At 71.6% G+C, this 57,671-nt stretch carries 43 protein-coding genes (2 of these 43 running past the window's edge); 11 read left to right on the forward strand and 32 right to left on the reverse strand.

Annotation, left to right across the window (positions count from 1 at the left end; translation table 11 throughout):
* Window positions 1-805, forward strand: the 3' portion of a protein-coding gene (locus OM076_RS17805) for an MFS transporter (RefSeq protein ID WP_270041382.1). It extends 437 nt beyond the left edge of the window; only the last 805 of its 1,242 coding nucleotides appear in the window; the start codon falls outside the window, past its left edge; its stop codon occupies window positions 803-805.
* Here the strand turns inward: OM076_RS17805 and OM076_RS17810 are convergent.
* The 4 genes from OM076_RS17810 to OM076_RS17825 are packed head-to-tail and all read right to left on the reverse strand — an operon-like array spanning window position 751 to window position 4,917.
* On the reverse strand, window positions 751-1,776 hold the full coding sequence (locus tag OM076_RS17810; RefSeq protein WP_270041383.1) for a 1-acyl-sn-glycerol-3-phosphate acyltransferase: 1,026 nt from the start codon (window positions 1,774-1,776) through the stop codon (window positions 751-753). The genes OM076_RS17805 and OM076_RS17810 overlap by 55 nt on opposite strands.
* The gene (locus OM076_RS17815) at window positions 1,773-2,600 is read right to left on the reverse strand and encodes a patatin-like phospholipase family protein (RefSeq protein WP_270041384.1); all 828 of its coding nucleotides are present in this window, start codon (window positions 2,598-2,600) and stop codon (window positions 1,773-1,775) included. Before OM076_RS17815 ends, OM076_RS17810 begins: the two co-directional genes overlap by 4 nt.
* Window positions 2,601-2,614: 14 nt before the next feature.
* A complete protein-coding gene (locus OM076_RS17820; RefSeq protein WP_270041385.1) occupies window positions 2,615-3,736 on the reverse strand; it encodes a putative metal-binding motif-containing protein in 1,122 nt (373 codons plus the stop codon).
* Window positions 3,730-4,917, reverse strand: coding sequence for a MopE-related protein (locus OM076_RS17825; RefSeq protein ID WP_270041386.1), 1,188 nt, complete (start codon window positions 4,915-4,917; stop codon window positions 3,730-3,732). Before OM076_RS17825 ends, OM076_RS17820 begins: the two co-directional genes overlap by 7 nt.
* 127 nt (window positions 4,918-5,044) lie before the next feature.
* Here OM076_RS17825 and OM076_RS17830 point away from each other — a divergent pair, with 127 nt between their 5' ends.
* Window positions 5,045-5,512 (forward strand): ricin-type beta-trefoil lectin domain protein, encoded by a 468-nt coding sequence (locus OM076_RS17830; RefSeq protein WP_270041387.1) that lies wholly within the window; start codon window positions 5,045-5,047, stop codon window positions 5,510-5,512.
* 48 nt (window positions 5,513-5,560) lie between these two features.
* Here the strand turns inward: OM076_RS17830 and OM076_RS17835 are convergent, their stop codons facing one another.
* The 4 genes from OM076_RS17835 to OM076_RS17850 all read right to left on the reverse strand — a co-directional run bounded on the left by OM076_RS17835 (window position 5,561) and on the right by OM076_RS17850 (window position 12,678).
* Complete coding sequence (locus OM076_RS17835; RefSeq protein WP_270041388.1) at window positions 5,561-9,124, reverse strand: reprolysin-like metallopeptidase; 3,564 nt, start codon at window positions 9,122-9,124, stop codon at window positions 5,561-5,563.
* A 67-nt stretch (window positions 9,125-9,191) separates the two neighbouring features.
* Window positions 9,192-11,624 (reverse strand): SpoIIE family protein phosphatase, encoded by a 2,433-nt coding sequence (locus OM076_RS17840; protein WP_270041389.1) that lies wholly within the window; start codon window positions 11,622-11,624, stop codon window positions 9,192-9,194.
* Window positions 11,621-11,935, reverse strand: coding sequence for an STAS domain-containing protein (locus tag OM076_RS17845; RefSeq protein ID WP_270041390.1), 315 nt, complete (start codon window positions 11,933-11,935; stop codon window positions 11,621-11,623). Before OM076_RS17845 ends, OM076_RS17840 begins: the two co-directional genes overlap by 4 nt.
* Window positions 11,936-11,964: 29 nt before the next feature.
* Window positions 11,965-12,678 carry a class I SAM-dependent methyltransferase gene (locus tag OM076_RS17850; RefSeq protein ID WP_270041391.1) on the reverse strand — a complete coding sequence of 238 codons (714 nt, stop codon included), beginning with the start codon at window positions 12,676-12,678 and terminating at the stop codon, window positions 11,965-11,967.
* Window positions 12,679-12,811: 133 nt separating this feature from the next.
* Here OM076_RS17850 and OM076_RS17855 point away from each other — a divergent pair, with 133 nt between their 5' ends.
* Window positions 12,812-13,189: a VOC family protein gene (locus OM076_RS17855; protein ID WP_270041392.1), complete on the forward strand. Its 378-nt coding sequence runs from the start codon at window positions 12,812-12,814 to the stop codon at window positions 13,187-13,189.
* On the opposite strand, the gene OM076_RS17860 is transcribed toward OM076_RS17855, so the two are convergent.
* From OM076_RS17860 to OM076_RS17875, 4 genes are all read right to left on the reverse strand, one after another.
* Window positions 13,186-13,509, reverse strand: coding sequence for a nuclear transport factor 2 family protein (locus OM076_RS17860; protein ID WP_270041393.1), 324 nt, complete (start codon window positions 13,507-13,509; stop codon window positions 13,186-13,188). The genes OM076_RS17855 and OM076_RS17860 overlap by 4 nt on opposite strands.
* On the reverse strand, window positions 13,506-14,831 hold the full coding sequence (locus tag OM076_RS17865) for a hypothetical protein (RefSeq protein WP_270041394.1): 1,326 nt from the start codon (window positions 14,829-14,831) through the stop codon (window positions 13,506-13,508). The genes OM076_RS17860 and OM076_RS17865 overlap by 4 nt, the downstream gene beginning before the upstream one ends.
* Window positions 14,828-15,484 carry a hypothetical protein gene (locus OM076_RS17870; RefSeq protein WP_270041395.1) on the reverse strand — a complete coding sequence of 219 codons (657 nt, stop codon included), beginning with the start codon at window positions 15,482-15,484 and terminating at the stop codon, window positions 14,828-14,830. Before OM076_RS17870 ends, OM076_RS17865 begins: the two co-directional genes overlap by 4 nt.
* 61 nt (window positions 15,485-15,545) lie before the next feature.
* The gene (locus OM076_RS17875) at window positions 15,546-16,088 is read right to left on the reverse strand and encodes an RNA polymerase sigma factor (protein ID WP_270041396.1); all 543 of its coding nucleotides are present in this window, start codon (window positions 16,086-16,088) and stop codon (window positions 15,546-15,548) included.
* A 92-nt stretch (window positions 16,089-16,180) separates the two neighbouring features.
* On the opposite strand from OM076_RS17875, the gene OM076_RS17880 reads away from it, so the two are divergent.
* Window positions 16,181-19,399, forward strand: coding sequence for a glucodextranase DOMON-like domain-containing protein (locus OM076_RS17880; RefSeq protein WP_270041397.1), 3,219 nt, complete (start codon window positions 16,181-16,183; stop codon window positions 19,397-19,399).
* A 105-nt stretch (window positions 19,400-19,504) separates the two neighbouring features.
* Here OM076_RS17880 and OM076_RS17885 read toward each other — a convergent pair whose 3' ends face one another.
* The 11 genes from OM076_RS17885 to OM076_RS17935 form a co-directional block, all read right to left on the reverse strand.
* A complete protein-coding gene (locus tag OM076_RS17885; RefSeq protein ID WP_270041398.1) occupies window positions 19,505-21,505 on the reverse strand; it encodes a hypothetical protein in 2,001 nt (666 codons plus the stop codon).
* Between the two features lie 107 nt (window positions 21,506-21,612).
* Window positions 21,613-23,616: an alkaline phosphatase family protein gene (locus OM076_RS17890; protein WP_270041399.1), complete on the reverse strand. Its 2,004-nt coding sequence runs from the start codon at window positions 23,614-23,616 to the stop codon at window positions 21,613-21,615.
* A 311-nt stretch (window positions 23,617-23,927) separates the two neighbouring features.
* Complete coding sequence (locus OM076_RS17895; protein ID WP_270041400.1) at window positions 23,928-25,301, reverse strand: ATP-binding protein; 1,374 nt, start codon at window positions 25,299-25,301, stop codon at window positions 23,928-23,930.
* 12 nt (window positions 25,302-25,313) lie between these two features.
* Window positions 25,314-25,670, reverse strand: coding sequence for a tautomerase family protein (locus OM076_RS17900; RefSeq protein ID WP_270041401.1), 357 nt, complete (start codon window positions 25,668-25,670; stop codon window positions 25,314-25,316).
* A gap of 5 nt (window positions 25,671-25,675) precedes the next feature.
* Complete coding sequence (locus OM076_RS17905) at window positions 25,676-26,344, reverse strand: DUF3105 domain-containing protein (protein ID WP_270041402.1); 669 nt, start codon at window positions 26,342-26,344, stop codon at window positions 25,676-25,678.
* 46 nt (window positions 26,345-26,390) lie between these two features.
* Window positions 26,391-26,858: a hypothetical protein gene (locus tag OM076_RS17910; RefSeq protein WP_270041403.1), complete on the reverse strand. Its 468-nt coding sequence runs from the start codon at window positions 26,856-26,858 to the stop codon at window positions 26,391-26,393.
* 8 nt (window positions 26,859-26,866) lie between these two features.
* On the reverse strand, window positions 26,867-28,081 hold the full coding sequence (locus OM076_RS17915; RefSeq protein ID WP_270041404.1) for an ABC transporter permease: 1,215 nt from the start codon (window positions 28,079-28,081) through the stop codon (window positions 26,867-26,869).
* Complete coding sequence (locus tag OM076_RS17920) at window positions 28,078-28,764, reverse strand: ABC transporter ATP-binding protein (protein WP_270041405.1); 687 nt, start codon at window positions 28,762-28,764, stop codon at window positions 28,078-28,080. The genes OM076_RS17915 and OM076_RS17920 overlap by 4 nt, the downstream gene beginning before the upstream one ends.
* Window positions 28,761-29,753, reverse strand: a complete 993-nt coding sequence (locus OM076_RS17925) for an efflux RND transporter periplasmic adaptor subunit (RefSeq protein ID WP_270041406.1) — start codon at window positions 29,751-29,753, stop codon at window positions 28,761-28,763. The genes OM076_RS17920 and OM076_RS17925 overlap by 4 nt, the downstream gene beginning before the upstream one ends.
* Window positions 29,754-29,857: 104 nt before the next feature.
* On the reverse strand, window positions 29,858-30,838 hold the full coding sequence (locus OM076_RS17930; protein ID WP_270041407.1) for an ATP-grasp domain-containing protein: 981 nt from the start codon (window positions 30,836-30,838) through the stop codon (window positions 29,858-29,860).
* Window positions 30,835-31,623: a phosphosulfolactate synthase gene (locus OM076_RS17935; RefSeq protein WP_270041408.1), complete on the reverse strand. Its 789-nt coding sequence runs from the start codon at window positions 31,621-31,623 to the stop codon at window positions 30,835-30,837. The genes OM076_RS17930 and OM076_RS17935 overlap by 4 nt, the downstream gene beginning before the upstream one ends.
* 48 nt (window positions 31,624-31,671) lie before the next feature.
* On the opposite strand from OM076_RS17935, the gene OM076_RS17940 reads away from it, so the two are divergent.
* From OM076_RS17940 to OM076_RS17960, 5 genes are all read left to right on the forward strand, one after another.
* Window positions 31,672-32,382: a DUF1932 domain-containing protein gene (locus OM076_RS17940; RefSeq protein WP_270041409.1), complete on the forward strand. Its 711-nt coding sequence runs from the start codon at window positions 31,672-31,674 to the stop codon at window positions 32,380-32,382.
* Window positions 32,379-33,428 (forward strand): helix-turn-helix transcriptional regulator, encoded by a 1,050-nt coding sequence (locus OM076_RS17945; RefSeq protein ID WP_270041410.1) that lies wholly within the window; start codon window positions 32,379-32,381, stop codon window positions 33,426-33,428. Before OM076_RS17940 ends, OM076_RS17945 begins: the two co-directional genes overlap by 4 nt.
* Window positions 33,429-33,485: 57 nt before the next feature.
* Window positions 33,486-41,381, forward strand: a complete 7,896-nt coding sequence (locus OM076_RS17950) for a beta strand repeat-containing protein (protein ID WP_270041411.1) — start codon at window positions 33,486-33,488, stop codon at window positions 41,379-41,381.
* An 11-nt stretch (window positions 41,382-41,392) separates the two neighbouring features.
* Window positions 41,393-42,220, forward strand: coding sequence for an SDR family oxidoreductase (locus OM076_RS17955; protein WP_270041412.1), 828 nt, complete (start codon window positions 41,393-41,395; stop codon window positions 42,218-42,220).
* Between the two features lie 74 nt (window positions 42,221-42,294).
* On the forward strand, window positions 42,295-43,551 hold the full coding sequence (locus tag OM076_RS17960) for an ATP-binding protein (protein ID WP_270041413.1): 1,257 nt from the start codon (window positions 42,295-42,297) through the stop codon (window positions 43,549-43,551).
* A gap of 447 nt (window positions 43,552-43,998) precedes the next feature.
* Here OM076_RS17960 and OM076_RS17965 read toward each other — a convergent pair whose 3' ends face one another.
* Genes OM076_RS17965 through OM076_RS17975 form a run of 3 tightly spaced genes read right to left on the reverse strand, consistent with a single transcriptional unit; the run spans window position 43,999 to window position 48,017 of the window.
* Window positions 43,999-45,489, reverse strand: a complete 1,491-nt coding sequence (locus OM076_RS17965) for a CoA-acylating methylmalonate-semialdehyde dehydrogenase (RefSeq protein ID WP_270041414.1) — start codon at window positions 45,487-45,489, stop codon at window positions 43,999-44,001.
* On the reverse strand, window positions 45,486-47,330 hold the full coding sequence (gene iolD, locus OM076_RS17970) for a 3D-(3,5/4)-trihydroxycyclohexane-1,2-dione acylhydrolase (decyclizing) (RefSeq protein ID WP_270041415.1): 1,845 nt from the start codon (window positions 47,328-47,330) through the stop codon (window positions 45,486-45,488). Before iolD ends, OM076_RS17965 begins: the two co-directional genes overlap by 4 nt.
* Window positions 47,331-47,390: 60 nt before the next feature.
* Window positions 47,391-48,017, reverse strand: coding sequence for a hypothetical protein (locus OM076_RS17975; RefSeq protein WP_270041416.1), 627 nt, complete (start codon window positions 48,015-48,017; stop codon window positions 47,391-47,393).
* Between the two features lie 138 nt (window positions 48,018-48,155).
* On the opposite strand from OM076_RS17975, the gene OM076_RS17980 reads away from it, so the two are divergent.
* Window positions 48,156-48,983, forward strand: a complete 828-nt coding sequence (locus OM076_RS17980) for a class I SAM-dependent methyltransferase (RefSeq protein ID WP_270041417.1) — start codon at window positions 48,156-48,158, stop codon at window positions 48,981-48,983.
* Here OM076_RS17980 and OM076_RS17985 read toward each other — a convergent pair.
* Complete coding sequence (locus tag OM076_RS17985; protein WP_270041426.1) at window positions 48,980-51,526, reverse strand: ATP-binding protein; 2,547 nt, start codon at window positions 51,524-51,526, stop codon at window positions 48,980-48,982. The genes OM076_RS17980 and OM076_RS17985 overlap by 4 nt on opposite strands.
* A gap of 78 nt (window positions 51,527-51,604) precedes the next feature.
* On the opposite strand from OM076_RS17985, the gene OM076_RS17990 reads away from it, so the two are divergent.
* On the forward strand, window positions 51,605-53,824 hold the full coding sequence (locus tag OM076_RS17990; RefSeq protein ID WP_270041418.1) for a methyl-accepting chemotaxis protein: 2,220 nt from the start codon (window positions 51,605-51,607) through the stop codon (window positions 53,822-53,824).
* A gap of 54 nt (window positions 53,825-53,878) precedes the next feature.
* Here OM076_RS17990 and OM076_RS17995 read toward each other — a convergent pair whose 3' ends face one another.
* The 5 genes from OM076_RS17995 to OM076_RS18015 all read right to left on the reverse strand — a co-directional run.
* Window positions 53,879-54,034, reverse strand: coding sequence for a hypothetical protein (locus OM076_RS17995; RefSeq protein WP_270041419.1), 156 nt, complete (start codon window positions 54,032-54,034; stop codon window positions 53,879-53,881).
* Between the two features lie 251 nt (window positions 54,035-54,285).
* Window positions 54,286-54,645 carry a response regulator gene (locus tag OM076_RS18000; RefSeq protein WP_270041420.1) on the reverse strand — a complete coding sequence of 120 codons (360 nt, stop codon included), beginning with the start codon at window positions 54,643-54,645 and terminating at the stop codon, window positions 54,286-54,288.
* 1 nt (window position 54,646) lies between these two features.
* Window positions 54,647-55,174, reverse strand: a complete 528-nt coding sequence (locus OM076_RS18005; RefSeq protein ID WP_270041421.1) for a chemotaxis protein CheD — start codon at window positions 55,172-55,174, stop codon at window positions 54,647-54,649.
* The gene (locus OM076_RS18010) at window positions 55,171-55,761 is read right to left on the reverse strand and encodes a chemotaxis protein CheC (RefSeq protein ID WP_270041422.1); all 591 of its coding nucleotides are present in this window, start codon (window positions 55,759-55,761) and stop codon (window positions 55,171-55,173) included. Before OM076_RS18010 ends, OM076_RS18005 begins: the two co-directional genes overlap by 4 nt.
* Before the next feature lie 70 nt (window positions 55,762-55,831).
* Window positions 55,832-57,671, reverse strand: the 3' portion of a protein-coding gene (locus tag OM076_RS18015; RefSeq protein ID WP_270041423.1) for a chemotaxis protein CheA. The gene runs 92 nt beyond the window's last position; the window shows 1,840 of its 1,932 coding nt (coding positions 93-1,932); its start codon lies beyond the right edge, outside the window — the gene reads right to left on this strand; the stop codon is at window positions 55,832-55,834.

Raw genomic sequence — 57,671 nt, forward strand, 5'->3', positions numbered from 1 at the left:
GACCAACGGCGTCGTCAGCGCGGGTGGCATGGGCCTCGGCATCCTCATCTCCGCCTTCCTGGTCCAGCTCGCGCCCGCCCCGCGCGTCCTGCCCTACGTCGTCCTCTTCGTCCTGTTCGCGATCGCCTTCGTGGGCGCGCTCTTCATGCCCGAGCCGGTCGAGGCGCAGGGCCGCCCGCGGCTGACCCCGCAGCGGCCGAGCATTCCCCCGGTCGTCCGCCGGTCCTTCTTCCTCGCCGCGCTCGCCGTGATCTCCAGCTGGTCGATCGGCGGCCTGTTCATCTCGCTCGGCCCGGCCCTCGCGGCCCAGCTCCTGCACACCGACAACCACCTCGTCACCGGCCTCGGCGTCTTCGCCCTGGCGGGCTCGGGCGCCCTCGCCCAGGTCGTCTTCGGCCGCAGCGCGCCCTGGATGGGCACGGCGCTCGGCTCGCTCGCCCTCGCGGCGGGCATGCTCGCGATCGTCCTCGCGGCCTCGACCGAGACGACCGCCCTGTTCTGGATCGGCGCCGTCGTCGGTGGCGCCGGGTTCGGCGTCGCCTTCCTCGGCGGCCTGCGCGCGCTGTCGAGCGCGATCCCGCCGCAGCACCGCGCCGAGGTCATGTCGGCCTTCTACATCGTCGCCTACCTGGCGATCTCGGTCCCCGCGATCATCGCGGGCGTGCTGGTCACGCCGCTCGGGCTGGAGTCGACGTTCGAGATCTTCGGGTCCGCGATCGCCGCGCTCGCCGTCGGCGTCGCGTTCGAGGCCTACCGCACGCGGCCGGCGGCGGTTGCGCGCCGGGTCGCCATCGAGCTCGCCTGAGCCTGGGCCGCTCGCTGCTCGCCGACCCACGCGTCGAGCGTCTCCCACCAGGCGAACAGCCAACTGATGCGGTCCTCCGTGCCGGCCGGGATCTCCCCGGCCGGCACGTGCCACAGCTGGACCAGGATCGGCGTGCGCTCCGGCAGCTCGCGCCACACCTGGCCGAAACCGTCGGGGAAGCCATGGTGGGCGAAGAAGACGACGTCGGCGTCGGGCGCGCTCTCCAGCGCCGCGAGCGCTCCTCCCGGGCGCGGCGCGGAGAGGTTCGTCATCCGCTCCGCCTGCTCGGCCTGCTCGGTGTGACCGCGGTGCAGCAGGCGCTCGATGCTCCGCTTGCGCCGCTCGGTGGTGAAGTTGCCGCCCTCGGGGAAGATCAGCACCGCGTCCGTGGGCCCGAGATCGCGGCTCATCGCGGCGATCTCGACCTCGATGTCACCGCCACGCGGGTCGATGAAGCGGTTCGGCAGCCGGTTGCCGAGCATGCCGATCAGCGGGTCCAGCGCGAGCGCCTGGTGCATCACGATCCGCGGGTTGCGCTTGTGGCGCCGCAGCAGCATGTCGAGCACGAGCAGCGAGTCGCCCTCGCCGGAATGGACGCTGAGCGCCAGCACCGGCGTCTGCCGTGCGGCGAGGACCGCCTCGGCGGCGGCGGAGTCGCGGATCTCCACCCGCACGCGGGCGATCCGGAGCGCGGCCCGCGAGATCGTCCCGACGAACCAGCGCATCACGCCGTAGTGGGTGTGGGTGCCGCTGCGCGCGAGCAGGAGCATCGCGCCGACACTGGCGATGTGGGTGGTCGCCCAGGTCAGGATCAGCGCCAGCAGCCGCACCGGCCGGCGCCCGCCGAAGAGCAGCGACAGCAACGCCGATGCGACGGCCAGCGCCGGCGCGAAGACGATCAGCCCGAACTCGACGGCGAGGATCAACGGGGCGAAGACGCCGTGGCGGATCAGCGGCGACGGGAGCTTCACAGCCCGCGCTCGTCGAGGTAGGCGAGCGAGGCCACGTGGGCCTTCTCGATGCTCTCGCCCACACCCGCGCTGACCCTGTAGCGCAGCGCCGAGAGGTCGTTGTACTTCGGCGGCTCGGGCTGGCCGGTCGGCAGGATGTGGATCTCGACCCCCGCGGGCAGCGACGCGAGGTCCCCGAGATAGCGGTGGCGGCGGGCGATCTCGAACGCCACGAGCCCGACCTCCCACGGCCAGCGGGGCGGCTCCAGCGGCCGGTCCAGGCGTCCGACGTGCATCACGAAGATCCGCGTGGCGCCGAGCTCGACCGCCCGGTCGACCGGGATCGAGTTCACGATCCCGCCGTCGATGTAGTGCTCGCCGCCGATCTCGACCGGCGGCAGGATGCCCGGCACGGCGGCCGAGGCGAGGATCGCGTCGACGACGTCGCCGGCGGCGAACCAGTGCTCGGCGGCGCGTTCGATGCTGGCGGCGACGCATTGGAAGCGCACGGGCAGGTCCTCGATCAGCGCGATCGGGAGCGCCTCGGTGAGGGCGGCGCGCAGCGCCTCGTTGCCGTGCAGGTGGGTCTTCGTGCGCGCGAGCGTCGCGATCCGGTTGATGATCGAGCCGGCGAAGACGTCCGAGCGCTCGATGTCCGACCACGTGTCCTGCAGGCGCTGGACCATCGCCACGGTCGGGTCACTGGCGATGGCCGCACCGTTGATCGCGCCGACCGAGGTGCCGACGACGAGGTCGGGAGTGAGCCCGCGCTCGATCAGCGCGCGCAGCATCCCGACCTCGCTCGCACCGAGTTGGCCACCGCCGCCGAGCACGTACGCATCCATGCGCGGAACCTAGCTCAGCAGTCGCGGGTGCCGCCGCCGGGCGGCAGGCACAGGAAGTCCACGTCGGGCTCGCCGGCCTTGCTGAAGCGGAACCGGACCAGCCGGCCGATGCGGCTCGCGCTCGTCACCCGCACCTCGAGCCGCGCGCCGCGCCGCAGCACCCGCGAGCCCAGCGCGGCGTGCAGGTTCTCGCTCGAACGGCGCACCGTGCGCTTGAACGTCTTCGACGGGCATCCACCGCCCGTGCAGCGCACCTCGATCGTCGCGCCCTTGAGGAACTTCTTGGCCACCAGGCGGACGTTGCGCGTCCCCGAGCCCGCTCTGTCCCAGGCCACGGGGATCGAGCCGAGCAGCGGCGGGAACGGCTCGACCTTCGTGTCGCAGTTCTCGTCGACGTCGTTGCCGCGGATCTCGCGCGCCCCCGGCCGGATCGCCGGGTCGCTGTCGTCGCAGTCCTGCGGCCGGGGCACGCCGTCGCCGTCGCGATCGAGGTTCGTCGCGTCGGCGCCGTCGCAGTTCTCGTCGACGCCGTTGTCCGGGATGTCCGTGGCGCCGGGGCGGATCGCCGGGTTGGCGTCGTTGCAGTCGGCCGGGCGGCGGACGCCGTCGAGGTCGGCGTCGCCCTCGATGTGCTCGCACGAGGTGCGAAGGTCGCCGTCGTCGGAGATCGCCGTGTCGTCGCCGTCGCCGCAGTCGACGGACTCGGAGCGGCCGTCGCGGGCGACGATGTTGTCGTCCCCGCCGCCGCCGTTGAAGATGTCGAACCCGCCGCCGCCGAACAGGCCGTCCTTGCCGTCGCCGCCGTTGAGGATCACCGGCATCGACAGCGCTGGGGAGATCGCGGCGACGTCGTCGCCGCCCGCGAGGTTCAGGATCACCGCGGTGACGCCGCCCTTCGGGCAGACCACGCTCTGGCCGCCGGGCGCGAGCGTGCACGTGCCGTCGGGGGCGCCGAGCGAAGTGCCGCCGAAGCGCGTGAAGCGCACGGTGCCCGCGGTCTCGAACGCCGCGATCTCGTCCTGGCCGTCCTCACCGGTGTAGACGATGGTCCCGTTGGTGACCGCGAACGTCCCGGCCAGCGCGTGCGCCGGTGCCAGGGCCAGCAGGGCGGTGGCGATCAGCAGCGCCCTCAGCACGCCGAGCCCTTCGTCTCACCCGGCGCGCGGCATTCGATCCGCGGGTCGGGCAGTGAGCCGTTGACCGTGGTGTACGTGTAGATCCGCCCGATCGTCTCCGGTGCGGTGATCGTCAGCGTGAGCCGCGTGCCGGCGCGCAGGCGGGCGCGCCGGAACAGCTTGGAGAACGAGACGGGTGCGAGGTCGCGTGCGACGGTGCTGCGCTTGGTGGCCTTGAACGGGCACGAGCTGCCGCGGCAGCTCAGCGTGACCTTCGCCCCCTTGGGCGCGAGCCGGACGACCAGCGAGCGCAACAGGGTGCGGGACCCGTCGAGCGCCCACTGGTTGGTCACCGCGGCCGCGACCGCGACCCACGGCGAGACGCGGCGATCGCAGTTCTCGTCGACGAGGTTGCCCCGGACCTCGAGCGCGCCCGGGCGGATCGCGGGGTTGCCGTCGTCGCAGTCGACCGGGACGGGGAAGCCGTCGCCGTCGGCGTCGCGGTTCACATCGTCGCGGCCGTTGCAGTCCTCGTCGACGCCGTTGCCGAAGATCTCCGCGGCGCCCGGATGGATCGCCGCGTTGGCGTCGTTGCAGTCGACGGCGGCCGCGAAGCCGTCGCTGTCGGCGTCGGGACCGCGCTCGCAGTCGGCGATGATGTCCGTGAAGTCGTTCTCGGCGGTGTCCCTGTCGCCGGCGCCGCAGGCGATCCGCTCGGGGTTGCCGTCGCGCGCCTTGATGGTGTCGTCGCCCGCCTCGCCGAAGTAGTCGTCGACCTCGGCGCCGCCGTCGAGCGTGTCGTTGCCCTCGCCGCCGGCGAGCACGTCGCCCGCGCTTCCGGTGGTGATCGTGTCGTCGCCCAACCCGCCGGCGACGCTCTCGGGCACGGTCACGGCGATCGACGAGAACGTGTCCTTGCCGTCGCCGAGGTCGACGGCGATCATCGCCGCGCGCGAGCACGTGACCGCTCCGCCGCCGGCCGCGGCGCAGGCGCCGCCCGGGATCAGGCCGCCGCCGGCGCGCTCGACGAACAGCGAGTTCGAGCTCTGCGTGACCTGGATCACGTCATCGGCGGTGTCGCCGACGACGTTGAGGATCCCGATCGTGGTGTCGAGCTCGACCGTAGCGTCCGCGGAGGCGAGAGCGGGCGCCGCGAACAGGGCGGCCAGCGCGAGCACGAGACAGCAGAGCGCTCGGTCCATCAGGGCGATCCTCTCCGATCCCCCCTCCCCGATGCAACCCCCCGGCCATCCCCCGGCCCGGAATCCCCGTGTGGTCGCCGCGTCCTTGAGAGGCATCACCACTCATTCGCCTCAGGAGGCATTTCAGATGCATCGCAAGATCAAGATCGCGTTCGCGGCGCTCGCTCTCTCGGCCGGCTTCGCCGGTCAGGCGCAGGCCGCCACGAGCACGGTCCGGCTGCACACCGCGGCCGACACCACCCGGTTCCTCTCAGACACCGCCAGCGGCGTCACGTCGATGAACAAGGTCAACTCGTCCGACCTCATGCAGCAGTGGCGCAAGACCGACACCAGCGCGGGCTACGCCACGTACACCAACGTCAAGACCGGGCGCTGTCTGACCGGGCGCGGCCTCCAGGGCTTCCCGGTCGTCACGTCGGAGAAGTGCGTCAGCGGCGCCACCAAGCAGCAGTGGCGCCTCGGCGTCAGCGGTGACTTCCAGCTGCGCCTCAACGGCCTCGTCGCCTCACACAACACCGCCGGCAACGGCACCGGCGTGCTGATGTCGCTCTTCACCGCCAAGCCCAACCAGAAGTGGCACACGCACACGCCGTAGGCGCTGCCCGGCCGCGCCCCGCAACGGGGCGCGGCCGTGCGAGCCGCGTTACGGCGTCGTGGTCGACAGCGTGAACGTGAGCGTCTTGGTGTAGGCGCCCGTGCGCAGCGCGTCGCTGGAGTCCACGTGCTGGCGGAAACCGAGCGTGACCGCGTCGTTGGAGACCGGCGTGCTGTAGGTCTTCAGCGTCGCCGGCGCGGTGCCGACGGGCTTGAACGCGTCGGTGGTCCCGGCGCGCGCCTGCAGCACCGACGGCATCACGAACGTGCCGTTGACGAGATGACCCGGAGCGGTGGAGCTCGGGTCCGCGACCGTGAGGGTCGCGTCGCCGGCCGTCGAGATGACGTTGGCGCTCGACGTGGCGTCGTAGTCCTTCATGACGCCCGGCTGGAACGCCCCGAACGCGGCGGGCGTGCCGAGGCTCAGCGCCAGGGTCGCCGAGACCGTGCCGCCGACCGGCAGCGTGGGCGCGACGACGGACGTGATGTCGGCGTCGGAGACATCGAAGAAGATGTTCCCGACGGCCGCCACCTTGATCCGCGCGTGGGTGCCGGCGACGTTCGGCCAGACCCCGGTGTAGGACCCGGTGTTGGGCACGCTGTTGGCGATCACCGTCTCACCCTGGTCGGAGATCAGGCTGATCTTGACGTTGGCGACGTTGATCGGCGTGATGTCCGTGCTCGCCACGTCCCAGGTGACGGTCAGCGGAAGCGTCCCGTAGCGCACCTCCGAGACCGCCTGCGACGTCACGCGAAACGGGCTCGCCAGGTTCGCGACGGTGACCTTGGTCGAGTTGAACCCGATCGCCCCGCCGCCCGGCTTGCTGTCGCGAGCCGTGAGACGGAAGTTCATGGTGCGATCGCCCAGGAAACCGACCCAGTCGCTCGTCGGGAGGAACTCCGAGAAGCACTCGCGGGTCACGACGGGCACCGCGGTGGGCGCCGCCGGCGGCGTCGGGCAGGAACCCGTGGCCGCGTTGGTGTTGTTGGCGAGGATCTGCTCCATGTCCGGGAACACGCGCGTCGGGTTGCTGTTGACGGCGTTCTCGCCGGGCGAGTGGTACAGGAGCGTGTCGGTGGCGCTCACGTCGACGCCCTTGCCGAACTGGCGGAACAGCGGCCCGTTGGTCTTCGGCTGCTGGACCAGGCCCGTGCCGGCCGTGGAGCCGCCGTTGGGCAGGCCGCCGCGGTCGTTCTGCTCCCACATGTAGGTGACGGGATCGCCGTCCGGGTCGGTGGCGCTGCCGGTCAGCGCGAACGGCGTGCGCGGCGGGATCGTGTACGCCGCGGGCGTCACGACGTCCGGCGCGTGGTTGCCGGTGTCGACGATCAGGAAGCCGTTGTTCCCGGCCGGTCCGCCGTGCGCGGTCTCGCCCACGAAGCCGGTGCCTCCGGTCACGGCCAGGCCGAGCGCGGGCTGATCGAGACCCGCGAGCGTGCCGGCGAACGACACCTGGAAGCCCGTGTCGTCGAACGTGCCGCCGCCGAAGCCGGCGACCGTGGCGATGCCGCCGGCGGGAAGGATGCCGGCGGTGAACTTCGTCGAATCGTCGACGGTCCCGGCGGCGCCCACCCCGTTGGTGACGGTGAATGGATCGACGTCGACCCCTGCCATCGTCCCGCCGAAGGACAGGTTGTAGCCCGCGTCGGTGACGGGGCCGACCGTGACGGTGGCGCCCGCCGGCCAGCCGGCGATGCCCGTCGTGCCCTTGACGTTCTCACGCACCGCGGAGGTGCACGCGCCGGTGCAGTTGACGACCGAGATCGCCGGCACGTCGGTGTTCGCGAGCGTGCCGCCGAACGTCACGGTGAAGCCGGTGGTGCCCGCGCCGCTGACGGTCGCGGTCCCAGCGCCGGTGATCGCCGTGATCGCCGTCTGCAGGTTCGCGTTGGAGATCGCGGTGCCGCCCGCGCCGAACACGGCCGTGGTGGTGCCGTTGACGACGAGCTGGAAGGACTGCGTCGCGGTGAACGAGCCGAGCGTGACCTGCTGGGACTCGCTCCCGCCCACGATCGCGGCCAGGATGCCCGCGGCTGTGTTGTTCTGCCCGCGCACGATCGGGATGCTGTTCGCGCCCTTGTAGGTGAGCGTGTAGGAGTCGCCGTTGACGTCGTAGCCGGTCAGGCGGACCGTCTGGACCTTGCCGCCGGAGAGCGCGGCCTGGATGTCGGCCGCGCTGTAGTTGACCCCGCGCACGAACGGGCCGACGGTCTTGCCGTTGAACGTCAGCGTCAGCGAGTCGCTGCCGTCGAAATCGCGCAGCGAGATGTTCTGGACCTCGTTGACCGCCGGGCGGGTGCCGGTGACCAGCGACGTGATCTCGTCGTAGCTGCGCTGTGACCAATACGGGTCCGAGTGCGGCTGCAGGTTGTCCTGCTGGCAGATGCCCGCGTAGGCCATGATCGACGAGCCCGAGCCCGGCTCGACCGACGTGCCCGCGTTGCGGTTGCCGCCCGAGCAGTTGGACTGGGTGCCATTGAACGTGTGGTTGCCGTTGAACTGATGGCCCATCTCGTGCGCGACGTAGTCGACGGCCATGTAGTCGCCGACCGGCGTCGGGAGCCCGGTGCAGCCCTGCGCCTTGCTGTTGCCGCCGATCACGCCGAGGCTGGCGACGCCGCCGCCCGCCCGGCCGAGCATGATGTGGCCGACGTCGTAGTTGGCGGCGCCGATGATCTGGCCGAGGACGATGCGGTTGCGCTGGAGCAGGCCGCTCGTGCAGGAGGCGATCTGCGCGGTCGTGTAGCACGCCGCGGCGCCGCAGGGACCATTCGGATCGGTCGCCAGCGCGGCCGTGTTGAGGTTCGTCTTGTCCGTGTCGGCGATCAGCACGAGCCGGATCGCGGTCTCGTCCTCGTAGATCTGGTCGACGCGGTTCATCAGCGTGACCTTGGCCGCGGTGACGTTGGCGGGGCCGCCGAAGTAGGTCGAGTACGTGGGGTCGGTGACCAGCGCGAGGCGGTAGGTGCGCAGCAGCACGGACGGGCCCGCGGCCGCCGACTTCGTCTTGCCGAACCCGAGGTCGAACGGATCCGGGTCGCCGTCGGGACCGCGCTCGACGAACGGCTCCTTGGAGGACAGGTCGCGCCCGAAGTAGCTGACGTAGACGCTGTCGTCGAGGTGGTAGTACGGGTCGACGTACCAGGACCCGCCTTCCGAGCGCACGGAGGCGTGGAAGCCGAGGGCGTCCGAGCGGTCGGCGCGGATCGTCGCGGTCGGGTCGTCGATGCCGCGGCCGGCGTAGGTCTTGATGTCCGGGTGCGCCGCGGCGAGCGCGGGCTCCATGATCGGCGCCTCATAGACCTCGAAGCGCTGGAAGCCCCCGCTCGGAGACGGCAGCGTGAGCGTGACCGAACCGCTGGGCGCGGCGGAGTGCAGCCCCGTCTTGGGCGCCGCGCGCAGGCCGGCTTCAAGGCCGGACTCGTCGAGCGTGAACGCCCTATAGGACGAGGCGCGGATGTCAGCCGCGGAACCTCCCTTCGTCGCGGGCAGATGGCCCGAGACGGCGTCCCACACGTCGCTGCGCGCTTGCGCGCCCGCGACTCCAGGTGCGGCGGCAGCCGCCGCCAAGCCCAGGCACAGCGCGGCCGACAGCCGTTTCCCTACTCTCATCCCGACCCCCAGAGTCGTCCTTAACTTCCCCTCTACGGCAGCATCCTTCCGTTCGCGCGAGCCAAGGTCAAGCGGCCGGGAGATCCATGGCCAATACGGCCGTGTCGTCGGCCTGATCGCCGCGCTGGAAGGCGTTCAGCGCCGCGTCGACCGCGGCGACGGCAGCGGCCGCGTCAAACACTCCGCGGAGCGCTTCCAACAGCCGTTGCTCGCCGAAGCGCCCGTCCATGCCGACCGTGTCGGTGACGCCGTCGCTGAACGCCACGAGCACGTCGCCGGGCTCCAAGTCGATGCGCTCGGGGCTCCAGGTGGCGTCCGTCCACGCGCCGAGCATCGGGCCGAAGCGACCGACCGGGCGCGGCTCCCCGGCCCGGATCAGCAGCGGCTGCGGGTGTCCGGCGCAGACCACGGTCGCCGACCTCGCGTCCGGGGCGACCTGGATCAGCGCGACGGTGCACGGGGTCAGCTCGGCCCGGTTGGCAAGCGCCTGGTTGAGCTGCTCGAACGCCGCGAGGGGATCGCCGAGCAGCATTCCCGCCGTCCGCAGCGTGTGGCGCGCCTGGCCGGTCAGCGCCGCCGCCTCGGCGCCGCGGCCGGTGACGTCCCCGACCAGGAGCATCCAGCCGTGCGGGGTCGGGAACGCGTCGTAGAAGTCGCCGCCGACGAGGTTCTCCTCCCCCGCGGGGCGGTAGAGCGAATCCAGGCGGGCGCCGGGGATCTCCGGCAGTTCGTCGGGGAGCAGCCCGCGCTGCAGCGTCGCCGCGATATGGGAGCGCTCCTGGTAGAGGCGCGCGTTCTCGACCGCCGTTCCCGCCCGCCGCCCGAGCTCCTCGGCGAGCTCGAGATCGGCTTCGACGAACCGCCGGCTCGATTCGGCGCTGACGAAGCTGATCACGCCGATGATGCGCGGGCCCGCGACCATCGGGACGAGCATCACCCAGCGCATGCCGACGCCGATCAGCGCCTCGCTCTGCTCGGGGTCGGGCACGGCGGCGCGAATCAGCGCGTCGTCGATCGGGCCGATCAGCTGGGAGGAGCCGTCGCGCAGGACCTGCGCCGCGCCGATGGGTGCGTCGGTGGGGTTCGGGTAGCGCTTCTGGTAGTCGCGGGCGAACTCGCGCTTGGCGGGATCCACGTGGGCGATCGCGACGGTGCGCAGCCAGTCGCCGGCGGGCATCTGCACCGAGCACCAGTCCGCGAGCGCCGGCACCGCGAGCTCGGCGATCTTGGCCAGCGTCTGCTCGTAGTCGAGGCCGGACGCCAGCACCATGCTCGCCTCGGCGAGGAAGCGCTGCCCCATCTCGGCCCGCTTGACCTCGGTCACGTCCTCGATGACGTTGACCGCCAGGCGGGTCTCCCCCTCGACCAGCGTCGCTTTGATGATCCGCCAGCGCTCGTCGCCGGAGCTGCGGTTGATCGCGTGGATGAGCAACGGCTCAGGCGACTCGCCCCGCAGCGCCTGGCGCCCGGGCAGATCCTCGAGGCGCAGCGGTCGTCCCTCATGGATCGACGACTCGTACGCGTCGACGATGTTCTGCGGCTCCTGCTTGATCAGCTCCGCGCCGGAGGCGAAGCCGAACATGGCGCCCGCCGCCTGGTTGGCGTACACGAGGTGCCCCTGCGCGTCCTGGATCGTGACCGCCTCGGCCAGTGTGTCGAGCGCGGTCGTGAGCCGCAGCTGCACTGCCTCGAGCTCGGCGAACAGGCCGGCGTTGTCCAGCGCGAGGCCGATGCGACCGGCGATCAGCGTCGCCAGCTCGAGGTCGACCGGGCCGTACGCGCGCGTGACCGCGAGCAGGGCGAGCGTGCCGACGTTGCGGCCGCGGCTGCGCAGCGGGACGTTGATGTGCGACCGCTCGGCGAGCGAGCGCAGGAAGGCGTAGTCGTCCTCGCTGGTCGCGTTGGCGCGCAGGAAGGCCTCGTCGACGTGCTCGCGCAGGACCGGCTCGATCACCCCGGTGTGCTCGAGCGTCGCGGGGCCGCGGGCGCGCAGGCGCTCCTCGACGCGCCGCGCGTCCGTGCCCGCGGAACGGACGCCGATCCGCTCGACGTGGTCGCCGCGCACCACGTCGATCACGCAGATGTCGGCGAAGGCGGGCACCAGCAGCGCGCCGACGCGGTCGACGACCTCGGGGATCGAGCTCGCGGTGTCGGCGATCTCGGCTGCGCCCTTGAGCAGGCCGAAGCGCACCTGATCGGCGGCGAGCCGCCGCATCGCGCGCGCCGCGTACACCGCGAACAGCGCGCCCGCGATCGTGACCGCGAGCCGCACGAAGTAGTCGTCGGTGCCGTAGTTGTCGTTGTAGCCGCCGCTGAGGATCGCGGAGACGACCGCGAACGCGCCCACCGCGGCCGTCTGGCGGGTGCTGGCGAAGATCGCCGTCAGGAACGGCCCGATCACGACGGTCGCCGCGATCACCGTGTCCTCCCACACCGCGTCGAGGTACGCGAGCGCGAAGATCAGGACGACGCCCGCGACGGTGGCGTCTATGCGCTTCACTCGCCGGGCGGCCGATCGAGCATCGTCAGGCGATCGTCGAGCCCGACCAGGTCGAACACCCGCTGGACCTCTCGCGAACCGCGCACGACCCCGAAGCCGGCAATCGCGCGGGAGCTCTGCAACACGAGCCGCAGCCCGGCCGAGTCGATGAACGTCACCTCGCGCAGGTCCAGCACCACCTGCTCGGACTCGCCGGCCGCGGCGTCGACCGCGGCCTGCAGGTCGTCGACCGTCGCGAGATCGATCTCGCCCGCCGGAGCGACGACGATGGCGTCGCCGACGCGGCGGCGCGAGACCGAGAACTCATCCACCGCGCGATCTTCTCACGCGGGTCGGGCAGCTAGCTTGCGATGGCGATCATCCGGTGGTCGCCGAGCGCGAAGGACTTGCGGCCATCCGCGCCCTTCAACTCGATTTCCGTGAATCCGGCATCTTCGAGCATCCGGACGACCTCACCGGTCGTATGGACGTGATGGGCGCCGCTCGCCCGCTCCTCGTGGCCGTCGGCGTCGGTGAACGTCCAATCGCTCTCGAGTCGGCTCTTGGCCGGGTTGTAGCGATTGACCGCCGCCATCGTGATGTCGCCGAACGTGTAGCTCGCCTCTTCGCTGATGGGCGAGGTGAGGAACGCCTCGGCGACGGTCAGCGACTCGAGGATCAGACGGCCGCCGGGCTTGAGGGCGCGGCGGAACCCGTCGAGCGTCGCCGGCGTCTCCGCCGGTGTCGTGTAGCCGAAGCTGTTGCCCCAGCTCAGGACCGCGTCGAAGCGGCCGAGGTCGGGCAGGGCGCGCAGGTCGCCCTGGTGGAAACGCGGCCCCTGGCCTTCGACGTTCTCGGGTGAGATGTCGATCCCGGTCACCTCGTAGCCCGCGGCGCTGAGCGGGTGCGCGAGGCGCCCGTCACCGCAGGGGACGTCGAGGATCGTCGCGGGCGGCGCGGGGAGCAGCCGGGTGATGACTTCGAGATCGGCGTCGAGCATGGACGCTCCCGCGATGCGCCAGAAGCGCGCAGCGAGGCCCCGGTGGAAGCCGATGTACCACTCGTCTTGAAGCAATCTAGGTTCTCCGAAACGGACGCGCCAGAGCGGCGCGCCTAAGGACTAGGACGCTGAGGTACTGCCGGTCCTAGCCGGCGGCGGAGCTGTTTCGGTGCGTGCGCAGAGGCTTCGATCCGTAATGCTAAAGGACGTGAGTGTTCTCATCAACCACGCGATCGTCGGCGCGAGCGACCGGCTCGCCTCCGCGCGTTTCTTCACGGATCTGTTCGATCTCGCCGAGCCCGAGGAGGCCGGCCCCTTCGCCGTCGTCCGGCTCGACGACGAGATGCTGCTGCAGTTCGCCACGCCACCGGGCGGGGCGGTCGTGCCGATCCACCTGGCGTTCCTGGTCGACGATCCGACGTTCGACCACCTGCTCGCCCGCATCGAGGCGCTCTCGATCGACCATTGGGCCGATCCGCGGCGGTCGCAGGCGGGCATCAACCACAACCACGGCGGGCGCGGCGTCTACTTCCTCGATCCCTCGGGCAACTATCTCGAGGCGATCACCCGCCCCTACGCGGACTAGCCGGTGATCACCATGCGGGCGATCTTGTCGCCCGCCATGGTGAACGTGAACGCGCCGCCGCCGTTGTAGCCGTCGCCTGAGACGGCGACGCCGACCTTGATCGCGTCGCCGTCGCGGGTGACGCCCGTGACGTCGATGTGGCTGTTGACGCCGATGTTCTCGCGCGCGTTCCAACCCGCGATCTCGGTGTGACCGGTGAAGGTCCGGCCCCAGTCGTCGACCACGCCGTCGGCGGCGAACGCGTCGAGGAAGGCGTCGCTGTCGCCGCGGTTGGTCGCGTCGAACAGCTGGCGGATCGCTGGCTCCAGGTCGTCGCTCATGGGGTGGGATTCAAGCGCACGGTCTGCAGCGCGGAGTAGTGGAACCCGCCGCCGCGGAGCGCGGCGTGCAGCGTGAAGCTGCCGCCGCGCGCGTGCTTGCCGTGGAAGGCGACGAAGAACGCGCCGCTGCTCTTCGCCGCGGGCAGCCGCCACGCGCCGGGCGCGACCGTGGAGCGCTCGACGACGATCCAGCTCGCCTGTTCGCGGTCCACGAAGCCCTCGAGGATCGGGTCGCCGTTGGGAAGACGCGCGGCGCGGACGATGAAGCGCTTGGCGCGTAGCTCGGCGTCGCTGACGCAGAACCGGTGCGCGCTCTGGCCGGCGCGCAGGCGCTTCTCGCTCGCCACCAGCAGGCAGCGGCGGCCGCCGGCGCGGTAGGTCGCACCCGCCACCTCGGGACCGCTGTCCTCCGGCTGCCAGCGGCTGGTCTCGAGCTCGATCGCGGCGCCCTTCGGGGCCTCGAGCTTCGTCGGCGGCTCGCGGCGCTTGCCGATGCTCTTGTTCGACGGCGGCTCGCAGGGCTTCTCGTAGCCGTGGGTGGCGCGTGGGTCGAGCGCGTATTCGAGCGGCGCTCCGCTCGTGGTCGACGTGATGTGGGCGGGCAGGCCCGACGCGCTGTCGGGACGGTCCTGCTCGATCGAGACGGTGTTCTCGATCGGGGTCGCCTGGACGAGCGCCCCGTCCTGCGCGGTGATCGTGACCTGCGTGACGGCGTCCGGGACGACACCGGTGAGCGTGATGTGGTTGTGCATCGGGCCGGTGCAGCTCTGCAGGTGGAACGCCTTGCCCGCGGCGATGGCATCGGTCGACCAGCCCGGTCCGGCCTGCGGCGGCGGACCGTCGCGCACGATCACGGCGCCTTCTGTGGCGGGTCGCCGCTCGGAGTCCTTGATCGCCTTGCGCGTGGCCTTGCGCTGTTCGGCGGGCAGCGTGCGCAGGCACGCCTCGGAGACGCGGAAGGCGGGCGTGAGGTTCCCGACCGGGACGATCCATTCCCCGGACCCGTCGGCCAGGTGCACGCGCCGCGCCGCGTCGAGCATGACGCCGCTGAGGAACGGCTCGAAGACGAACACGTTGGCGGGCGGCGCGTCCTCGGCGGTCATCGGGCGCCGCAGGACGGCGAGCGCGTCGAGCAGGCGCGCGCTCGGCTGAGCCGTGGACGGCTTCGGGGCGGCGGGCGGAGTCGAGCATGCCTTGCTGACCTTGGTCGGGCGCGGCGGCGGCTTGGGCGTCGCGGTCGCGGCCGTCCTCGCCGTGGTGAGCTCCGCGCCGCAGCCGCTGAAGGCGACGAGCACGATCAGGGCGAGGGTGAGTCGGGTCATCTGCAGGTCTCCTGGTCACAGCGCATGGTCGGCCGGCCGCGGGCGTCGAGCCCGATGACCGTGAGGAGTTCGGCGTCGCCGGCGAGGCGCGCGACGTAGACGGTGAAGGCGGCGTCGCCGGCCGGCCTCACGGGGAAGCCGCGCAGGCGGGTGTTGCCGGTGCGGGCGTCGCGGAGCAGCGCCTGGATCCGCGTGGTCGCGCCCGGCGCCGCGCCGAAGAGCAGGAATCGGCCAGGGCTGCGCGGCGGAGCGAAGAGCGTCGGCGGCGGCACCACACCGCTCGCGACGGCGCGGCTGAGCGCGTTACAGCGCCACCCGGCGCCGCCGTGGGCGACGGCCAGGAACACGGCAGCGGTGGCGCGCCTGCCGAACCGGCACGTCGACGCGCTCAATCGCCAGCCGGGGCCGGAGGCGACGTAGACCGGCCGAGAAGCGGCGTCCGGCACCGGCGCGCCGGCAGGGAAGGCGCGCGCGGAGACGCGCGGGGACGGCGCCCAGATCGAGCCGGTCGCGGCCGCGGTCGCACCCCCGGCGGCGAGCACCAGCGCTACCAGCGCGAAGACGCGCCGCCACCGGCGCCGCCGCGGCGGCCGGTAGCGCCGCAGGTCGCGCCCGAACACGGCCAGCACCTCCTCCGGCGTCCGCCCGCTCATGACGCCGCTCCCCGTGCCGCCGGCCCGCTCACGACCGCACCGCGACGCTCCGCCCGCTCGCTCATGCGCCCGCCGCGCCTTCCAGCGTGACGGCGAGCCGTCGCAGGCCGCGCGACACGCGGGCTCTCGCCGTCGCCTCCGTGACGCCGAGGCGGCCGGCGACGACCGGGTAGTCGAGCTCGTCGACGATCCGCAGCCGCAGCGCCTCGCGCTGGTCCTCGGCCAGCTCGGCGAGCGCGGTCGCGACGGCCTCCCGGAGCTGCTCCACGCCCGCGAGCTGCTCGATCCGCTCGATCTCGTCGCAGGTCACCGCCGGTGGCTCCAGCCCGAGCCGGTGCAGCGCGCGCCGTTCCACCCGCCCGCGCTTGAAGAACTCGCCGAGGACGTTGCGGGCGATCCCCCACACCCACGCCGCCCCCTCCCGCTCGTCCGCGCCGCGGAACCGCCGTCGCGCCTCGAGCGCCCGCGCGAACGTCTCGGCGGTCAGGTCGAGCGCGATCTCGCCGTCGTAGGTCCGCCGCGCGAAGAACACGAGCACGGATTGCGACATCGAGTCGTAGAGATCCGCCACGGCGTCCACGTCCACGTCTCGGTAGTAGTCCATCCACGCCGAGCTGTGACCGCCGCATGGCGCGAGCCACCGAATTCGTGCATGCTCCGAACAACGGCGAGAGAGCGTCGTAGAGGAGGAGCCGTATGAATGGACGTGTCCTGAACGTTGCCGTGGTGACGGCGGCGTTCGCGTTCGGCCCGGCGACCGCGTTCGCGGCGCCCGCCACCGACGGTCCGGGAGCGATGTCGCACTTCGACCTCGCCCGCAAGGACTGCGTAGGAACGGCGCAGAACGAGCGCTCGAAAGTGTGGTTCACCGTCGCCGACGGGGTGCTGAGCGACGTCTACTACCCCACCAACGACACCACCAACAACGAGACGCTGCAGTACGTCGTCACCGATGGCAAGACGTTCACGGACCTGCAGACCCGTGACATGACCTACACGGTCCAGGCGCTCGACAAGCGGGCGCTGAGTTGCCGCGTGGTGGCCAAGGCCAAGAGCGGCAAGTACCGCATCACCACCGACTTCCTCACCGACCCGCAGCGGCCCACCGTGATCCTGCGCAGCCGGTTCGAGGCGCTGAAGGGCAAGACCCGCGACTACCAGGTCTACGCCCGCTTCGACCCGACTCTCAACGGCAACGGCGGCGGGACGCCCGGCAACGGCGGCGCCGACACGGGCGCCACGGCGGGCAACGTCCTCGTCGGCTCCGACACCGTCACGGCGACCAACGCCGCCAACCGCGACTACGCGCAGCCGGTCTTCTCCGCCCTCGACGGCGGCTTCACGCAGGTCTCCAACGGCTACGCGGGCGCCGCCAGCGACGGGCTCAAGCAGCTCGATGCGGCGCACAAGCTCACCGCGCTCTACAGCGACGCCGCGCCCGGCAACCTCGTGCAAACGGGGAAGGTCGACATCGGCCACGACGGGTCGTTCACGCTCGCGCTGGCCTTCGGCTCCACCCAGGCGCAGGCGCTGAGCACCGCCAAGAGGACGCTCAGGACGCCGCTGTGGCTGACCGCGGCCTTGTATCTGGTCGGCTGGCACCGCTACGACGACGGCCTCAACGAGCCCAAGCGCCCGCGCAACGTGTCCCGCGACACCTGGGACGACCTGCTGGACACCTACTACCTGAGCGCGAACTACGTCAAGGCGGCCACGGACAAGACGTTCCCGGGCGCCACGTCGGCCGCGATGGCCTCGCCGTGGGGCCAGGCGATCGCCGCCGGCGACCCCGCCAACACCTACTTCGGCTCCTACCGCGAGGTCTTCGGCCGCGACCTGTATGAGGCCTGGACCGCCGCGTACCTGAGCGGCGACCGCAAGCTGGCGACGGATATGACCCGCTTCCTGTTCGAGCGCCAGCAGCTGCCGGACGGCTCGATGCCGCGCAACAGCCTCACGAACGGCAAGCAGGCGCCGGACAGCTTCAACACCCAGCTCGACGAGTGCGCCTACCCGCTGATCATGGCGCTCGCCGTGGGGCTCACCGGCCGCGACTACTACACCGCGCACATCCGGCCGGCCGCGAACTTCGTCGCCACCCACGGCCCGGCCTTCGGCCCGGAGCGCTGGGAGGAGCAGGACGGCTACTCGCCCTCGACGATCAGCGCCGAGATCGCGGGCCTGATCGCCGCGGCCAAGATCGCCGACATGAACGGCGACCGCGACAGCGCCGCCGTCTGGCGCGGCGTGGCCGACCAGTTCCAGCGCAATCTGAAGACCTGGACGCTGACCACCAACGGCACGGCCGGCCCGACGCCGTACTTCATCCGCCTGTCCAAGACCGGCGATCCGAACGCCGCGATCACCTACAACGTCGGCAACGGCGGGCCCGATCTCGATCAGCGCAACGTGATCGACGCCGGCTTCCTCGAGTACGCCCGGCTCGGCCTGCTGAAGTCCAACGACCCGGACATCGTCCGCTCGCTGGGCATCGTCGACAACACGATCAAGAAGACCACCGCCACCGGCGACGGCTTCCTGCGCTACAACGGCGACGGCTATGGCGACGGGTCGAGCGACGGCCACCCGTGGGCGCCGTCGAACAAGGGCACCGGCCACGTCTGGCCGGTCCTGGCGGGTGAGCGCGGGCAGTGGGAGCTCACGCAGGGCAACACGGCCGCCGCGGTCAAGCGCGCCCAGGCGATGGCCGCGATGGGCTCGGGCGTCGGGCTGATCCCGGAGCAGACGTGGGACGCCGCCCCGATCCCGCGGTCCCCGTTCGGCACCGACCCGACGACCGCCTCGATCGGCTTCGTCAACGGCGGACCGGCCGGCTCGGCGGCCGCGCTGACGTGGTCGGCGGCGCAGTTCGTGCGACTGATGCTGATCATCGGCTCCGGCGACGCGCTCGACACGCCCGACTACACCGTCGATCGGTACGTCAAGCACACGCAAGGCACGACGACGCTGACCGTCACCGCGCCCGCGGACCGCTCGATCGCCGCCACCTCGACGACCGTGACCGGGACGAGCTCCCCCGGCAACACGATCACCGTCAGCGCGGTCAACCAGGACGACCACACGTCGGTGACCCGCTCAGCGACCGTGCCCAACAGCGGCGCCTTCAGCATCCCGGTCCCGCTCACGGGCGGAACCACGGTGCTCAACGTCGTCGCGACGAGCAAGAGCGGCGGCACCGCGCGCGCCGTGCGGACGGTCGTCTGGGACGTCGCGCCCGGCACGCTCGTCTACGGCCGTGACGACCCCGACAACGACGACCACGGGCCGGGCAACTTCGCCTATCCGACGTCGTCGAACTTCAAGCCGGGCGCGTACGACCTGCAGCGCTTCGAGGTCTACGACGCGGGCGACCGGATCATCTTCCGCGTCCGCACCCGTGACCTGACGCCCACCTTCGGCTCGCCACTCGGCGCGCAGCTCGTCGACGTCTACGTCCACATCCCCGGCGCCTCACCGACCTCGACCGCATCCGCCTTCGGAACCCGCAACTACACGCTCGCGCCGTGGGCCAAGCGGATCGAGGTCCAGGGCTTCGGCCAGCAGTACGTCGACGCCGGCGGCGCCACGCTCGGGCAGGTGACGATCACCGGCAACGACGTCTCGCGCTACATCACGTTCAGCGTGACCAAGGCGAGCCTCGGCACACCCACCTCGGGCTGGGGCTTCACCCTCGTGCTGCACGGCCAGGACGGCTTCAGCTCCGACCAGGCCCGCGGCTTCCAGCCGACGCCGCAGGACTTCCAGTTCGGCGTCTGCGCCGCCGCCAACCCCGCCGACGCGCACTGCACCGCCAACCCCAACACGGTGCCGAAGGCGATGGACACCCTCACCGCCCCCACCGAGCTCGACTACACCCTCCACCCGGTCGTCCTCACCCCGGTGACGATCCCGTAGCCACCTCATGCACACCAGCGGGATACCGGGGACAGTCCCCGGTATCCCGCCGGTATCCCACATGTATACCGGGGTCTGACCCCGGTATACACGCGGTATGCATGGTCAGCCGATGCGGGCCTTGCCCTTGCAGAACGCGATGTAGTCGACGAGGGCGGAGGGGATGCCGTCGCCGGTGGTGAGGAGGACGTCGACGCTCAGCTTGAGCAGGTAGGCGCAGGGCGGCAGGGAGGCGAAGGTCCAGCCGGACGGGTCGGCGGTGCCGTAGAGGTTGGTCGCCGGGTCCGCGCCCGCGTCCGGGTTGAGCGTGAACGCGTAGGGGCCGCCGGGGCCTTCGAGCGTCACGCCGACCGGGCCGAGGTTCGAGTGCGCGGCGGTGAACTGGACCGTGAGGCTGTTGTTCAGCGTCGAGCACGGCGAGCCCGCGAGCTCGGCGATCCCCACCGAGGAGACGGCCAGCTCGTCGCTCGCCCCGAACAGGCCGCCGGGCCAGTACGGGTGGTGGGAGACGTTGTCGTAGTGGGTGTTGTTGATCGCGATGTGCGAGCAGGTGCCGGCGTCGGCGCCGTCACCCAGCGTGCCCTGGTCGCGGACCCGCATCCGGATGCCGTAGTGCACGTCGGTCTGCAGCGGCGCGTTGGCGGAGGAGCCCGCGTCCACCCCGGTCTCGTCCACCGACGTCACGAACGGCGTCAGCGTGGGCGTGATCAGGTTGATCAAGTCCGAGCCCGGGACGAACCGCCAGCCCGTGCCGGGGACCATCGGCGCGACCGGGAACATCGGCGGGACCTTGATCCAGCCGTCGCCGTCGGGCGTGATGTTGAACACGCCCACGGCGGGGTTGTTCACCCACACGGGGATGACCTGCAGGAACGGCGGCACGCCGATCGGCCGGATGAAGGCGCCGAGGTTGGTCGCGGCGATCTGGCCCGCGGTGACCTTGGTCCAGGTGCCCGTCGGCCCGCCGGTGGCGTCGGTCGTGAGGGTCTGGAAGCGGTACTCGATCAGCGGCGCGCCGTTGACGACCGACAGGCCGCCGTTGAGCCGCAACGTCGAGTAGAACGCCCGGTTGTCGGCGATCGTGAGCCCGTTCCCGGGGTTGTGGCTGTTGACCTGCGTGTCGTAGAAGAGCCCGCCGATCTTGGTGAAGACGCCGATCGTGCGCGGCGGGCACACGCACACGCAGAACAGCTGGCAGCGCAAGAAGCAGACCCAGTGGCAGAACTGCAGGCAGAAGCGCTCGAACTGCAGCCCCTTGACCAGCTCCTGGATCTGGGCGTCGTCCTCGCGCAGCACCGCCGCGGTCAGCCGCTCCAGCGGCGCCTTCTCGAGCTTGCCGCCCGCGAGGGCGAACTCGCGCATCTCCGAGATCGGCGACTCGAGCACTCCCACCGGGTAGATCCGGCAGATCCGCAGGCAGACGAGCATGCAGCGCCAGCTGCAGAACCACTCGCACAGGAAGAAGCAGAACGGCGCGAAGCCGCCCCGCTCGAGCGTGCCCGCGAGCGTCTCGCAGTTCCCCGCGAGGACGGCCTTCGCCGCCTCGGCGAACGTCGCCTCGTCACGCGCCAGCGTGCCGACGGCCGCGCCCGCCGCCCGCAGCTCCGGCCCGAGCCGCGGGCGCTGGAGCTCGATCGGCGAGCACACCACGTCGCACACCAGCCGGTAGTGGACGGTGCACACCCAATGGCAGAGCAGGTGGCTGAAGCGCTCCAGGTCGTACTTGCCGATCAGCGTCTTCCACGCCTCGACGTCGCGATCCTCGACGGCGTCGACCATCAGCCGGACCGCGGCGTCGTCGGCCGTCAGCTTCGCCACCACCTGGGCGAACTGGCGCGGGTCCGGGGGTGCCTCCTCGCTCGCCGGCGGTGGGCCGGCGAGCTCGAGACAGAGGATCACCGCTTCCTTGCTGCGCAGCCAGTGGCAGACGACCTCACAGTGCTCGGCGAGCTTGTGACGCTCGAGCAGCTTCGCCATCGACTCGCCGTCGTAGGCCCGGAAGGCGTCCACCGCCGCGCGGAAGACCTCCTCGTCCCGGGCCATCGTGGCCATTGCCTTCGCGCCGACGAGCACTTCGTCGAGCAGCGCACGATCCTGGTCTGCCATGGCAGAACCTCCACTCTGGGATTGGCATCAGTGCCTCCCGAGTGAGAGCGAGCGTACGTCTGCCTGATACCTCCTTGGATGAGAGCGTGTTGATGTGATCGACAGCGCTACGGCGTCGTGGTCGAGAGCGTGAAGGTCAGCGTCTTGCTGTACGCCCCCGTGCGGAGCGCGTCGCCGGCACTCACGTGCTGCTTGAACGCGATCGTCACCGGGTCGTGGCTCACCGGCGCCGTCCAGGCGGCCTTGGAGAGCTCGACGACCAGCGCTGACGGCAGCGCGAACGTGCCGTTGACCAGATGGCCGGGGTCGCTGACGGTCAGCGCCGCGTCGCCGGCGGAGGAGACCACGTCGGCGGTCGTCTGCGCCGCGTAGTCCTTGTCGACACCGGGCGTGAACGCGCCGAACGAGGCCGGGGCGCCGAGCGTCAGCGCGAGCGTGGCCGGCACCGTGCCGCTCGTCGTGCCCTGGCCGTTGGCGGCCGGCGGGATCTGGGCCTCGGGCGTGGAGTCGTCCGCCCACGCCTTGTCGACGTACCACTTGCCGTCGACCGAGGAGATCTGGACCGCGGACTTGCCGGCGCGGAAGATCCGCGTGCCGAAGCTCTGGCCGGCGGTGGTGCCGGTCGCGAGCGCCTCGGACAGGACGCGGCCGTCGAGCGGCTCGCCCGTCGCGGGAATGCCCGCCAGCGCGAGCACGGTGGGCGCGATGTCCGCGTTGCCGGCGGGCGCGTCGCTGAGACCGCGCTTGATGTCCGGGCCCCACGCCAGCAGCGTGTTGTGGATGTCCCAGGGCGAGAACGAGCCGTGCTCGGAGGCGGGACCGGTGACCGGACCGGTGGTGCCGCCGCCGGCGTACGCGGCACGGCCGGGGACGCCGAAGCCGTTCGGCTGCGAGGACCACGGGAACGTGACGATCACGTCGGCGCCGCGCTCCGGGTTGGAGTGGTGGATCAGCTCGAGCGAGAACGTGCCGGGCACGAATCCGTATGGCTTGACCGTGGCGGCGTTCTCGTCGCCGGGCGACTTCACGTAGGCGCCGCCCACGGGCGCCTCGGCCGCGGTGTAGACCGTCGCCGCCCACGGCTGCGTCTTGAGGAACTCGGCGATCGCGCGGATCTTCTGCGGGTCACGGTTCTTGACGTGCACCAGCGCCGGGCCGGTGTTGGAGACGATCACGTCGTCGGAGTTGGCCGAGGCCTTCAGCCCGGCCGCGATCAGTGCGCCCTGGACGTTGACGTTGTAGTCGCGCAGCGAGAACCCGTGGTCGGAGGCGACGATCACATTGGTGCGACGGCCGAGCTCGCGCGCCCGGTCGATCACCAGGCCGAGCTCCTTGTCGCTGTTGCGGATGCCCGAGAGCGCCTGGTCGGAGCCGACGCCGAAGGAGTGCTGCGAGCCGTCGGGCTCCGTGATCCAGTTCATGACGACGTCCGGGGACGACGCGGTGAGCAGCTGCTCGCGCAGGACGTTCTCGGTGTAGGTCACGCGGACGTTGGCGTTGGGCTGGCCGCTCGTGCTGGGCGGGTTGCCGAAGCGGGCGATGATCGACTCGCCGAGCGCCGTCGGGTACGCGAACGGCGCTGCGTTGTCGCCGGTGCTGACCATCTCGCCGACGCCCTTGGGCGCGCGCGGGTTGAGCAGCAGCGTGGCGCCGGAGGTGCCGGACCCGAGCGAGAGCAGCTTCAGGCCGGCGGCCTGGACGCGCTCGCCGAGCGTCTGGACGAGCACCATCTTGCCGCCGGTGACCTCGTCGAGCTTGGTCAGCTGGTTCGCGTCACCGGTGCTGAAGGAGGCCGTCGGGTTCACCCCGGGCCAGTACATGGCGTTCCCGAGGATGCCGCTGCGCGCCGGGTAGGCGCCCGAGCCGATCGTGGTCGCGTTGCCGCGCGTCACGGTCGGGACCACCGAATGGCTGTTGGAGAACCGCGTCCCCTCCTGCCCCATGCGGTAGAGGTTGGGCGTGTCGGTCGGGTTGATCGAGTCGGGCCGCAGGCCGTCGACGACGAAGACGATCGTGAGCGGCTTGGGAGCGGTCTGGGCGCCGGCCGGCGAGGCGGCGACCGTCGCCGCCGCGAGGCCGACCGTCGCGCCCAGCAGGGCGCGGCGAGCCATGTGTAGATCCATGCCGGCGAGCTAATGCGACCCTCACGTTCGCCGTGGGAACGGGTGGTGAAGATCGTGAGCACTTCCGGTGAGCGCGTCGCGGTCTCATCGCTGACACACACTTACGCGGTAAATGGAACAATCGTCTAGTTAGGGTTCCTGTTTCGATATCGATGGTCAGACTTGTGGAGCGCCCGCCCACTGCGACCCATCCCGTCTCCGTCCCCCCGAAGACGACCCACGTTCGCGAGCATTTCCACGGACTGACCCCCCGCGCTCCCGGACTCTGACGGTGGGCGGGCGCACCCCTCCTCACCAGCTCAGCGCGAGCTGGTGACGTCTTCGATGATGTTGACGGCGAGCAACTCGCCGCCGTCGTCGAGCAGCGTCGCCTTCGTCAGCAGCCACAGCTCGCGCCCGCTCGCCCGGTGGACCGAGCGGGTGAGGAGCGGCGGGGCGTCGTGGCCCGCGAGGAGCCGCAGCGCCGGCAGGTCGGCGAACTCGACCACGCGGCCGTCGGCGTGGAACATGTCGAAGCGCCCGGCGAGCACGGCCGCCGGCGTCGACAGGAGCTCGTCCACGGTCGTGCAACCGACCAGGCGCGCGGCCGTCGTGTTGGCGTAGACCATCCGGCCGGAGGCGTCCTGGACCGTGACGGCCTCGGCCATGGCCTCGAGGATGCTCTCGAAGCGGTGGCGGGTGCGGCGCAGGTCGGAGATCAGCTGCGTCGTCACCAGCGCGCGTGACGCGCGGTCGCCGACGGCGCGCAGGAAGTTCAGCAGCGGCGCGGGCGGCTCCCCGCGTCCGGGCCGCAAGCCGAAGTGCAGGAGCCCGAGGCGGCGGCCGTCCGCGGCGAGGGGGACCACGATCCACCAGTGCATGCCGGTCGCCGCCATGTTGTCGGCATCTTCGGCGCTGTTGGTGATGCGGGCGATGTGCTCGCGGGTGAGCTCGACGACGTGCAGGCCGCCGTCGTCCATCGCCTGGCGGGCGGCGGAGCGCGGGTTGTCGGTGCGCGGCTTGAGCGAGACGAGCCAGGCGGACTGCGCGGCGCCGTCGGGGCCGTCGATGCGGCCGGCGAAGCGCTGTGGATCGCCGGCGGCGTCGAGCACGTCGAGCGCGCACGCGTCGGCGAGCTCGGGGACGAGCAGGTCGACGAGCCGCTCCAGCCCCTCCCCCGGCCACGTCCCCTCGACGATCCGGCCGACCTCGTCGAGCAGTTCGGCCTCGCGTGCGGCGCGCCGAGGCGGGCCTTTGACACCTGGCGCGTCGAAGGTCATCGTCACGACGGTCCCGCCGCCGGGCGGGGCGTGCATGTCCATCGCGGTCGTCAGCGACGCGATCGTCGGCAGACCGAGCCCGAGGCCGGGTGAGTCGGCACGGGGCTGCATGCCACGGCCGTCGTCGGTGACGACCACCACCAGCTCGTTCGGCGCCGCCTGGATGCGGGTGCGGACGGTGCCCGGCTCGCGATCGATGAACGCGTGCACCACCGAGTTGGTCACGGCCTCGGTGACGGCGAGCGCGAGGTCGATCAGGAGGGCGTCGGTGCCGCCGCGCTCGCGGGCGAACTCACGTACGCCGTTGCGGATGGTGCCGACGGCGGTGGGCTCGGCGGGCAACTCCCATTCGGCGTGTGACTCCGGCACGCAGGACTCCTTCCCCGGGCCTGGATCGCACACCACCTCGGGCATCGGCCGACGAGTCTAGTGGTCCGGCCAGTCCTGGTTGAAACCACCCAGGTGCGGGTGCCACATCTCGTCCCCGGCGTGCTGGGTGAACTCGACCTTGACGTATCCGGCACCGAGCACGGCTTCGCAGGCGGCGACCAGGCGGCGGGCCAGCTCGGCGCGGGTCTCGACGGACCGGCCGCGCCGCACGTCGCACATCAGCAGCGCCGACGGCTCGCCGTCCCGCCACACGCCCGCCTCGCGGATCGCGACGGTCACGATCTCGGGCGGCGCGTCCATCACCTCGGCGTAGATCGCCGTCAGCGTCCCCGCCAGCTCGCGCTGGGTCTCGCGATCCGGGGCGGTGGCGACGTCGAGCTGCAGGGACGGCACGCGAACTACGGAACGACTTCGGGACCCTTGTCGACGTAGTTCGCGCGGAACGCGCGGATCGCGTCGAAGACCTTGTCGTTCATCGTCGGGCAGCCGAGCAGGTGGCCCCAGGCAGTCGCCGCGACGGCGTACGGCATGTCCGTGCCGTTCTCGAAGAGCAGCATGTGGTAGCCGCTGTCGAGCTCGTCGACGAGCTTCTCGAGCCGCGTGACGGTCTCCGGCGACGTGCCCGGCTTGTACTGCAGGTCGATCCGGCCGTGCTCGAGCGTGTGGACGAGCATCCCCAGGTTCGGCGTGGTGCCGGGGGCGTAGATGCCGTCCTCGTACCACTCCGGGAAGTGCTCGCCGGAGGTCGGCGGATTCGAGTTGTAGTCGGCCTCGGTGAACTCGCGGGTGTCGTGCATGGCGCTGAGGACCGGCGGGTTGCTGATCGTGCACCCGGCGGCCTTGGCCGCGGCCGTGAGCGTCCGGATCTTGACCTTCGGCAGCGCCTCGACGCTCGCGGTCGGCGTCGGCGTCGCCTGGGCCGAATGCTGCGACTGCGACGCGGTCGACGTCGTGGTGGTCAGCTTCGGGGCGGCGGACGGCGTGTCGGTCGTCAGGAACACGGTCAGGCCGATGATCCCCGCGACGAGCAGGACCGAGAACATTCCGGCGAGCATTGACCTCAGCACGGCGGCTAGCGTAGCCGCGCCGAGCCCACGCCCGCCGTGGAGATGTCTAGTTGGCGGTGTCCGCGGTCGCCGTGACCGACGTCGCGGTGACGGTGCCGCTCGCGCTCGCGGCGCCCTGGACAACGACCGAATCGCCCGGCTGGACGTCCGCGGAGTCCGACTTCGCGGTCCTGGTCACGTCGCCACTCGACTTGATCTTGACCTTGATCGTGTTCCCGTCGCTGTCCTTGACGTAGAGGACGTCGCCCTTGGTGTACTCGACGGTGCCGGTCGTCGCGGCGTCGCTGGTGCCGCCGCCCGCCGCGCCGGGAGGTCCACCGGCCTGAAAACCACCGCCCGGGCCGGTGGGCGTCGCGCTCGCCGTCGTCTGCTGCTTCTGGAGCTGGACGCCGCCGATGAAGCCGCCCGCGGCGACGGCGATCGCCGCGAGTCCGCCCGTCACGGGGGTCAAGCCCCGCCGCCGGCGGCGCCGTGTGGGTTCCACGATCGACTCGTCCTCGATCACGTAGGTCATGGATCTCCTTACTCGAAGCGGAGCGCCTGCACGGGGCGCAGTCGTGCGGCACGCGCCGCGGGATAGGTGCCGAAGAACAGGCCGCAGAGGACCGCGGCGCCGAACGCCAGCGCGACGGTCGAGGCGGCGACGGCGGGTTGCACGCCCGCGATCTCGAAGTGGCTCGCCGCGAGCCCGACGGCGACCCCGAGCGCGCCGCCGATGACCGAGACGAGGATCGCCTCGACCAGGAACTGCTGCATGACGTCCGCCCGGCGCGCGCCGATCGCCTTGCGGATGCCGATCTCGCGGGTGCGCTCGGTGACCGAGACGAGCATGATGTTCATCACGCCGATCCCGCCGACGAGCAGGGAGATCGCGGCCACGGCGCCGAGCAGCGTCGTGAAGACGTCGGTCGAGGCGCTGGACGCCTCGCGCACCGAGCCCTGGTTGATGACGCTGAAGCCCGGGTTTGAGGTGTCGGTGACGTGCTTGCGCTCGTCGAGGATCGACTCGACCTCGGCCTGGGCCGCGTCGAGCGAGCCGGCGGTCCTCGCCTGGACCGTGATCGAGCTCAGGCTCCCGTAGCCGCTCATCGTGTCCTGGACCGCGGTCAGCGGGGCGAGCACGACGTCGTCCTGGTCCGAGGTGCCGTCCGAGCCCTTGCTCGCGGTCACCCCGATCACGGTGAAGCTGGTGCCGTCGACGCGGATCGACTGGCCGATCGGCGACGTGCCGCTGAACAGGTTCTCGGCCACCGTCGGGCCGATGACGACCTTGCGAGCGTGGTCCTTGACGTCGGCGCTGGTGAACATGGCGCCCGAGGCGACGTCGATGTTCTTGGCCGTCGCGTAGCTCGGCGTCGTCCCCACGAAGGAGGACGGCGCGTAGCTGGTCGAGCCGGAGACGAGCGTGGCGCTCGAGGCCTGCACGACCGGCGACGCGCTCTTGACGTCCGGCGCGTTGAAGGTGTCGGCCAGCGCCGTGGCGTCCTGGGTCGTCAGCGACACGCTCGCGTCGCTCGCTCCCGGCCCGAACCCGCCGCGCTGGGCCTGGACGACGAGCACGTTGGAGCCGAGCGCGTCGATCGAGGACTCGACCTGCTGCTTGGAGCCGTTGCCGACCGCGACCAGCGCGATCACGGCCGCGACGCCGATGCAGAGGCCGAGCATCGTCAGGCCGGCGCGCAGCTTGTTGGCCGCGATCGCCCCGAGGGCGGTGCGGACGGTCTCGACCGCGCTCATACCAGCGCCGGCTCCAGGATCCGGCCGTCGGCCATCCGGATGACCCGCTGCGCGTGCGCGGCGACGTCGTCCTCGTGGGTGATCATCACGACCGTCCGCCCTTCGGCGTTGAGCGCGGCGAAGATGTCGAGCACCTCCGCGGTGGAGCGCGAGTCCAGGTTGCCCGTGGGCTCGTCGGCGAGGATCAGCGACGGATTGGTGACGATCGCGCGGGCGACGGCGACGCGCTGCTGCTGGCCGCCGGAGAGCTCGGACGGCAGGTGGTCGACGCGCTCGCGCATGCCGACCGCGTCCAGCGCCGCCGCCGCGCGCCGCCGGCGCTCCTTGCGCGCCACGCCGGCATACGAGAGCGGCAGCTCGACTTGCGCCAGCGCGTTCATGCGCGGCACGAGGTTGAAGGCCTGGAAGACGAACCCGATCTTGGCGTTGCGCAGGTCGGAGAGCTCGTCGTCGTCGTAGTCGCGGACGTCGATCCCGTCGAGGCGGTAGGTGCCCGCGGTCGGCACGTCGAGGCAGCCGAGGATGTTCATCAGCGTGCTCTTGCCGGAGCCCGAGGCGCCCATGATCGCGACGTGCTCGCCGCGCTCGATCCGCACGGTGACGCCGTCGAGGGCGCGCACCGCGATCTCCTCGGTGACCTGGTAGACGCGCTCGGCGTCGCGGACGTCGATGACCGGCTTCATCGGCCCGCCCCACCGGGCACGCCGCCGGCGGGCGGACCGCCGGTGCCGCCGCCGGGGAAACCGCCGCCGCCCGCGCCCTGCAGGCCCTGGGTGCGCTGCTGGGTGGCGCTCGAAGACGTCGTGCTCGAGCTCGCGCCCGCTGCCGCGCTGGTCGACGTGATGACGACCTGGTCGCCGGCCTTCAGCCCGCTGACGATCTGGGTGGTCGAGTCACCCGCCACGCCGGTCTGCACCCGCGCGGTCGTCCCACCCGCGAGCGTGACGCTGTTCCCGCGCAGCGCCTGGGTCGGCACGGTCAGCCCGGTCGCCTGCGAGGTGACGATGTCGGCGCTCGCGGTCATCCCCGGCTTGATCGACGCGCTCGTCTGGGTCAGCCGCAAGGTCACCGGGTAGGCGACGGCGCTGGAGGAGGACGAGCTCGCGCCGGCGGTGGCCGAATCGGTCGAGGACGACGACGCGGACAGCACGCCGACGTCGACGACCTTGGCGGCGAGCTGCTCGCCCGTCGCGCTGACCGTGACGGTCGCCAGCTGGCCCGTCTTGACCTTGCCGATGTCGGACTCGCCGAGCGAGACGGACAGCTCGTAGCGCTTGAGCTGGACGAGGGTGATCGCGGCGGTGGAGTCCGTGGAGGCCGTCCCCGCCACCGTGTCGCCCTTCGCCACGCCGACGCTGGCGATCGTGCCGCTGAACGGCGCCCGCAGCCACGTGATGTCCTCGGTCGTGTCGGTCGGCTCCAGCCGCGCGAGCGCCTCGCCTTCGCTGACCTTCTCACCGGCCTTGACGTAGACCTTGGTGATCTCGCCCGCGAGGTCGAACGAGAGATCCGACTGCTTGACGGCCGCGAGGTTGCCGCTGCCCGACACCGTGGCCTGCACGACGCCGCGCTTGACCGTCACGGTTCGCGACGTCGTGGTCGCGGCGCTCGAACTGCCGCCGCCCACCACCGTCGCCGCGCCGCCCACTGCCACGGCCGCCAGCGCGGCCATGGCGACATTGATCGCTCTCAAAGTGCTCCTTCACGCTTCCGGGAGCCCTCAAGGTGCTCGCGCAGGCTCGGAGAAGCCTGCGACGAGCCTGAGAATGCGCTGAGTCAGCGCGGGGCGCGCGGGCCGTCCGGGACGATGTCGCGTCCCGTCGGCTGCAATGCCTCGTCCAGCTCGATCTGCCAGAAGTAGCGCGTGAACGTGCGGCCCGCGAGGAACTCGCCCACGTGCGGCTCGATCGTCTCCCCCTGCGCCATCCGGACGATCAGCTCGGGGTAGCTGCGCCCCGGCAGCGCGGCGTACATCGGGCAGGCGAAGGCGCCGCCGAAGCGGGCGTTGATGTCGGTCACGCGCAGGCCGAGCTCGGAGTCGCGGAACATCTGCACGGTCGCGGGCCCGCGGAGCGGGAGCGCCTCGGCGACCGCGCGGCCGAGGTCGATCAGCTCCGGGTCGGCGAGCGCCGCGCCCTTGATCGACTCGCCGCCGCGTGACTCGAGCATCGTGCGCGGGATCGCGTTCAGGCACACGCCGTCGCGGTTACAGAGGAGGTCGACGGAGAACTCCGGGCCGTCCATGAACCGCTGCACCATCACCGGCTCCTTGACGTAATCGGCGAAGAACGCCGCCTCGCGCTCGTCGGCGCAGGGATGGATCGAGCGCGAGCCGGAGCCCTGGCGCGGCTTGACGACCGCCGGATACCCGTGCGCCTCCTCCCCCGGCAGCCAGGTCGGCGGGGACGGCAGCCCGTGGGACTCCAGCAGCTGGTGCGCGAGGTACTTGTCGAACGTCGCGCGGCACACGTCGGCCTCGGGCACGAACGCCGGAAGGTCGGAGCGCGCGAGCACCTCGAGGTCCAGATCGGTCAGCGGGATCACCGCGCTCACGCCGTGCGCGTTGACCAGCTCGGTCAGGAACGCGATGTAGTCCGGGTGATCCGCGCGCGGCGGCGCGACCCGCACGTCGGCCGCGTACTGGGCCGGCGCCAGCGGGCTCGGGTCCGCGGCGATCACGAACGCGTGCCGCGCGAACGAGCTGACGATGTCGTAGCGCTTCCCGACGCCCGTCAGCAGAACGGCGGGGCGGGTCAAGCGTGAAAGCGGGTCAGCGTGTCCGAGCGCAGGCCCAGGCGCAGGCTCTCGACCCCGATCAGGTCGTGCGGGAGGATGTTGCCCAGCCCCACGTCGGAGCCGAAGTGGCGCACCAGCCACGCCTGCTGCGAGCGCCGCGGCGCCTCGAAGATCAGCCGCTCCAGGCCGGCCGCGCCCACCAGCGCCTCGACCAGCTCGTCGCGGATCGAGCCGTCCGGCCAGTACAGGCCCGCGTCCCCGGACACGCGGCCCTCGCACACGATCGCGTGCGCGCCCGCGTCCAGCGCCTCGCTCGCCTGGCGCACCCACAGCTCCGACGCGGGCGCGAGCCGCCCGTCCTTGGAGCCGACCTCCACGAAGACCGTGAAGTCGCGACCCAGCGACTGGATCAGGCGCCGCTTGTCGCCGACCGGGAGGTCGAGCGTGCCCTCGGAGACCTCGACGTGGGCGATGCCGAGCCGCAGCAGCGCGTCGCGCAGCTGCTCGATCCGGCCATGGCGCCACGCGAGCTCGGTCAGCGTCCCGCCGAGCATCGGCGCGACGTCGTGCTCGAGGTACACCGCGAGCTTGGCCTCCAGCGCCTGGGTGACGATCGCGGAGCCCCAGCCGAGCCGCACCACGTCGACGTGATTTGACGCGAGCTCCATCAGGCCGGCGGCCTCGACGCACGTCAGACCAGGGTCGACGACGTGGGTGACACCGGTCAGGCGCGGCTTCTCAGCCCGCTCGGGCAGCGGAATCAGGCCTTCGAGCCCAGCCGCCGTCGGTTGTTGGATGCGCTCCACGCCCGCACATGATGGCGGGCGAAGTGGTCGGAGCGTAAGGATCTGCTCATGACGATCGCCGTCCTGCACCCCGGAGAGATGGGATCCGCCGTCGCGGCGGCGCTCCGCCACGACGTGATCTGGGTCGCCGACGGGCGGTCTGAAACGACCGCGGAACGGGCACGAGCGGCCAACATGACGCCCGGCGACCCGCTCGAGGCCGACGTGATCCTCTCGATCTGCCCACCTCACGCGGCGCGCGACGTCGCGCGCTCGGTCGGCGCGTTCGACGGCATCTATGTGGACGCCAACGCGATCTCCCCGGCGCGCGGCGCGGAGGTCCGCGCGCTCGTGCCGAACGCCGCGTTCGTCGACGGCGGCATCATCGGCCCGCCACCCACCCGCGCGGGCACGACGCGCCTGTACCTGAGCGGGGAGCGGGCGTCCGAGGTCGCCGACCGGTTCGCCGGCACGATCGTCGACGCGCGGATCGTGGCCGACGCCGGCGCGCTCAAGATGGCCTACGCCGCCTGGACCAAGGGCAGCGCGGCGCTCCTGCTCGCCGCCCACGAGGCCGCGGAGGCCTACGGCGTGGCCGACGCGCTCGACGCCGAGTGGGCGGACCTCGGCCTGCTCACCCGCCTCGAGGCCGCGCGGGTAGCCAAGTCGGCCAAGGGTTGGCGCTGGATCGCCGAGATGGAGGAGATCGCCGATACCTTCGCGGCGAAGGACCTCCCCGAGGGCTTCCACCGCGCGGCGGCGGAGGTCTACCGCGCATGACGCTCCCCGAACGCGAACTCCACGGCCTGCTCGAGCTGCTCGGCGAAGCCCACCACGCCGAGAACCGCGCCATGTTCCGCACCGCGATGCTCGACGTGCTGCCGCGGATCATTCCGGCGGCCTACACGTCCTACAACGAGGTCTCCGCGGTCGACGGGACGCCGCTGGTGGCGATGGTCGCGCCCGAGCCGTCGCAGCGGATCCTCCAGCAATGGGGCCGCTACGGCCACCAGAACCCGCTGGTGCAGCGCTACCTCGCCACCCGCGACGGGCGCGCGTACCGGCTCTCGGACGTGATCGAGATGAACGCGTTCCGCGAGCGAGAGGTCTACCACGAGGTGTTCGTGCCGCTCGGCGTGGAGCACCAGCTCGCGGTCACGCTGCCGGCGCCGCCGCGGCTGCTGATCGGGCTGGTCTTCGCCGATCCCGACGACTTCACCGACGACCAGAGGCGGATGCTGGACCTCGCCCGCCCGCACCTGATCCAGGCGCACGCCAACGCCGCGCTGCGCGAGCGGCTGCACGACGTGCTCAAGGCGGTCGAGGCGGGGTTGGACGACGTCGGCGAGGCGATCGTCGTCACCGACGCCCACGACCGGATCGCGTTCTCCACGCAGGCGGGTCGCGCGGCGCTGGCACTCGTCGACCACGGCGCCAAGGACCGGATCCCCGAGGAGCTGCGCAACACGCCCGCGCCCGCGCACGCGGTGATGCCGGTCGACGGCGGCAACCCGCTGGTGGTGCGCCGGCTGACCCCCAAGGGCGGCGCCACGGTGTTCATGTTCGAGCGCGGGTCGCGCGGGGCGCCGCTGAGCCTGCTCGCGTCGCTGGGTCTGTCCCCACGCGAGGCCGAGGTGCTGCAGTCGATGATGCGCGGCAACTCGACGGCGACGATCGCGCAGCAGCTCAAGGTGACGCCGAAGACCGTCTACAAGCACTCGGAGCGGATCTACGGGAAATTGGGCGTCAACGACCGGATCGCCGCGGTGAGCGCCGCGTGGGCGGCCCTGGACTCCGGTGCAGCGGACCCCTCATCGAACGTCTAGCAGTACGCAATCCTCCGAATTGATCGGCATCGGGGGCGTGGAGAGACTCGCCTCTCCATGGTCGCCGCTCTCCGCTCGCTGCTCGTCGCGACGGCGCTTCTCGCCGTCTTCGCCACCACCGCCGCCGCGCAGGATCCCGCCTGCGACCGCAACTGGACCGGAGGGAGCGGCAACTTCAATGAGGCCGCCCACTGGCCCAACGGCGTGCCCGGAACGCAGGAACGCGCGTGTCTGCCGGCGGGCAACTACACCGTCACGGTGACCGCCGGCACGTCGCCGAAGGGCGTCACCGTCGGCGCCGGGGTGACCGTGGTGATCAAGCAGTTCCAGTACATCGACGCGCGCAGCGCGAGCTTCCTCAACCACGGCACGGTGCAGCTCGAGCAGAACGCGACGCTCTACGGACCGCTGGCGAGTGACGGAACGGTCGAGGACACGGGGACGATCCCGGCGGGCAACAACCGGCCGACGATCGTCGGCTCGATCGTCAACTCGGGCACGCTCCGCGCCAACCAGGGCCTGCAACTCCAGCGCAACGACGGCACCTTCGAGAGCACGGGCACGCTCGCGACGGGCAGCGCGGACTCGCTGCTCAACGGCACCGGCTACACCGACAGCCCGTGGACGATCTCCGGCAGGGTCAACAACCCCGGCCTGATGCAGTTCCAGGGCGGGACGATGCGCGTGCGCGCGATCACGACGCAGACCGGCAACGCGTTCCGCACCTACGACTCCAAGCTCGACCTGACCGGCGCGACCGGCGCGACGGTGGAGACGAACAACACGGTCGACTTGACGACGAACATCCCGGCGGGCGTGACCGTGCGGGTGACCGGCCGCACCAACGACGGCTACCTGCGCCTGGACGCCGACCACACCAACAACGGCACGCTCGTGTTCGACTCGACCGACCAGTTCCGCGCGACCTACCTGACCAACTTCAGCGCCGCCGCGCGGTTGACGAACGCGGGCACGCTGCGGCTCACGGGCGTCACCGGTGCGGACCGCAACGTCCGCATCCCGATCACGAACACGGCCGCGGGCACGATCACCGTCGACGCCGGCAACCGGATGGTCTTCCAGAACGACGCGGGCGAGACGATCACCGCCGGCACGTGGAACGCCAACGGCAACGTCTGGGTCCAGGGCGGCAGCACCGCTCCCGCCCAGATCACGCAGACCGGCGGCACGATCACGGTCGCCAACGGCGTCACGCTGTTCGTCACCACCGGCGGCCGCTACGTCCACCAGGGCGGGACGACCGCGGGCGAGCTGCAGTTCCAGAACGGCTCGACGATCGACGCCTCCGGGCCGGGCGCCGCGACCTACCACGTCGTCGGCTACGTCACGCTGGCGGGCAACGTCAACGCGGCCGGCACGATCAACCTCGAGGCCGCCGGCGGCCAGCCCGCGAACCTGACGCTGACCGCGCCGTCGACGATGGCGGGCCGGATGACGTTCACCACCGGCGGCGCCAACGCGCAGGACACCGAGATCAACGGCGGCCAGCGGTTGACCGTCACCGGGCGGATCGACGTCCTGCGCGGCCAGGGCGGGACGCGCCACTTCAAGCTCCCGCTGACGCTCGCGGCCACCGGCCAGTTCAACGTCGAGGCGCTCACGACCGCTCTGCTCGACGGCAACGACACGTACGCCAGCACGATCGCCGGCACGCTGACCGTCGCCGGCGGCGCGTACTTCGGCGTGCGGTCCGGAACCCAGACCGTCACGCAGACCGGCGGGACGATCAACGGCGCGGGCGCCTTCAGCATCGAGAACCTCAACGCCTTCGTGCACCAGGGCGGGACCGTCCCGGGCGAGCTGGCGCTGCAGAACGGCGCCTCGCTCGACCCGTCAGGACCCGGCGCGGCGGCGTACCACGTGGTCGGCAATGCCACCCTCGCGGGCGACGTCAACGCCGCGGCGACGATCACCGCCGAAGCCGCCGGCGGTCAGCCGGCTCAGCTGGCGCTGAACGCGCCGCGCACGGTGGCCGGCCGGATCATCCTCACCACGACCGGCCCCAACGCGCAGGACACCATCGTCACCGGCACGGGGCGGCTGACCGTCACCGGCCGCGTCGACGTCCAGAAGGGCGTCGGCGGCATCCGCCACTTCGCCGTCCCGCTGACGGTCCCCGCCGGCGGGCAATTCAACGTCGGGGCGGACGCGACCGTCTATGTCAACGGCAACGGCAACACGCTCGACCACCAGCTGGCCGGCAACGTGACCGTCGCGGCCGGCGGCCTGCTGCTGTTCCGCGTCGCGACCCAGACCGTCACCCAGACCGCCGGCACGATCACCGCGACGGGAACGTTCAACGTCGAGGGCAACACGTTCGTGCACCAGGGCGGCAACGTCGTCGGCCGGGTCACGGTCTCCAGCAGCGGCCTGCGCGGCCGGCTCGACCCCTCGGGGCCTGGCACCGCGGCCTACCTGATCGCCAACTCGGTGAACCTGATCGCCGACGTCAGCGCCGACGCCGAGCTCGACCTCGGCACCAACACCGTCGGCGGCCAGATCTACGTCCCCGAGCGCGACGTGACCAACCGGGGCACGATCCAGGTCGGGCAGGAAAACTCGCAATACGGCGGCACGCTGTCCGACGACGGCCAGCCCTACACGCTGACGAACGCGGGCTCGATCACCGCGGCCAAGGGGACTCCACACACGCTGAACCTGCGGGTGGTCAACACCGGCACGCTGACCGCCAATGACGGCTTCGGCGGCATCGCGTCGTTCACCGACAAGCCGCTGATCACCAACAGCGGCGGCACGGTGACGATCAACAAGACCTACCTCACGACCTGGCGCGGCTACACGCAGACCAGCGGCCTCACCGACATCATCGACGGGTCGCTCGGCAGCCCCCGCATCCCGGCCGACATCCAGATCCTGGGCGGGCGCCTGCGCGGCACGGGCGTCATCACGGGCCCGGTCACCAACGCCGGGACGGTCGAGGTCGGCCGCGCGGGCACCTACGGCAAGCTGGCGATCAACGACGTCTTCGACCAGATCGTGCGCGTGGCCGCGTCGTACACCCAGACCCCGACGGGCCGGCTCGCGGTCGACATCGGCGGCACGGCCGCCGGCACGAGCTTCGACCAGCTGACGGTCCAGGGCCCGGCGACGTTCGACGGGGCGCTCGACGTCGCCACCGCGGCCGGCTACACGCCCACGCCGAACGTCGACAAGTACCGGGTCGTGCTGTCCGAGACCCGCACGAAGGAGTTCGCCAACCTCACCGGCGGGCGCTTCTACACGCTCTCGCACGACACCACGGGTGCCCTGCTGACCGGGCGCGTCGCGCCGCCGCCCGCGTCCGAGCTGACGATCGGCGACGCCCACGCGCTCGAGGGCGCCGGACCGCTGACGTTCACCGTCACGCTGTCGAAGGCCTCGACCGACCCCGTGACCGTGGACTGGACGACCGAGGACGACACGGCGGCCGCGGGCGCCGACTACACCGCCAGCTCGGGCACGCTGACCTTCCCGGCGGGAACCACCACGCAGACGCTGACCGTCCCGGTCGTCAATGACGCAACCGTCGAGGGCGTCAAACAGCTGCTCCTGCGCCTCCGGCATCCGGTCAATGCCACGCTCGACGTCGCGACCGGCATCGGGCGCATCGAGCCGGACGACGTCGGCATCACCAACCGCGCGCCGACGAGCGTCGGCGTCGCCGGCAACGCCACGATCGTCGTCACCGGCGGCGGGTTCGGCGCCGGCACGACCGCCAAGCTGGTTCGCGCCGGCGAGGCCGACCGCGCGGGGACGATCACCTCAGGACCCGAGAACGGCTCGAAGTTCGCGGTCCGCTTCGACATGCGCGGCGCGACCCAGGGTCAGTGGCTGCTCGTCGTGACCGCACCGACCGGCAGCGCGAACACGCCGATCACCGTCCAGAGCGGCGCCTCGGCGCTGTACTCGACGCTCAGCGTCCCCAGCTCGCTGCGCTACGGCTGGGTCGGCCGCGCGATCCTGTCGCTGCGCAACGCGGGCGCCAACGACGTCGGGATCGAGATGGTCCGGTTCGTCGGCAAGGACCTGAAGGTGCGCGCGGTCGGGGCGACCGAGTTCAGCGACCGCCTGTCGGTCACCGATCTCGGCGACGCCGAGACGATCCCGGCGCTCTCGACCCGGACCGTCGTCGTCGAGGTCCTCTCGACGACCACGGTCGGCCACGCGTTCATGGGCCTCGACGCCGAGGTCTACCCCAGCGGCTACCTGTCGGAGACGATCGCGGGCAGCGACCCGGACCCGGGTACCGGTTCGATCTCGGGCCATGTGACGAACGCCGCGGGCGCTCCCGTCCGAGGCCTGCGCGTCAACGCGGTCAACGGCCCGCGCTCGGCCTCGACGGTCACCGACGGCTCCGGCGCGTACACGCTCAAGCCGCTCAAGCCCGGCAGCTACGCGGTTGAGGCGGGCGGCGCCAAGAGCTCCGCGACGGTCAACGAGAACGCGCGCACGGTCGACCTGACGACCGGCGTCGCCGACCTCTCCGGGACCGTCGGCAAGGGCGACGCGATCCTCGCGCTGCTCGCGGACGGCAAGGCCGTGGCCACGACCGCGGCGGACGCGACCGGCGGCTTCCGCTTCCGCGTCGCCAAGCCCGGCACCTACACGCTGGTGGCCGACTCCCCCAGCAGCGGGCGCGCGAGCCGGACGGTGACCGTCGCGGCGGGCGTCGACCAGCCGGGACTGTCGCTCACGCTCGGGACGCGAGCGCTGAACGTGACCGCGGGCAACGGCGCGAAGGTGCGCGTGTGGCCGGCCGGCGAGCAGGATCTGCCGTCCGAGCGGACCGCGGGAGCCGGCGGGGTCGCCGCGTTCACCGGCCTGCCGGCGGGGGCATTGACCGTCGAGGCGCGAGCGGCCGGCAAGGCGCCGGCGCGCACCACCGTCGCCGCGGGAGCGACCGCCGTCACGGTCACCCCGGCCGCCGCGACGTCGATCGCGGGCCGCGTCACCGCCGCCGGCGCGCCGGTCGAGACCGCGCTCGTCGTCGCGACGGCGCCGACGGGCGGCGAGCAGCACGTCGCGGTCACAGGCGCCGACGGCCGCTACACGATCGGCGAGCTGCCCGCCGGCACCTACGACGTGTGGGTGCTCGGGCCTGCGTATGCGCCGCTGGTCAAGCGCGGGATCGCGACCGGGACCACCACCGCGGATGCCGCGGTCGTGACCACGGGCGCCTCGCTCGACGTCAAGGTCGGCACCGGGCGGGTCGGGGCGATCGTCCAGGCGATCGATCCGGCGACGCGGGTCATCGTGGCGTCGGCCGCGACCGCCGAGCTCGCCGCCACGGCCACGCTCAGCCCGCTGCCGGCGGGCACGTACTCGATCGAGGCGGGCGGCGCCAAGGCGCAGACCGTCACCGTCGGAGGCGGTGGGGCGAAGGCGGCCCGCGCGGCGGCGTACGCGGGGGTCACGCTCGACGAGGACGGCTACCCGGTCGTCGCCGATCCCGAGCCCGACCCGGCCTACGAGGCGTACTACGAGCCGTGGAGCCTGCTCAAGGCGCCGCAGCCCAACGAGAAGGACCGCCTGCACTGGGACGACGTCGACGCCGACTACCCCGGCCCCTGCCCGACGGCGGACCGGCTCTTCGACACGATCCTGCTCAAGCAGAAGATCAAGGTCAAGGCGTTCCAGCGCTGGATCGACGCGTGGAACGCCGCGGGCGAGGGCAACGCCGCGGACGTCGGGCTGTACCTGTCCAAGAGCGCGCTGCTCGGGGCGAACATGGCGGCGACGATCGCCTTGATGGGCAAGGCGCCCGCGGGCGTGAACCCGCTGGTCGCCTCGGTCGCCCAGACCCAGGCGAACATGCTCGGGACGATCGCGACGAACTTCGCCGGTCAGGGCTCGCAGTTCTCGTTCGCCGACGCGGCCGGGATGTTCAAGGACATGGTCGACATCCTCGCCGTCGCCGAGGCCGAGGAGCTCGGCAAGGCCAGCGAGCTCTCCTACCTGTCCTCGACGATCAGCATGCTCAAAGGCCTGATCGAGCTCAGCGACGAGCTGCGCGCGGTCCCCAACGAGGTCAAGTCGCGCGGCGACGCCTACCTGACGGCCCAGGACCAGTACGAGCGCCTGATCCGCGAGATCAACGACCTGCTGAAGGTCTACGCGGAGGCCAAGCAGCACTGCCCAGAGCTGATCGACCGCGGGCCGAAGCCGCCGGTCACCTCGGGCGGGCAGGTCGAGAACATCACCTCCAACGACCCGAATGAGATCTACGGGCCGAAGGGCGTCGGCGCGCAGGGCTGGATCCCGCGCTCGCAGGCGCTCGGGTACTCGATCCGCTTCGAGAACCTCGGCCCGGGATCGGTCATCCCGCCCGGGCAGCAGCCGGCCAGTGCCCCCGCGACGGTGGTCAAGGTCGTCACGACGCTCTCGCCCTCGGTGAACATCGACACCGTGACGCTGGGCGGCGTCGGCTGGGGCAAGGTCGAGCTGCCGGTGCCGGCGGGCTTGACGAGCTACCACAAGGACGTCCCGCAGGCTGACGGGGACATCGTCCGGATCGATGGGGCGGTCAACGTCGCAGCGCGATCGATCACGTGGACGCTGAAGACGATCGACCCGGCAACGGGTGAGATCGACGGGTCGCCGACGGCGGGCTTCCTCCCGCCCGAGGACGGCACGCGGCGCGGCCAGGGTCACGTCGACTACCAGGCGGGCACGGCCGACGCGGCCGCGCAGGGCGCGTCGATCAGCGCCAACGCCACGATCACGTTCGACGTGAACACCCCGATCGCCACCAACACTCACACGAACACGGTCGACGGGACCGCGCCGGCGGCGACGCTGACGCTCAGCACGGCGTCGTGCGACGGCAAGCTACCGGTGTCGTGGACGGGCACGGACACCGGGTCGGGCATCGCCGCCTACGACGTCGAGGTCTCCGGCGACAGCGGTCTCAGCTGGCATCCGTGGCAGGCGGGCACGGGGGCGACGTCCGGCACCTATTCCGGCACCCCCGGGCAGGCGTACGCGTTCCGCGCGATGGCGCGCGACGCCGTCGGCAACCAGGAGCCCGCCCCGGCGACGGCGGACGCCACGATCACGCTCGGCGCCTGCGATCTGACCCCGCCGCGGACCAGCGCCATCCTGCCGGCCGGCGCGGTCGGCGGCTGGTACGGCGGGCCGGTGCACGTCACGCTGGCCGCGGTCGACGCCCCGGGCGGCTCCGGCGTGGCGGCGCTGCGCTATGCGGGCAAGCAGGTCGCGGCGGCCACGGCCACGGAGCGGGTCAGCGCGGAGGGCGTGACCGACTTCGCGTTCTCCGCGGTCGACGCCAAGGGGAACGCGGAGGAAACCGGGCACCTGCCGGTCCGGATCGACACCGCCGCGCCGGCGATCACCGGGACCGACGGCGCCGCGTACGCGGTGGGTGACGCGGCCGCGCCGGACGCGGCCTGCACGGACGCCGGCTCGGGCGTCGCCACGTGCTCGGTGCCGGCGGGGCTGGACACGTCGGCCGTGGGCACGTTCAGCTACACCGTCGACGCCGCCGACAAGCTCGGGCACACCGCCTCGCGCACGTTCACCTACACGGTGAGCGCGGCGCCAGTCGAGCAGCCCGGCCAGCCGGCGCCGGCGCCGACCCCCACGCCGTCCGCGGGACCGGCGTTCGGCGCCAAGCCGGTCAACGTGAAGCTGGGCAAGATCACCCGCACGACCGCGGTGGTCACGTTGACGAGCAAGGAGGCGTTCGCCTTCACGGGAAAGGCGACGCTGCTGACGACCGCGAAGAAGCCGAAGGCGCGGTCGAAGGTCGCGTCGTTCTCGCTGGCCAAGGGCAAGAGCGGGAAGGTCACGCTCAAGCTCAAGCCGGCGCTCAAGAAGGGCAAGGCGGTCAAGCTCGTGCTGCGGCTGGAGCTCAGGTCCGGCGCCGCGACCAAGACGGTGGAGGTGAAGCTCACGGTGCGCGCCGCCCGGTAACGTCGGGCGCTGTGACCCTTTCCGGCAAGACGCTGTTCATCTCCGGGGCGTCGCGGGGCATCGGCCTCGCGATCGCCCTGCGCGCCGCCGCCGATGGCGCGAACGTCGCACTGATCGCCAAGACCGCCGAGCCGCATCCGAAGCTCGAAGGCACCGTGTACACCGCCGCCGCGGCGATCGAGGCGGCGGGCGGGCAGGCGCTGGCGATCGTCGGCGACATCCGCTCCGAGGAGTCGGTGGTGGCCGCCGTCGCCGCCGCGGTCGAGCGCTTCGGCGGCATCGACATCTGCGTCAACAACGCCTCAGCGATCGACCTGCGCGGGACCGAAGCGCTGGACATGAAGCGCTACGACCTGATGCAGGACATCAACACCCGCGGCACCTTCACGGTCACCAAGGCCTGCGTCCCCCACCTCAAGACCGCTGAGAATCCGCACATCCTCACGCTCTCGCCGCCGATCGGCCTCAAGCCGCAGTGGCTCGGCCCGCACATCGCCTACACGATCGCCAAGTACGGCATGTCGCTCTGCGCCCTGGGCTTCGCCGAGGAGTTCCGCGAGGCGGGCATCGCCTCAAACGCCCTCTGGCCGCGCACGCTGATCGCCACCGCCGCCGTGAAGAACCTGCTCGGCGGCGACGCCGCGATGGCCCGCGCCCGCAAGCCCGAGATCTACGCCGACGCCGCCTACACGATCCTCACCCGCCCTTCGCGCGAATGCACGGGCAACACCTACCTCTGCGAGGACGTGCTCGCAGAGGAAGGCATCACCGATCTGTCGTCATACGCCTACGTCGAGGGCGCCGATCTCCAGGTCGACCTCTTCGTCGACCACGTCTAGCGCGGGCGAGCGCCAGTATCTCCCGCGTACCAGCGCTACTATCTCGCGTGTCAGAGCGCTAGTATCCCGGCATCGTGCCTGCGCTCGATGCTTCGTACGTGCCTCGCCTGGTCGATCTGCAACTGGACGCGCTCGCTGCGCAACTGCCGGCCGTGATGGTCACCGGCGCGCGGGCGACGGGCAAGACGACGACGCTTGCAAGACGCGCCGCCACCGTCGTGAGGCTCGACGTCGCGGCGCGGGCAGCTGCGTTTGAAGCCGATCCTGACGCGGCGCTGCGCGGTCTCGAAGAGCCGGTGCTGCTCGACGAATGGCAGGCCGTCCCGTCGGTACTCGGCGCCGTGCGCCGCGCCGTCGAATCCGAACCTACGGGGAACCGGTTCCTGCTGTCGGGGCCGGTGCGCGCGGAGCTCGATCACGGCGTGTGGGCCGCGACCGGGCGGATCGTCCGGCTCTCGATGTTCGGAATGACCGTCCGCGAACAGGCAGGACAGATCGAGGGCGCGAGCTTCTGGGACAGGCTGGCCAACGGCGACGACCTGCCCGTGCCCGGCGACACGCCGGACCTACGGGGGTACGTCGAGATAGCGCTTCGTGGCGGCTTCCCGGCCGCGGCGCTGCGGCTGTCCGGGCTCGCTCACCAGGCCTGGATGGACAGCTATCTGGAGAACCTGCTCACCCGCGACGTACCCGCGGCAGCCGGGGAGACGACCCGCCGGAGAGACCCCGTCAGGGTGCGCCGCTACTTCGAAGCGTGCGCGCTGAACTCCGCGGGTGAGGCGGAGCACAAGACGATCTACGAGGCGGCGGGGATCAACCGGATGACCGCGCTCGACTACGACGATCTGCTGACCCGCCTGTACGTGATCGACGCGCTGCCGGCGTGGGAGACCAACCGGCTCAAGCGGCTCACGCGCACGGCGAAGCGATACGTCGCGGAACCGGCCCTGATCGCCGCCGCCCTGCGATTGGACGTCGCCGGGGTCCTGGCTGACGGGAATCTGCTCGGACGGCTGTTGGACACCTTCGTGGCCGCGCAGCTGCGCCCGGAATCGACGGTGTCCAACAGCCGTCCGCGGCTGCATCATCTCCGAACCCAGTCGGCTCGCGAGGAGGTCGACATCGTCGCCGAGCTCGGCGGTGGACGGGTGATCGGCGTGGAGGTCAAGGCCGACGCGGCGCCTGACCGGCGCGCCGCGCGGCATCTGGTGTGGCTGCGCGACCGGCTAGGCGACCGCTTCGTCGCCGGGGTCGTGCTGCACACCGGACCGCGCCCGTTCGCGCTCGACGAGCGAATCGTCGCGGCGCCGATCAGCTCCATCTGGGGATGACGAGAAGCCCAAGCCGGTCGTGTTCGCCGACGTTCACAGCGTCGTGTCCCGCCTTCACGCTGCTCTACAGGACGCACGCAGCTAGATAAGCGCCGGACTGACGGCGGAGCCGACGTTTTCCGCCGACGTCGGTGAACCCGACGGCGAACGCAACCACGCGGCGCACGAACCTCTGCGGGTCCCTCGCGGCTCCCGGCCCCGAGCCCAAACGCCGCGCTCAACCCGCCGGCCGAGCGCTCACCACGCTTTGTCAGCTTCGCTAGCTACGCCAGCTCAGGGACACAAAGTGGAGCACTTTCAGATCCTGAAACTGGTGAACTTTCGCGTCCTGCTGACACGGGCCACTGCATCTGCGTCTAGGCATTGAACCCGGCGGACGACAGTCCAAACAGAGCTCGAAACGACGGATACGGTCAAGGGGCGGGGCTTCGTTACTGCCCCGCCGAACTAGGTTGCGGTCGGGAAGTGCATGTGGGCGGCGTCGAGGGACTCGGGCCAGCGGGTCGTGACGACCTTCGCGCGGGTGTAGAACTTGATGCCCTCGGGGCCGTGGATGTGGTGGTCGCCGAAGAGGGACTGCTTCCAGCCGCCGAAGGAGTAGAAGGCCATCGGGACCGGGATCGGGACGTTGACGCCGATCATGCCCACCTGGATCTTGCGCTGGAAGGTGCGGGCGGCCTGGCCGGAGGCGGTGAAGATCGCTACGCCGTTGGCGTAGGTGTTGCGGTTGATGAGGTCGATCGCCTCGTCGAGGGTGTCGACGCGGACGACGCCGAGCACCGGGCCGAAGATCTCGTCCGTGTAGACGGACATGTCGGTGGTGACGTTGTCGATCAGGGTCGGGCCGACCCAGAAGCCCTCGCCCTCGATGTCGAGCTCGCGGCCGTCGACGACGACGTCGCCCTCGCCGCGGCCGATGTAGTCGACGATCCGGTCGCGGGCGGCGCCGGTGACCACCGGGCCCATCTCGGAGTCGGGCTCCAGGCCCGGGCCGACCTTGATCGCGACGGCCTTGGCGCGCAGCTTCTCGACCAGCTCGTCGGCGGCGTCGCCGACGGCGACCGCGACCGAGATCGCCATGCAGCGCTGGCCGGCCGAGCCGAAGCCGGCGGCGGTCAGGTGGTTGGCGGCGAAGTCGAGGTCGGCGTCGGGCATGACGATCGCGTGGTTCTTGGCGCCGCCGAGCGCCTGGACGCGCTTGCCGGCCGCGGACGCGCGCTCGTGGATGTACTTGGCGATCGGCGTCGAGCCGACGAAGGAGATCGCGGCGACGTCCGGATGGTCGAGCAGCGCGTCGACCGCGACCTTGTCGCCGTGGACGACGTTGAACACGCCGTCCGGCAGACCCGCCTGCTTGTAGAGGTCGGCGATGAAGTTGGAGACGCTCGGGTCGCGCTCGGACGGCTTCAGGACGAACGTGTTCCCGGTCGCGATCGCCATCGGGTGCATCCACAGCGGGACCATGATCGGGAAGTTGAACGGCGTGATCCCCGCGCACACGCCCAGCGGCTGCCGGAAGGAGTGCAGGTCGACGTCGGTGGAGACCTGGTCGGAGAACTCGCCCTTGGTCAGCTCGGCCACGCCGCAGGCGAACTCGACGACCTCCATGCCGCGGATGACCTCGCCCTTGGCGTCGTCGAAGGTCTTGCCGTGCTCGGCCGAGATGATCCGCGCGAGCTCATCGGTGTGCTGCACGATCAGCTCGCGGAACGCGAACATCACCCGCGCGCGCCGGGTGACCGACGTGTCGCTCCAGCTCTCGAAGGCCGCCTTGGCCGCCTGCACGGCGGCGTCGACGTCCTCGGCCTCGCCGAGCAGGACGCGGCGCTGCTCGTGGCCGGTCGCGGGGTCGTAGACCGGGGCGGTGCGGGTGGAGGCGCCGTGCGTGGCGCGGCCGCCGATCTGGTGGTCGATCGTTTCGAGCTGGACGGTGCTCACGGGAGGGTCCTCACGGTCTCTGATGTCTTCAGGTACGTCTTCTGGGTCGCCTTGTCGCGCTCGTAGGCCTCGCGGGCGGCTCGGGTGGTCTCCAGGGCCGCGATCTCCGCCACCGGCACGTCCCACCACGCCTCGGAATCGGGCGCCGGGACGAGCGGGTCGGTCTCGATCTGCACGACGGTCGTCCGGTCCGACGCCACCGCCCTGCGCAGCGCGCTCTCGAACTCACCGATGTTCGACGAGTAGAGGGCTCGCGCACCGAGGCTGGCGGCGTTCGCGGCCAGATCGACCGGCAGGATCTCGTCCGTCCCACGGTAGCGGTACTTCGTTCCGAAGCGCTGGGAGCCGACCGATTCGCTCAAGGCGCCGATCGACGCGTACCCGTGGTTCTGTACGAGCACCACGGTGAGCTTGATGCCCTCGGCGACCGCGGTCACGAGCTCCTGGGCCATCATCAGGTAGGAGCCGTCACCGACCAGGACGAAGACCTCGCGGTCGGGCGCCGCCAGCTTCACGCCGAGCCCGGCGGCGATCTCGTAGCCCATCGTCGAGTACCCGTACTCGACGTGGTAGCCCTTCGGGTCGCGCGTGCGCCACAGCTTGTGCAGGTCGCCGGGCATCGACCCCGCGGCGCAGATGACGACGTCGCGCGGGCCGCTGACGCGGTTGACGACGCCGAGCACCTCGCTCTGGGCGGGGAGCGGCGTGTGGCCGAGGTTGTAGGCGCGCTCGACGACCGCGTCCCACGTGAACTCGGGCGTACTCCACGACGATCCCTCGAGCGCTTCGGTGAGCGCCTCCAGCCCGGTGCGGGCGTCGGCCAGCAGCGGAAGCCCGGAGTGCTTGGTGGAGTCGACCGGCGCGACGTTGAGGTTGATGAAGCGCACGTCCTCGTTGGCGAAGATCGAGCGCGACGCGGTCGTGAAGTCGCTCCAGCGCGTGCCGACGCCGAGGACGACGTCGGCTTCGCGGGCGAGCGCGTTGGCGTCGGTGGTGCCGGTCGCGCCGATCGCGCCTGCGGACTGCGGGTGGTCGTAGCGCAGCGAACCCTTGCCCGCCTGGGTCTCCGCGACCGGGATGCCGGTCGCGGCCGCGAGCGCGGCGAGCGCGTCCGTCGCCCCGGCGTAGATCGTCCCGCCGCCGGAGACGATCAGCGGGTTGCGGGCGTGGCGGAGCAGTCCGGCGGCCGACGCCAGCACCTCGGGCTCAGGGACCGGGCGCCGCACGCGCCAGACGCGCTTGTCGAACAGCTCCGGCGGCCAGTCGTAGGCCTCGGCCTGCACGTCCTGGGGCAGGCAGAGCGTGACCGCGCCGGTCTCCGCCGGGTCGGTGAGCACGCGCATCGCGCCGAGCAGCGCCGGGACGAGCTGCTCCGCCCGCTCCACGCGGTCCCAGTAGCGCGAGACGGGCCGCAGCGTGTCGTTGACGGTCATCCCGAACCCCGTCGGGTCCTCGAGCTGCTGCAGCACGGCGCCGGACGCGCGGCTGGCGAACACGTCGCCGGGGAGCAGCAGGACCGGCAGGCGGTTGATGGTCGCCAGCGCCGCGCCGGTGACCATGTTGGTCGCGCCGGGGCCGATCGAGGAGGTGCACGCGAGCGTCTGCAGCCGGTTGCGCATCCGCGCGTAGCCGACCGCGGTGTGCACCATGCCCTGCTCGTTGCGGGCGTGGTAGAAGGGCAGCGCCTCGGTCTCCTCCAGCAGCGCCTGGCCGACGCCGGCGACGTTGCCGTGCCCGAAGATCCCGAAGCAGGCGGGGATCAGCCGCTGCTGGACGCCGTCGCGCTCACTGAACTGCACGCTCAAGAACCGCACCAGCGCCTGAGCCACCGTCAGTCGCATGGACCCACCGTGATCGCGTCGAAGTTCACAAGGCCTGGATCTTCCCAGACCTACGAAGCGCTATCCGGCGGCGCGGAGCGCGAGCTCGACGTCGGCGCGCGCGGGGTGATCGGCGGGCATCTCCGCCGTGGCCATGCCGAGCAGGCGGCGCCCTTCGCGGCGGTCGGCGATGTCACCGGTCGTGGCGTGACGGGCGAGCAGCGCGCGCCCGAGATTCGCCGCCGCCAGGGGCCCCGCCTCGGTGTCCATCAGGCCGGTCCACACCGAGATCGCGCGATCGAGGTCATGCGCGCCATGTCGGGCGCGGAAGCGCATCATCAGCATCGCGGCGAGCGACATCCGCGCCTGCAGGTCCGCAAACGAACCCGGGACGATGTAGGCGCGCGCCTCGTCGAGCCAGCGCAGCGCGCGATCGAGGTCCTCCTCGGACCGATGCACCTCGTGCCGGCGGGTGTAGAGCATCGACGCCGCCAGGTTCGCCTCGATCAGCATCGAAGCGGGCAATTCCTCCAGCCCGCCGCCGTCCACGAGCGATTCCCACACCGTGATCCCGGCGAGGACGTCGCGCGGGTCCTGCGTGCGGACGTAGCGCCGGTCGGCTGCGGCCGCCGCGTTCACGAAGTGCTGAAGGAAGTCATCAAGACGCATCCCGCGAGGGATAATGTCGGCGCGCGGCGGAAGTGGCAAGCGGTGCGACGGTCCGAATTCGGACCTGCCGGATCAGCTGTTCATCTTCCCCTCACGGGCGGGTGCTTCGTCGCCGCCGCCCAAGATAGGGAATGCCTCCCGATGCGCCCCCTATCTCGGCGGTCGTAGCGTCGTCTCATGTCAGCCATTACCGACGCAGACCGAGAACTGAAAGCCAAGCACCGCGCGATGTGGGCCTCCGGGAACTACCCGGAGATGGTCGAGACCTTCCTGCTCCCGCTCGGGCCGCGACTGGTGCAGGCGTGCAACATCGGCGCCGGCGTCAGCGTGCTGGACGTCGCCGCCGGCACCGGCAACGCGTCGATCCCCGCTGCCCAGCGCGGCGCCTACGTCACCGCCACCGATCTCACCCCCGAGCTGCTGCAGGCGGGCGCCAAGCTCGCCGACGCCGCCGGCACCGAGCTCACGTGGACGACCGCCGACGCCGAGCACCTCCCGTTCCAGGACGAGTCCTTCGACATCGTCATGTCCTCGATCGGCGTGATGTTCGCCCCCCACCACCAGCAGGCCGCCGACGAGCTGGCCCGCGTGTGTCGCCCCGGCGGCACCATCGGCCTGCTCAGCTGGACGCCGGACGGCATGCTGGGCGGCCTGTTCCGGCTGATGGGCCAGTTCGCCCCGCCGCCGCCGGCCGGCGCCTCGCCGCCCCCGCTGTGGGGGTCGGAGACGCACCTCCAGGGCCTGATGGGCGACCGCGTCGAGTGGCGCTCGATGGAGCGCCAGGTGCTCGACATCACCGCGTTCCAGCGCCCGCGCGACTACGGCGAGTTCTTCAAGGCGCGCTACGGCCCCACGATCGGCATCCGCGCCAACGCCGAGCGCAACGGCCGCGCCGACGAGTTCGACGCCGCGCTCGACGCGTTCTGCGAGGAGTGGAACACGGGCACGGAGACCAAGGCGCGCTTCGCGATGGAGTACCTGCTCGCCGTCGGCACGCGGGTCTAGACCGAAGCGGTCAGGCGCTCCAGCGCGGCGCCGGCTTCACGCCGCGAGGAGACGCCGAGCTTGCCCAGGACCGCCGACACGTGGTGATCGACGGTCTTGGGCGTGATCACCAGCGCCTGGGCGATCTCCGCATTGGTGGCGCCGCGCACGACCAGGTCCAGCACCTCGGTCTCGCGCGGCGTCAGCCCGGCCGGGCCCGCCTTGGAGGCGGCGCGCGGCCCGCGTGGGATCCGCCGCACGCCGTCCGCGCGCAGGCGTCGTCGCAGGTGCAGCGCCGACCGCTCGGCGCCGAGCGCGTCGAAGATTCGCAACGCCTCCAGGCGCGCCTGCTCGTCGTCGGCCTCCGAGAGCGCCTCGGCGCGGTCATACGGGTTCCCGATCTCGTCCCACAGCTGCGCCGCCGCGCGCCAGTCGCCGGCGATGCTGAGCGCGTAGGCCGGTGGGTCGTCCTCGCGGGCGGGGACCGGCGCGCCCCCGCGCCAGAGCCAGAACGCCAGCTCCGCGCGCGCCCAGACGTCGCCGAGGCCGGAAGCGAGCTCGTACGCCGGCCGCGCGACCGCGACGACGGCGTCGAGGTCACCGTCCAGCCACGCGTGCTCCGCCCGCGCCGACGCCGCCGGCCCGAGCCGCTGCAGCTCCTGGGTCTCGACGGCGTGCGCCCACGCCCGCTCGAGCAACTCGCCCGCCTGCGGCTCGCCACGCCGGCCGGCCAGCCGGCCGAGCACGATCAGCGCCGGGCACTGGCTGACGCCGAACTGCTCCCCCATCGCGATCGACGCGTGCGCGTCGGCCTCGGCGCCGGTCCAGTCGCCGCGGCGCACCCGCACAGTCGCGCGGACGCCGAGCATGTACTGGTGGTAGCCGTCGAGTTCGCGCTCGCGGGCGAAGCGCATGGCGCGCTCGATGTCGTCGTCGACGCGGCGGTCGTCGCGGCGGCGCATCGCCGTCCCGGTCGCCAGGTTCACGAGCGCGCGCACCGCGTCTTCGTCGCGCCCGATGCCGGCGGCCAGCACGAACGCCTCTTCGATCAGCGCCCGGCCGCGCTCGCTGTGCGGGCCGCTGAAGAACGTGGCCGTCCCCAGGTTGGTCAGCGCGTGGGTGACGACCTCGTCGTCGCCGAGCTTGCGACCGAGCGTGACGGCGCGCATCCCGAGCTCGATCGCCGACTGGGCGTTCTCGGACAGCATCGCCAGCTGCGAGCGGGCGCTCAGGGCCATCGCCAGCTCGCGGCTCTCGGGGAACGCCTCCAGCACGGCGATCGCGCGGTCGCCGGTCGCGGTCGCCTCCTGGCCTTGCCCCGCCCACCACAGGCAGCGCGACAGCCAGCGCAGCGTGTCGCCCGTCGCCAGCGCGTCCGTGCCGGCCTCGTGGTAGGCGAGCAGCGCGCGCGCCGCCCCGACGGCCTGATCGAGCCGTCCGCACAGGTACGCCTCCGTCGATACGCCCAGCAGCGCCTCGGGGTCGGTCCCGCCCGCCGCCTGCAGCGCGGCCTCCCAGTGCTCGAGCGCCTGCCGGTGCCCGCGGGCGGCGCTCGCGGCCTTGGCGGCCCGCGGGGCGAGGCGCCGGATCGCTGCGGCGTCGCCCGCGCGGCGCGCGTGGTGCACGAGCCGTGCGAGATCCGCGTCCTCGCGTTGTTCGAGAGCGCGCAGCACCATCCGGTCGAGCTCGCGGCGGCGGACGGGCGAGATGCCCTCCTCGACCGCGAGCCGGGCGAGGTCGTGGCGGAAGGCGAGTGTCTCGCCGCGCAGGAGCAGCAGGCCGGCCTCGATGCAGGCGTCGATCGCGGCCGTGTCGCTCGTGATCAATGCCAGCTCGGTCGCTCCCGGGACGACCGCGCACAGCTCGACGACCTCGCGCGCGGAATCGTCGAGCGCGCTGACGCGGAAGGCGACCGCGTCGCGCACGCTCGCGGGAATCTCGCCCGTGCGGGCCGCCAGCGCCTCGGTGACGAAGAACGGGTTGCCGCCGGTCACCGCGTGCAGATCGGAGGCATCGCGCCCGGCCGCGCGCGCGAGGTGCGAGACGGCGTCCGACGACAGGGGCGTCGGCTCGATCCGGCGCACGCACTCGCGCGGGAACGCGGTCAGGACGCGGCGGACCTCCGGCAGCGCCTCACTGCGGCTGGTGAGGATCAGGCAGCCGGGCGAGCGGACGAGCCGGCGGCCGAGCAGCGCGACGATGTCGAGCGTCGCGTCGTCGGCCCAGTGCAGGTCCTCGATCACGATCACGGCCGAGGCGCCGAGCTCGTCCAGCGCGGCGGCGAGCAGGTGCTCGCGCGAGCCGGGACCGTCGAGCGCGGCCTGCATCCTTCCCCCGGCGGCGCGGGCGACGTCGCGCAGCGGCCCCATCGGCCGCGGCGTGATCAGCGGGTCGCAGGCGCCCCAGAGGACTTTGCGGTCGTGGATCGTCTCGGCGGTCGCGGTGACCAGTGCGGTCTTGCCGATCCCCGCCTCGCCCACGACCAGCACCACGCGGCCGGAGTCGAGCGACTCGGTCAACGCGGCCGAGAGGATTTCGCGCTCGCGGTCTCGCTCGAGAAGCACCAACAACTGCGGAGCCTAACTCCGCCCAAGGTGAGACCGCAATGAGATTTCGGGTCAAGTACTAAACGCTGGGCGTTATTGACCGATAACCAGGGGACGCAAGACCGCGTCGCCGGGAGCCACCGCATGAACCCGCTCAACCTGCCCGCCGCGCTGATGTCGCGGCTCACCTACGCGCGGAAGTTCGCGTTGCTCGGCCTGGTGCTGCTCGCGCCGGCCGCCTTTGCGCTGCACGCGTACTGGCAGACGCAGGGCGACACGTTGGCGTTCGCCGACAGCGAGCGCGTGGGTGTGCGCTATCTCGGGCCGTCCAACGAGCTGCTGCTGCGGGTCGTCGCGGCGCGCGGTGTCGTGGTGCGTGCGGCCGCGGGTGACCCGCAGGCGCGCGCCGCGCTCCCGGGTGCGGTCGCGGCCGTCAAGCAGGCGGTCGCCGCCGTCGACCGGGTCGATCGCGCCGACGGCGCGACGATCGGGATGACCGACAGCTGGCAGACCGCGCGCAAGACGGTGCTGGCGGCGCATGACCAGAAGTCCTACGACGCCGCGGCGGCTGCCGCGGTCGGCCTGATCGTCTCCGCGGGGGATGGCTCCAAGCTGATCCTCGACCCCGATCTGGATTCGTACTACGTGATGGACACCTTGGTCACGAAGCTGCCGGCGATGGCCGACAACGCGGGCCGCGCCGGTGATCTGCAGACGATCGTGACCCAGGGCGACACGCTCGACCAGCGGATCGCGCTCGCGGGCGCCCAGGGCGCGCTGCGCTCGACGACCGCCGCCATGGCCTCCGGGCTGCAGACGGCGTTCAAGGAGACCGCCGACACCGGATTGAAGCCGGCGCTGGCGATTTCCCTCGCGGGTGCATCGGCGGCTTCCGAGCAGGTGGCCGCGGGCGTCGATCCCACCGGTTCCGGCAAGGTCGCCACCGACAACGTCGCGCGCGGGGCGCGCGGCTTGGCGGCGATCGAGGCGCTGCAGCGCGCCGCCGCGCCGCGCCTGGACGCGCTGCTCGTCGCACGGATGGCCAAGTTCTCGGCTGCGCGCAACCGCGTCGCCGTGATCGTGCTCTTCGGCGCCGTCGTCGCCGTCTTCCTCTTTCTCGGGTTCTTCGTCTCCACGCGGCGCGGGGTCGCGGACATCGCCGAGCGGCTCGCGGGGCTGCGCGACCACGAGTCGCGTGAGCTCTCCGGCGCCCTCGAGGCGCTGGCCGGCGGCGACCTGACGGTCGAGATCGCGCCGCAGACGGCGCCGATCGCCGTGATGTCGCGCGACGAGCTGGGCCAGATCGCGGTGGCGACCAACGAGATCCTCGACAGCACGCGAGCGTCGATCGACGGTTACAACCGCATGCGCGGCGAGCTGGCGACGCTGATCGGCACCGTCTCCGCCAACGCGAGCACGGTCTCCGCCGCTTCGCAGCAGATGGTCGCCACGTCCGAGGACGCCGGCCGCGCCGTCAACGAGATCGCCCGGGCGGTCACCGAGGTCGCCGAGGGCGCCGAGCGCCAGGTCCGGCTCGTCGACTCGACCCGTGCCGCGGTCGAGGAAGCCGCCCGCGCCGCCGGGTCGAGCGCCGGCATCGCCCTCGCGACCACCGAGGCCGCCGAGACCGCCCGCCGCGCCGCCGTCGACGGCGCCCGCACCGCCGAGGAGGCGAGCGAGAGCATCCGCCGCATCGCGACCTCCTCCGAGCGCGTGGAAGCGGCGATGGACGACTTCTCCGCCCGCTCGCGCAAGATCGGCGGGATCGTCGAGACGATCACCACGATCGCCGAGCAGACCAATCTTCTGGCGCTGAACGCCGCGATCGAGGCCGCCCGCGCCGGCGAACAGGGCCGCGGGTTCGCGGTCGTCGCCGAGCAGGTCCGCAACCTCGCGGAGGAGTCCAGGATGGCCGCGGGCCAGATCTCCGATCTCGTGGAAGAGATCCAGGTCGAGACGGGCCGTGTCGTCGAAGCCGTCGACGAAGGCCACCGCCACATCGAGGACGGCGTCGCCACCGTCGCCCAGACCCGCCGCGCCTTCGAGGACATCGGCACCTCCGTCGAGGAGATGGCCGCCCGCGTGACCGACATCTCGGCCGCCGTCGGCCAGATCGCCGCCGAGGCCGCACGCGCCCAGACCGAGGTCTCAGACGTCGCCGCCGTGGCCGAGCAGTCCTCCGCCGCGGCCCAGGAGGTCTCCGCCTCCACCGTCCAGACGGGCGACTCCGCCGCCGAGATCGCCACCTCGGCCCAAAGCCTCGCCACCACCGCCGCCGAGCTCGACACGCTCGTCGGCCGCTTCGTCCTCGCCTGACCATCGAGTGCAAGGTTCGTCGGGCTGTGCCCGACCGACCTTGCTCTCGCCCAACTAGTTCGCCACCTGGCTCAGCGAGATGTACGAGCCGCGCTCAGTCACCGCCAGGCAGGTGAAGTTGCCGCGCCGGTCCGGGATGTCGCAGACGATCAGGCCCACGACCGGGGTGACGTTGGCCTCGACGTGGTCCGTCCATTCGTCCGGGCTCATGAGTGCACCTCAACGGCGACTGTGACGGCCGGGGTGATGATGGACGTGATGGATTTGCGCATTCGGCTCCGGGTGCTGTGGCGGTAGATGCTTTCGCTCACAACGACCCCGCTCGCGTCCGTCGTTACGGCTTCCCCTCGAGGTGTGCGGAGAACCCGCAGCGGCACTCCGTAGTTCGCCGAACTCGGCGCTGCCCTTAAACGCCGAAGGCCCGCGCAGAGGCGGGCCTTCGGGGAACTTCGAACGGCTGCTTACGCGAGGGCCTTGGCCACCGCTTCCTGCACGCGAGCCGGCTGGAAGGGCTTCACGACGAAGTCGCGGGCGCCGAGCTTGATCGACTCGAGGACCTTGGACTCCTGGCCGAGCGCGGAGCACATGATCACGCGGGCGTTGGGGTCGAGGGTCATGATGTCGCCGAGGGCCTGGAGGCCGTCCTTCTCGGGCATCGTGATGTCGAGCGTGGTGAGCTCGGGCTTGAGTGCGCGGAACGACTCAACGGCTTCGACGCCGTTGCAGGCCTCGCCGATCACTTCATGACCGGCCTTGGCGAGGGCGTCGGACACCATCTTGCGCATAAACGCGGCGTCGTCGACGACGAGGACACGGGCCATGTCAGGCCACCTCCTGAAGAGTACGAGTGGGGAGCTTGTTGAGGGTTGCGGGGTAAAGCTGGGTGTCCTTGGAGCCGGCCTCGCGGACCAGCACGATGCCGGTCTTCGGGTCGACGCGGACGGTGCGGCCACGGTTGCCGCCGGTGGCGGAGGCGTGGACGCGAATGCGGGCGGTGGCGAGCTGGGCCTTGACGGCGGCCTCGTTGCGGGCGCCGACTTCCATCGACCCGCCGATCGAGGCGAACATGCTCGCGCCCCCGACGAGGACGGCTTCGAGCATGGGGCGGCGCGCACCGAGCGCGACGACCCGCCTGATCAGCTCAGGTACCGCGTAATCCGCGAACTTGAAGCGGTTGACTTCGGCGTGGCCGGTGGACTCGGGCAGCACGACGTGGGCGAGGCCGGCGACGCCCATGCGGCGGTCCAGCAGTACCAGGCCGATGCACGAGCCGAGACCGAGCGTGACCAGCATGTCGCCCACTGTCTTGGACGCGGCGAGCTCGCCCATGCGGACCATCGTGTCGCTCATGACACTCCGAGGCGGCTGAGCAGCTCCCCGGCACCACCATGGTCCGGTGAAAGCAGGAAGACGATCGAGCAGCCTTCGCCTTCGACGATCATGCTCGAGTCCAGCAGCAACGCGTCGTCGCTGACCGCGGCGCGGCTGGCGAGCACCGTCTGCACCAGCGAGCTGAGCATGTCCGTGGCCGTGGCCGGCGGAGTGGGCTCGAGCTCGAGGCCGGTCATGCCGGCGAGCGCGTTCAGGTAGGAGGTGCCGACGACGTTGCCGATCTCGCCCAGTGCGGACTCCGCGTACTCCGAGTCCGGCTCGAGGCCGAGCAGCGCGCAGATCGACGCGGCGTCGGCGGGCGTCAGCAACATCAGCACGACCGACGGCATGTCGCCGAGGACGCCCAGCGCGATGCCGGTGACCTCGGACTCGGGCACGCCGATCTCCTCGACCGCCTGCGTCATGGGGACGACGCGGGCGTCGGGGACGGTCAGATCGACCGGGCGGCCGAGCATGCCGGAGAGCGCCGTGGACGCATTTCCGGCACCGATGTTCGCGAGCTCGCGCAGGGCGTCGAGCTGGATGTCGTTATAGGTCGCGCTCATAGGACCACCTCCGGTCCGTGGGTCCCTGGGCCACCCGTCTGGGCCCTTGTCTGCCGTTTGCCAGGGTCGCTCACGCGGCCACACCTCGGGGTTGGGAGAGTTCCGCGACGGCGTCGCAGTCGACGATCAGGGCGATCTGACCGTCGGAGAGCACGGCGGCTCCCGAAAGCGCAGATCCTTCGGAGACTTCGGGCGGCAGCGGGCGCGTGACCAGCTCGCGCTGACCGTCCAGGACGCTGACGGCGAACGCGAGGCGCTCGCCGTTGCCACGCACGACGACGGCGTAGGCCGCATCGCTCGACGGCGACCCGCCGAACAGCTCGGCGGCGTCGACCAGCGGGAGTACGCCGTCGTTGAGCACCAGCATCTGGCGCCCGGCGACGCTGCGGACCGGGTGGTCGGCGGTGCGGACGGTGCGCTCGATGCGGTCGAGCGGAATCGCGAACGGGCGCCCGTCGGCCTGCACGATCAGCGCGGTCATGATCGCCAGCGTCAGCGGCAGGCGGATCTCCGCGCACGTGCCCTGGCCGGGCGCGGACGTGAGCGTGACCTCGCCGCCGAGCTCGCGGATCGCGACGCGCACGGCGTCCATCCCGACACCGCGGCCGGAGATGTCCGACGTCGTGTCCGACGTCGAGAAGCCCGGGTGGAAGAGCAGCTCGGTGGCGCGGGCGAGATCGATCGTCTCGTCGCCGATCAGGCCGCGTTCGCGGGCCTTGGAGGCGACGCGCTCGGCATCGATGCCGCGCCCGTCGTCCTTGACCGAGATGATCACGTTGCCGCCGGCGTGGCGGGCCTCGATCGTGAGCTTGCCGGTCGCGGGCTTGCCGGCCGCCTCGCGCTCCGCCACGCCCTCGAGGCCGTGGTCGAGCGAGTTGCGGATCAGGTGCACGAGCGGGTCGCCGAGCGAGTCGACGACGCTGCGGTCGAGCTCCGTGTCCTTGCCGACGAGCTCCAGCTCGACCTGCTTGGAAAGCTTGACGCTGAGGTCGCGGACGAGCCGCGGGAAGCGCAGCAGGACGGCCTCGACCGGGATCATGCGGACCTGCATCACCATCGACTGGAGGGCGTGCGAGGTGCGCGTGAGGCCCTGGATCGCCTGCTGCAGGCCCGGGACGTCGGCCTGCGCGGCGAGGACCTCGACCTGGGTGCGGTTGAGGACGAGCTCGCCCATCGCGTGCATCAGCTGATCGAGGCGCTCGGCGTCCACGCGGACGGTGGAGGAGCCGTGGTGCGGACGGTTGGTGCTGTCGGGCTTGGCCGTGGGCGCGGCGACGGTCGCGGCCGCGGGCTCCTCGACCCCGTCGACGGCGGCGTCGGCGACGGCCTCGGTGACCTCGCACATGGCGACGTCCGGAACGCCCGCGGCGGCCGAGTGCAGCTCCCCGTCGGTGTTCTCGCTCACGACCCACGCGACGATCTCGCGGCCGTCGAAGGTGTCGACGTCGGCGGGGGCCGGGACGCAGGCGAGCGTCTCCCCCAGCTTGGCGACGGCGGCGAGGACCATGTAGGCGCGCACGGACGGCATGTCGACGTCGTCGCGCAGCGACGCGGCGACCTGGACGACGCGGCGGCCCTGGGCCATCTCGCTCAGGTCCGAGGGCGGGTCGAGGGCGCTGGGCGGAGCTTCCGCCGGAGCCGCCTCGTCGTCGCGGATGAGCGTCCGCAGACGCTCGATCAGCGCCTCGGGCGCGATGTCCTCGGCCCCGCCGGTCTCGATCGAGTCGACGGCGGCCTCGAGCATGTCGAGGCATTCGAGGCAGACATCGATCTCGGCCCGTTGCAGGCCGTTCTTACGCTGACGGAGGAGCTCGAAGACGTCCTCCATCTCGTGAGTGAGCGCCGCCATGCCGGCGAAGCCCATAGTCGCGCTCATGCCCTTCAGGGAATGCGCGATGCGGAAGATCTCG

This window comes from Solirubrobacter ginsenosidimutans (assembly GCF_027587205.1).

Excerpts from the sequence above, each read along its gene's own strand:
- OM076_RS17915 (WP_270041404.1), bottom strand. The coding sequence starts at position 28,081 with ATGAGCGCGGTCGAGACCGTCCGCACCGCCCTCGGGGCGATCGCGGCC.
- OM076_RS17995 (WP_270041419.1), bottom strand. The coding sequence starts at position 54,034 with ATGAGCCCGGACGAATGGACGGACCACGTCGAGGCCAACGTCACCCCG.
- OM076_RS18000 (WP_270041420.1), bottom strand. The coding sequence starts at position 54,645 with ATGGCCCGTGTCCTCGTCGTCGACGACGCCGCGTTTATGCGCAAGATG.
- OM076_RS17860 (WP_270041393.1), bottom strand. The coding sequence starts at position 13,509 with ATGAGCGACGACCTGGAGCCAGCGATCCGCCAGCTGTTCGACGCGACC.
- OM076_RS17870 (WP_270041395.1), bottom strand. The coding sequence starts at position 15,484 with ATGAGCGGGCGGACGCCGGAGGAGGTGCTGGCCGTGTTCGGGCGCGAC.
- OM076_RS17875 (WP_270041396.1), bottom strand. The coding sequence starts at position 16,088 with ATGGACTACTACCGAGACGTGGACGTGGACGCCGTGGCGGATCTCTAC.
- OM076_RS17950 (WP_270041411.1), top strand. The coding sequence starts at position 33,486 with ATGGTCGCCGCTCTCCGCTCGCTGCTCGTCGCGACGGCGCTTCTCGCC.
- iolD (WP_270041415.1), bottom strand. The coding sequence starts at position 47,330 with ATGCGACTGACGGTGGCTCAGGCGCTGGTGCGGTTCTTGAGCGTGCAG.
- OM076_RS17945 (WP_270041410.1), top strand. The coding sequence starts at position 32,379 with ATGACGCTCCCCGAACGCGAACTCCACGGCCTGCTCGAGCTGCTCGGC.
- OM076_RS17815 (WP_270041384.1), bottom strand. The coding sequence starts at position 2,600 with ATGGATGCGTACGTGCTCGGCGGCGGTGGCCAACTCGGTGCGAGCGAG.
- OM076_RS17830 (WP_270041387.1), top strand. The coding sequence starts at position 5,045 with ATGCATCGCAAGATCAAGATCGCGTTCGCGGCGCTCGCTCTCTCGGCC.
- OM076_RS17835 (WP_270041388.1), bottom strand. The coding sequence starts at position 9,124 with ATGAGAGTAGGGAAACGGCTGTCGGCCGCGCTGTGCCTGGGCTTGGCG.
- OM076_RS17895 (WP_270041400.1), bottom strand. The coding sequence starts at position 25,301 with ATGCCCGAGGTGGTGTGCGATCCAGGCCCGGGGAAGGAGTCCTGCGTG.
- OM076_RS17940 (WP_270041409.1), top strand. The coding sequence starts at position 31,672 with ATGACGATCGCCGTCCTGCACCCCGGAGAGATGGGATCCGCCGTCGCG.
- OM076_RS17910 (WP_270041403.1), bottom strand. The coding sequence starts at position 26,858 with ATGACCTACGTGATCGAGGACGAGTCGATCGTGGAACCCACACGGCGC.
- OM076_RS17890 (WP_270041399.1), bottom strand. The coding sequence starts at position 23,616 with ATGGCTCGCCGCGCCCTGCTGGGCGCGACGGTCGGCCTCGCGGCGGCG.
- OM076_RS17980 (WP_270041417.1), top strand. The coding sequence starts at position 48,156 with ATGTCAGCCATTACCGACGCAGACCGAGAACTGAAAGCCAAGCACCGC.
- OM076_RS17825 (WP_270041386.1), bottom strand. The coding sequence starts at position 4,917 with ATGGACCGAGCGCTCTGCTGTCTCGTGCTCGCGCTGGCCGCCCTGTTC.
- OM076_RS18010 (WP_270041422.1), bottom strand. The coding sequence starts at position 55,761 with ATGAGCGCGACCTATAACGACATCCAGCTCGACGCCCTGCGCGAGCTC.
- OM076_RS17865 (WP_270041394.1), bottom strand. The coding sequence starts at position 14,831 with ATGACCCGACTCACCCTCGCCCTGATCGTGCTCGTCGCCTTCAGCGGC.
- OM076_RS17925 (WP_270041406.1), bottom strand. The coding sequence starts at position 29,753 with ATGGCCGCGCTGGCGGCCGTGGCAGTGGGCGGCGCGGCGACGGTGGTG.
- OM076_RS17920 (WP_270041405.1), bottom strand. The coding sequence starts at position 28,764 with ATGAAGCCGGTCATCGACGTCCGCGACGCCGAGCGCGTCTACCAGGTC.
- OM076_RS17880 (WP_270041397.1), top strand. The coding sequence starts at position 16,181 with ATGAATGGACGTGTCCTGAACGTTGCCGTGGTGACGGCGGCGTTCGCG.
- OM076_RS18005 (WP_270041421.1), bottom strand. The coding sequence starts at position 55,174 with ATGAGCGACACGATGGTCCGCATGGGCGAGCTCGCCGCGTCCAAGACA.
- OM076_RS17885 (WP_270041398.1), bottom strand. The coding sequence starts at position 21,505 with ATGGCAGACCAGGATCGTGCGCTGCTCGACGAAGTGCTCGTCGGCGCG.